This is a genomic window from Pontibacter beigongshangensis, assembly GCF_014332515.1.
In the GTDB taxonomy this organism is placed as follows: domain Bacteria; phylum Bacteroidota; class Bacteroidia; order Cytophagales; family Hymenobacteraceae; genus Pontibacter; species Pontibacter beigongshangensis.
On sequence record NZ_VFSD01000026.1, the window covers coordinates 57,672 to 107,069 of the forward strand.

Annotated in this window: 57 protein-coding genes and 4 tRNA genes (1 of these 61 cut by a window edge); 8 read left to right on the forward strand and 53 right to left on the reverse strand. The window is 45.8% G+C overall.

Going from position 1 to position 49,398, the window contains the following annotated elements; translation table 11 throughout:
* Window positions 1–852: the 3' portion of a Ppx/GppA phosphatase family protein gene (locus tag FJM74_RS18860; protein WP_187264197.1), read on the forward strand. The gene continues 90 nt to the left of window position 1, outside the view; 852 of the gene's 942 nt are visible here — the last part of the coding sequence; the start codon falls outside the window, past its left edge; the stop codon is at window positions 850–852.
* Between the two features lie 306 nt (window positions 853–1,158).
* Here the strand turns inward: FJM74_RS18860 and FJM74_RS18865 are convergent, their stop codons facing one another.
* Complete coding sequence (locus FJM74_RS18865; RefSeq protein WP_187264198.1) at window positions 1,159–3,534, reverse strand: tetratricopeptide repeat protein; 2,376 nt, start codon at window positions 3,532–3,534, stop codon at window positions 1,159–1,161.
* Window positions 3,535–3,857: 323 nt separating this feature from the next.
* Here FJM74_RS18865 and FJM74_RS18870 point away from each other — a divergent pair, with 323 nt between their 5' ends.
* From FJM74_RS18870 to dnaK, 3 genes are all read left to right on the forward strand, one after another.
* Complete coding sequence (locus FJM74_RS18870; RefSeq protein WP_187264199.1) at window positions 3,858–4,925, forward strand: Ldh family oxidoreductase; 1,068 nt, start codon at window positions 3,858–3,860, stop codon at window positions 4,923–4,925.
* A gap of 9 nt (window positions 4,926–4,934) precedes the next feature.
* A complete protein-coding gene (locus tag FJM74_RS18875) occupies window positions 4,935–5,270 on the forward strand; it encodes a hypothetical protein (RefSeq protein WP_187264200.1) in 336 nt (111 codons plus the stop codon).
* A gap of 370 nt (window positions 5,271–5,640) precedes the next feature.
* The gene (gene dnaK, locus FJM74_RS18880) at window positions 5,641–7,503 is read left to right on the forward strand and encodes a molecular chaperone DnaK (RefSeq protein WP_187264201.1); all 1,863 of its coding nucleotides are present in this window, start codon (window positions 5,641–5,643) and stop codon (window positions 7,501–7,503) included.
* A gap of 172 nt (window positions 7,504–7,675) precedes the next feature.
* Here dnaK and FJM74_RS18885 read toward each other — a convergent pair whose 3' ends face one another.
* From FJM74_RS18885 to FJM74_RS19135, 51 genes are all read right to left on the reverse strand, one after another.
* Window positions 7,676–7,975 (reverse strand): FtsB family cell division protein, encoded by a 300-nt coding sequence (locus FJM74_RS18885; RefSeq protein WP_187264202.1) that lies wholly within the window; start codon window positions 7,973–7,975, stop codon window positions 7,676–7,678.
* A gap of 91 nt (window positions 7,976–8,066) precedes the next feature.
* Complete coding sequence (gene eno / locus FJM74_RS18890) at window positions 8,067–9,344, reverse strand: phosphopyruvate hydratase (protein ID WP_187264203.1); 1,278 nt, start codon at window positions 9,342–9,344, stop codon at window positions 8,067–8,069.
* 18 nt (window positions 9,345–9,362) lie between these two features.
* Entirely contained in the window at window positions 9,363–10,469 is a 1,107-nt protein-coding gene (carA, locus tag FJM74_RS18895; RefSeq protein WP_187264204.1) for a glutamine-hydrolyzing carbamoyl-phosphate synthase small subunit, read from the reverse strand.
* A 77-nt stretch (window positions 10,470–10,546) separates the two neighbouring features.
* Window positions 10,547–11,071, reverse strand: coding sequence for a 50S ribosomal protein L17 (gene rplQ / locus FJM74_RS18900; RefSeq protein WP_187264205.1), 525 nt, complete (start codon window positions 11,069–11,071; stop codon window positions 10,547–10,549).
* 70 nt (window positions 11,072–11,141) lie between these two features.
* Window positions 11,142–12,131 carry a DNA-directed RNA polymerase subunit alpha gene (locus tag FJM74_RS18905; protein ID WP_187264206.1) on the reverse strand — a complete coding sequence of 330 codons (990 nt, stop codon included), beginning with the start codon at window positions 12,129–12,131 and terminating at the stop codon, window positions 11,142–11,144.
* Between the two features lie 37 nt (window positions 12,132–12,168).
* Window positions 12,169–12,774 (reverse strand): 30S ribosomal protein S4, encoded by a 606-nt coding sequence (gene rpsD, locus FJM74_RS18910; protein WP_187264207.1) that lies wholly within the window; start codon window positions 12,772–12,774, stop codon window positions 12,169–12,171.
* A gap of 25 nt (window positions 12,775–12,799) precedes the next feature.
* Window positions 12,800–13,192, reverse strand: coding sequence for a 30S ribosomal protein S11 (rpsK, locus tag FJM74_RS18915; RefSeq protein WP_114778264.1), 393 nt, complete (start codon window positions 13,190–13,192; stop codon window positions 12,800–12,802).
* Window positions 13,193–13,201: 9 nt separating this feature from the next.
* Entirely contained in the window at window positions 13,202–13,579 is a 378-nt protein-coding gene (gene rpsM / locus FJM74_RS18920; protein WP_187264208.1) for a 30S ribosomal protein S13, read from the reverse strand.
* Between the two features lie 11 nt (window positions 13,580–13,590).
* Window positions 13,591–13,707: a 50S ribosomal protein L36 gene (rpmJ, locus tag FJM74_RS18925; protein WP_071890035.1), complete on the reverse strand. Its 117-nt coding sequence runs from the start codon at window positions 13,705–13,707 to the stop codon at window positions 13,591–13,593.
* Window positions 13,708–13,712: 5 nt separating this feature from the next.
* Complete coding sequence (gene infA / locus FJM74_RS18930; RefSeq protein WP_025609076.1) at window positions 13,713–13,931, reverse strand: translation initiation factor IF-1; 219 nt, start codon at window positions 13,929–13,931, stop codon at window positions 13,713–13,715.
* A 3-nt stretch (window positions 13,932–13,934) separates the two neighbouring features.
* Window positions 13,935–14,705 (reverse strand): type I methionyl aminopeptidase, encoded by a 771-nt coding sequence (map, locus tag FJM74_RS18935; RefSeq protein WP_187264209.1) that lies wholly within the window; start codon window positions 14,703–14,705, stop codon window positions 13,935–13,937.
* A gap of 3 nt (window positions 14,706–14,708) precedes the next feature.
* Window positions 14,709–16,016, reverse strand: a complete 1,308-nt coding sequence (secY, locus tag FJM74_RS18940) for a preprotein translocase subunit SecY (protein ID WP_187264210.1) — start codon at window positions 16,014–16,016, stop codon at window positions 14,709–14,711.
* Between the two features lie 7 nt (window positions 16,017–16,023).
* Window positions 16,024–16,470, reverse strand: a complete 447-nt coding sequence (gene rplO, locus FJM74_RS18945; protein WP_187264211.1) for a 50S ribosomal protein L15 — start codon at window positions 16,468–16,470, stop codon at window positions 16,024–16,026.
* A gap of 1 nt (window position 16,471) precedes the next feature.
* Window positions 16,472–16,651, reverse strand: a complete 180-nt coding sequence (gene rpmD, locus FJM74_RS18950; protein WP_187264212.1) for a 50S ribosomal protein L30 — start codon at window positions 16,649–16,651, stop codon at window positions 16,472–16,474.
* Between the two features lie 5 nt (window positions 16,652–16,656).
* Window positions 16,657–17,175, reverse strand: coding sequence for a 30S ribosomal protein S5 (gene rpsE / locus FJM74_RS18955; RefSeq protein WP_187264213.1), 519 nt, complete (start codon window positions 17,173–17,175; stop codon window positions 16,657–16,659).
* A gap of 6 nt (window positions 17,176–17,181) precedes the next feature.
* Window positions 17,182–17,532: a 50S ribosomal protein L18 gene (gene rplR / locus FJM74_RS18960; protein WP_187264214.1), complete on the reverse strand. Its 351-nt coding sequence runs from the start codon at window positions 17,530–17,532 to the stop codon at window positions 17,182–17,184.
* Window positions 17,533–17,540: 8 nt separating this feature from the next.
* Complete coding sequence (gene rplF, locus FJM74_RS18965; protein ID WP_187264215.1) at window positions 17,541–18,095, reverse strand: 50S ribosomal protein L6; 555 nt, start codon at window positions 18,093–18,095, stop codon at window positions 17,541–17,543.
* A gap of 16 nt (window positions 18,096–18,111) precedes the next feature.
* The gene (gene rpsH / locus FJM74_RS18970; protein WP_187264216.1) at window positions 18,112–18,510 is read right to left on the reverse strand and encodes a 30S ribosomal protein S8; all 399 of its coding nucleotides are present in this window, start codon (window positions 18,508–18,510) and stop codon (window positions 18,112–18,114) included.
* 80 nt (window positions 18,511–18,590) lie between these two features.
* On the reverse strand, window positions 18,591–18,860 hold the full coding sequence (rpsN, locus tag FJM74_RS18975) for a 30S ribosomal protein S14 (RefSeq protein WP_187264217.1): 270 nt from the start codon (window positions 18,858–18,860) through the stop codon (window positions 18,591–18,593).
* A gap of 5 nt (window positions 18,861–18,865) precedes the next feature.
* Window positions 18,866–19,420 carry a 50S ribosomal protein L5 gene (gene rplE, locus FJM74_RS18980; protein ID WP_187264218.1) on the reverse strand — a complete coding sequence of 185 codons (555 nt, stop codon included), beginning with the start codon at window positions 19,418–19,420 and terminating at the stop codon, window positions 18,866–18,868.
* 1 nt (window position 19,421) lies between these two features.
* Entirely contained in the window at window positions 19,422–19,745 is a 324-nt protein-coding gene (gene rplX, locus FJM74_RS18985; RefSeq protein WP_187264219.1) for a 50S ribosomal protein L24, read from the reverse strand.
* Window positions 19,746–19,765: 20 nt separating this feature from the next.
* On the reverse strand, window positions 19,766–20,134 hold the full coding sequence (gene rplN / locus FJM74_RS18990; protein ID WP_147920494.1) for a 50S ribosomal protein L14: 369 nt from the start codon (window positions 20,132–20,134) through the stop codon (window positions 19,766–19,768).
* A gap of 1 nt (window position 20,135) precedes the next feature.
* Window positions 20,136–20,393, reverse strand: a complete 258-nt coding sequence (gene rpsQ, locus FJM74_RS18995; protein WP_018476848.1) for a 30S ribosomal protein S17 — start codon at window positions 20,391–20,393, stop codon at window positions 20,136–20,138.
* Window positions 20,394–20,407: 14 nt separating this feature from the next.
* On the reverse strand, window positions 20,408–20,608 hold the full coding sequence (gene rpmC, locus FJM74_RS19000; protein ID WP_187264220.1) for a 50S ribosomal protein L29: 201 nt from the start codon (window positions 20,606–20,608) through the stop codon (window positions 20,408–20,410).
* 2 nt (window positions 20,609–20,610) lie between these two features.
* Entirely contained in the window at window positions 20,611–21,033 is a 423-nt protein-coding gene (rplP, locus tag FJM74_RS19005; RefSeq protein WP_187264221.1) for a 50S ribosomal protein L16, read from the reverse strand.
* A gap of 29 nt (window positions 21,034–21,062) precedes the next feature.
* A complete protein-coding gene (gene rpsC / locus FJM74_RS19010) occupies window positions 21,063–21,833 on the reverse strand; it encodes a 30S ribosomal protein S3 (protein ID WP_187264222.1) in 771 nt (256 codons plus the stop codon).
* A gap of 5 nt (window positions 21,834–21,838) precedes the next feature.
* Window positions 21,839–22,231, reverse strand: coding sequence for a 50S ribosomal protein L22 (rplV, locus tag FJM74_RS19015; RefSeq protein WP_187264223.1), 393 nt, complete (start codon window positions 22,229–22,231; stop codon window positions 21,839–21,841).
* A gap of 2 nt (window positions 22,232–22,233) precedes the next feature.
* A complete protein-coding gene (rpsS, locus tag FJM74_RS19020; protein ID WP_187264224.1) occupies window positions 22,234–22,512 on the reverse strand; it encodes a 30S ribosomal protein S19 in 279 nt (92 codons plus the stop codon).
* Window positions 22,513–23,340, reverse strand: coding sequence for a 50S ribosomal protein L2 (gene rplB, locus FJM74_RS19025; protein WP_187264225.1), 828 nt, complete (start codon window positions 23,338–23,340; stop codon window positions 22,513–22,515).
* Between the two features lie 13 nt (window positions 23,341–23,353).
* Window positions 23,354–23,641, reverse strand: coding sequence for a 50S ribosomal protein L23 (gene rplW / locus FJM74_RS19030; RefSeq protein WP_187264226.1), 288 nt, complete (start codon window positions 23,639–23,641; stop codon window positions 23,354–23,356).
* Window positions 23,641–24,270: a 50S ribosomal protein L4 gene (gene rplD / locus FJM74_RS19035; RefSeq protein ID WP_187264227.1), complete on the reverse strand. Its 630-nt coding sequence runs from the start codon at window positions 24,268–24,270 to the stop codon at window positions 23,641–23,643. Before rplD ends, rplW begins: the two co-directional genes overlap by 1 nt.
* A 1-nt stretch (window position 24,271) precedes the next feature.
* Window positions 24,272–24,889, reverse strand: a complete 618-nt coding sequence (gene rplC / locus FJM74_RS19040; protein WP_187264228.1) for a 50S ribosomal protein L3 — start codon at window positions 24,887–24,889, stop codon at window positions 24,272–24,274.
* A 751-nt stretch (window positions 24,890–25,640) separates the two neighbouring features.
* Window positions 25,641–25,946, reverse strand: coding sequence for a 30S ribosomal protein S10 (gene rpsJ, locus FJM74_RS19045; RefSeq protein ID WP_007654312.1), 306 nt, complete (start codon window positions 25,944–25,946; stop codon window positions 25,641–25,643).
* Between the two features lie 11 nt (window positions 25,947–25,957).
* Window positions 25,958–28,060 carry an elongation factor G gene (gene fusA / locus FJM74_RS19050; protein ID WP_187264229.1) on the reverse strand — a complete coding sequence of 701 codons (2,103 nt, stop codon included), beginning with the start codon at window positions 28,058–28,060 and terminating at the stop codon, window positions 25,958–25,960.
* A gap of 3 nt (window positions 28,061–28,063) precedes the next feature.
* Entirely contained in the window at window positions 28,064–28,531 is a 468-nt protein-coding gene (gene rpsG, locus FJM74_RS19055; RefSeq protein ID WP_187264230.1) for a 30S ribosomal protein S7, read from the reverse strand.
* A gap of 18 nt (window positions 28,532–28,549) precedes the next feature.
* Complete coding sequence (gene rpsL / locus FJM74_RS19060) at window positions 28,550–28,966, reverse strand: 30S ribosomal protein S12 (protein WP_026236167.1); 417 nt, start codon at window positions 28,964–28,966, stop codon at window positions 28,550–28,552.
* Window positions 28,967–29,069: 103 nt separating this feature from the next.
* Window positions 29,070–29,387, reverse strand: coding sequence for a DUF3467 domain-containing protein (locus FJM74_RS19065; RefSeq protein ID WP_187264231.1), 318 nt, complete (start codon window positions 29,385–29,387; stop codon window positions 29,070–29,072).
* Window positions 29,388–29,395: 8 nt separating this feature from the next.
* The gene (gene rpoC / locus FJM74_RS19070) at window positions 29,396–33,712 is read right to left on the reverse strand and encodes a DNA-directed RNA polymerase subunit beta' (RefSeq protein WP_187264232.1); all 4,317 of its coding nucleotides are present in this window, start codon (window positions 33,710–33,712) and stop codon (window positions 29,396–29,398) included.
* Between the two features lie 99 nt (window positions 33,713–33,811).
* A complete protein-coding gene (gene rpoB, locus FJM74_RS19075; protein ID WP_187264233.1) occupies window positions 33,812–37,684 on the reverse strand; it encodes a DNA-directed RNA polymerase subunit beta in 3,873 nt (1,290 codons plus the stop codon).
* 158 nt (window positions 37,685–37,842) lie between these two features.
* Window positions 37,843–38,223, reverse strand: coding sequence for a 50S ribosomal protein L7/L12 (rplL, locus tag FJM74_RS19080; protein ID WP_187264234.1), 381 nt, complete (start codon window positions 38,221–38,223; stop codon window positions 37,843–37,845).
* A 42-nt stretch (window positions 38,224–38,265) separates the two neighbouring features.
* Window positions 38,266–38,790, reverse strand: coding sequence for a 50S ribosomal protein L10 (gene rplJ, locus FJM74_RS19085; RefSeq protein WP_187264235.1), 525 nt, complete (start codon window positions 38,788–38,790; stop codon window positions 38,266–38,268).
* A 4-nt stretch (window positions 38,791–38,794) separates the two neighbouring features.
* The gene (rplA, locus tag FJM74_RS19090; protein WP_187264236.1) at window positions 38,795–39,487 is read right to left on the reverse strand and encodes a 50S ribosomal protein L1; all 693 of its coding nucleotides are present in this window, start codon (window positions 39,485–39,487) and stop codon (window positions 38,795–38,797) included.
* Window positions 39,488–39,503: 16 nt separating this feature from the next.
* Entirely contained in the window at window positions 39,504–39,947 is a 444-nt protein-coding gene (gene rplK, locus FJM74_RS19095) for a 50S ribosomal protein L11 (protein ID WP_187264237.1), read from the reverse strand.
* Between the two features lie 13 nt (window positions 39,948–39,960).
* A complete protein-coding gene (gene nusG / locus FJM74_RS19100) occupies window positions 39,961–40,518 on the reverse strand; it encodes a transcription termination/antitermination protein NusG (protein ID WP_187264238.1) in 558 nt (185 codons plus the stop codon).
* A gap of 9 nt (window positions 40,519–40,527) precedes the next feature.
* Entirely contained in the window at window positions 40,528–40,719 is a 192-nt protein-coding gene (gene secE / locus FJM74_RS19105; protein WP_187264239.1) for a preprotein translocase subunit SecE, read from the reverse strand.
* A 28-nt stretch (window positions 40,720–40,747) separates the two neighbouring features.
* Window positions 40,748–40,820 (reverse strand) — tRNA-Trp (locus FJM74_RS19110).
* A 105-nt stretch (window positions 40,821–40,925) separates the two neighbouring features.
* Window positions 40,926–42,113, reverse strand: coding sequence for an elongation factor Tu (gene tuf, locus FJM74_RS19115; RefSeq protein WP_187264240.1), 1,188 nt, complete (start codon window positions 42,111–42,113; stop codon window positions 40,926–40,928).
* Between the two features lie 69 nt (window positions 42,114–42,182).
* Window positions 42,183–42,254: transfer RNA gene (locus tag FJM74_RS19120), tRNA-Thr, on the reverse strand.
* 113 nt (window positions 42,255–42,367) lie between these two features.
* Window positions 42,368–42,440 (reverse strand) — tRNA-Gly (locus FJM74_RS19125).
* A gap of 37 nt (window positions 42,441–42,477) precedes the next feature.
* A tRNA-Tyr gene (locus FJM74_RS19130) sits at window positions 42,478–42,560 on the reverse strand.
* 154 nt (window positions 42,561–42,714) lie between these two features.
* The gene (locus FJM74_RS19135) at window positions 42,715–45,270 is read right to left on the reverse strand and encodes a M1 family aminopeptidase (RefSeq protein ID WP_187264241.1); all 2,556 of its coding nucleotides are present in this window, start codon (window positions 45,268–45,270) and stop codon (window positions 42,715–42,717) included.
* An 85-nt stretch (window positions 45,271–45,355) separates the two neighbouring features.
* On the opposite strand from FJM74_RS19135, the gene FJM74_RS19140 reads away from it, so the two are divergent.
* From FJM74_RS19140 to FJM74_RS19155, 4 genes are all read left to right on the forward strand, one after another.
* On the forward strand, window positions 45,356–45,853 hold the full coding sequence (locus FJM74_RS19140) for a biotin/lipoyl-containing protein (protein WP_187264242.1): 498 nt from the start codon (window positions 45,356–45,358) through the stop codon (window positions 45,851–45,853).
* Between the two features lie 78 nt (window positions 45,854–45,931).
* Complete coding sequence (gene pyrH, locus FJM74_RS19145; protein ID WP_187264243.1) at window positions 45,932–46,651, forward strand: UMP kinase; 720 nt, start codon at window positions 45,932–45,934, stop codon at window positions 46,649–46,651.
* Between the two features lie 116 nt (window positions 46,652–46,767).
* Window positions 46,768–47,331 carry a ribosome recycling factor gene (gene frr / locus FJM74_RS19150; RefSeq protein ID WP_187264244.1) on the forward strand — a complete coding sequence of 188 codons (564 nt, stop codon included), beginning with the start codon at window positions 46,768–46,770 and terminating at the stop codon, window positions 47,329–47,331.
* Window positions 47,332–47,672: 341 nt separating this feature from the next.
* The gene (locus FJM74_RS19155; RefSeq protein WP_187264245.1) at window positions 47,673–48,590 is read left to right on the forward strand and encodes a glycosyltransferase family 2 protein; all 918 of its coding nucleotides are present in this window, start codon (window positions 47,673–47,675) and stop codon (window positions 48,588–48,590) included.
* A 229-nt stretch (window positions 48,591–48,819) separates the two neighbouring features.
* Here FJM74_RS19155 and FJM74_RS19160 read toward each other — a convergent pair whose 3' ends face one another.
* Entirely contained in the window at window positions 48,820–49,062 is a 243-nt protein-coding gene (locus FJM74_RS19160) for a hypothetical protein (RefSeq protein ID WP_187264246.1), read from the reverse strand.
* Between the last annotated feature and the right edge of the window lie 336 nt (window positions 49,063–49,398).

The following is a 49,398-nucleotide window of genomic DNA, read 5'->3' on the forward strand; positions in this document are numbered from 1 at the left end:
CTCGTGAAAACGAAACTGCCCGTGCGCCTGGGTCAGGGTGGCATCAGCAGCGGAGCCATTGCCCCTGCTGCGTATGCACGCGCCTTAGATACCTTAAAAGATTTCAGGAGGCAGATTGATGCGCACCAGGTGCGTGTGGTACGGGCCATGGCCACCAGCATGGTGCGTAACGCTGCCAACGGCGAAGCTTTTGTGCAGGACATCCTGCAGCAGACCGGCATTCAGGTAGAGGTGATAGATGGCGACAGGGAGGCAGAACTGATTTACTATGGTGTAAGATCGGCTGGCGTATTAGATGAAGCGACCTCACTCATTATAGACATTGGCGGTGGCAGTGTGGAGTTTATTCTATGCAATGAGCAGGAGATTTTCTGGAAAAAGAGCTTTGAAATCGGGGCGCAGCGCCTCATGGACCAGTTCTTCCGGCAAGACCCAATTTCGGCAAATAGTATAGCAGCAGAGAAGGCTTTTCTGCAGGAAAAACTGCGGCCACTCTCTGAGGCCATCGCTATACACCAGCCCGCGGTGTTAGTCGGCTCTTCCGGCACCTTCGACACCCTTTGCGATATCGATGCCTTCCGGCAGAGCAACTTTTCCCGCCAGGAGGCCTCTCCCCCACCCGCCACTTTGTTGACGCGGCAGGCATTTTACGAAATCTACCACGAACTCCTGACCAAAAACCACGACGAACGACTCGCGATTCCGGGCATGCTGGAGATGCGGGTGGACATGATTGTGCTGGCAAGCATTGTCGTTGATTTTGTGCTGCAGCAGTATCAGCTACAGGAAATCCGTGTTTCGGCCTACGCACTAAAGGAAGGAGTGCTGCAGCAACTGCTAAAAGAGCTTTAGGAGGGCGTTTTTGATTGGAATAATTGGCTGAATCTTTATAGGGCCCCTGCCCCAAGAATTGGCCAGAATGCTGGAAGTTTCAGAACCACAAAAAATTTAAAATACTCCTGCTTATCCTGCTGTCAGCAAATTATTTAAATAAAAACAGCCTCTAAAAGCTCCCTATACTCCTGGTGATGCCGCTGCACAACCAGCATATTATGCTGCACATTCTAAAATTCTGTAAATTTTGATTCAGACAATTTTGAATGAATGGATGAGTGAAGAAAGAATATTCACTCATCCATTCATTCTCTCATTCAAAAATTAACTCTTCCCCAGCCGCTTCCGCTCCTTTTCGTAGGACTTGGCCAGTTGCTTCAGCTTTTTGTGGTTCAGGGTATGCTGTGCGGCTGTCAGTTTGGGATTTTCCTGCACGCCCAGCTGCACATCCTTCTGCGCCAGCTGCAGGCCAAGCTGCTGCTGCAGTTTTTTGGTCTTGCCTGTACCGTAGCCTTTGTCCAGAAGGGTTGTCAGCAACTGAATGGCAATGGCTTCATCTCCCCTTGAAGCGAAGTAATTGGCAACGGTAGCTGTAAAAGGCTGTTTTGTATTGTTTCTGGCGAAGTTATAAAGCGAGATGTGGTTCAGGCCAAATCGGTTGATCTCATGGCCCAGGTAGTACTTCTCTGCCTCGTTATAACGCTGAATGGCTTCGGTGTACCTGCTGCTGCCTACAAAGCGGTTGATATCGTCGAGCATGTGCTGGTAAGTGACCGCAGCAGCAATCTCCTCACGGCCATAGGTGGCTGTAAAGGTGGGAATGCTGCAGGTAGCGTTTCTTTCTGCCACGCTGATGGCAGCCGCATAAGCCTGATCAGCGGCCAGGTACTTTTTCTCCCGAACCAGTTCTTTGGCCTGCTGTAAGTGCCCATCGTAAGCTGCCTGGTTGTTTAAGCATTCTTGTGTAGAAATGCGGTCGCGTAGCTGGTTGTACTTGCTCTGCACCTCTGTATCGTGCTCCAACGCATAGCGCGATTGCATGGCAACGGCTGCTGAAGCCATGGCGCGGGCATCGCTGAGCCGGTTGTTCATGGCTTGCTCATAACCTTGGCTCAGGTTGGCCAGCAACACGGGCTTTGCCGCCCGCTGCGCCAGTTGCCCCAGTTCCGGCACCCGCTGAAAGCCATAGCTTCGTTCCATTTCCAAGGCCGCCTCAAACTGGCTGAGGGCGGTGCCGTAATTACGCTCGCTGAGGTACATCTTACCTTTGTCGATGTACTGCACATAGTACTGGTATTTCACCTGACTCATCAGTTGTGGTGCCTCCTGGGCCTCGTGCAGCACAAAATCGTGTTGCTTCTGGAAGGCCAGCGCTTCTCCGGCCACACGCTCTGCACCGGTTAAGTTATTAGTGGCCAGCAGTCGTTTGCCTTCGTCTATTATGCTTCTGTAGGCACCGTACACGGCCCGCCCTTCGCCATCGTTTAGTGCAGGCAGGTTGCAGCGCAGGCCCCCGATGGTACTGCACATGGCGCGGGCCTCGCCAAAGGCAGCCATGGCATGGTGGTAGTCGCCGCGGCTGGTGAGTTGGTTGCCTTCGTTTATGTAAGTGCTGTAGATATCGTGGGCAAGGCCGAGCGCGAGTTGCTGTGTCTGCGGGTCTATGCGCATCTGCGTCAGCAGGTCTCTGGTTCTGGAAGTGGCTTCGCTGATGTAGCCGTTCATAAAATCGATGCGGGCCAGTTCCAGGTGTGAAGGCGCAAAGTTGCGGTTCACCTCCACCGACTTCAGAAAATATTCCTGCGCTGCTCGCCTGTTGCCGCCCGCCAGCAGGCTCGCTCCCCGGTTATAGAATTGCTGATCGAGGGTAGAAATGGCGAAGGTGATGGCTTTTCGTCGCTCCTGTAGTTGCTGCTCCAGTTGGTTCAGGCGGGTGCTCAGGCCTTGCGGGTCGGTCTTTTTCAGGTTAAGTCTTTTGTGGAACGGAGCCGCTCTCAGGTTGGCAAACTGGTCTTCCATTTCCCGCAGGTTGCGGTCGTGCTGCATAATCCGGTCCACATCGTTTGGCTGAATGCGACTTACATTTTGCAGTGCTGTATTTATGGTGAGGTCCGCGGCATAGTAATCCCGGATCAGGTTCAGGTGCTCCTGCACACGGTTCAGGCTGGTGCCGGTGTATTGCAGCTCCTTTTCTTCCACCACCAGCCTGTATCTGGCACCTGCTGTCGTGTCGGGCACGGTAACGTCCAGCAGCACAAGCTCTGCTTTGCCCCAAGTCACTGTCTCGGTATAGGTTTTCAGCACCTGCTGCCCCTGCAGAAGCTTTATTTTGTAAGTAAGCCGCTCGGGGTACAGCACCTCGCCAATATCAAAGCCTTTGTAAAGCACATCTCCTGTTACCGAGAACTTATGGAGCATCACCTTTAGCTGTAGCTTGTCGCCCAGGTCGGCAATGCGGGCCTGCTGACTGAAACGCACCACAAACTCAGGCACACGGTTTGGCCTGCCGCCACGCTGGGTAGCCATGTTGCCCTGAAGCAGATTAATAATGCTGTTGATATTGTTCTGGCTGGGAGTGCCGCTGGTTCCTTTTTTTATGAGATAGGCTTCTGGCAGTGTTTCCTCAAATGCCAGCTTGGTCTGTGCCTGCAGCAGCGCCGCAGTCAGCAGTAGCCAGGTCAGGAGTAGCGTTTGTTTCATGGTGGTAGACGTTAATCAACTATATACAATTTACTTAAATATTATGGTAAAAAGGAGAAATTATTCGAATGAAAAAGCCCCTCCAGAGACTCCTCATGCCACCTCTTCGCGTGTTGCTTTTAACAGGATTTATTGGCACTTACACAACTAGGATAGACAAAATCTGTTCCACAGTATTATCAGAAGCCGAAAGTATAGAAAAAAGCAGATTCTTTTAGAGGAACAGGCAATTTCTGTCGACCAAACCGAAGATATGGCTGCTCCTGCAGGATAGGTGTAAATAATTCTTAATTTGCGATCTGAAATGCACCGAACCATACGCTATGTTCTCATACCGACAATTATTCGATTTTACCCAGGAAATATTTACACGGATGGGTTGCCCCCCGGAAGATGCCAAGCTGGCCACGGAAGTACTTTTAGAAGCCGATCTGCGAGGTGTGGACTCGCATGGCGTGGCCCGGCTTAGCGGTTACGTACGGCTGTGGGAGGCGGGCCGCATCAACGTAAAGCCAGACATCCGGATTGTGCACGAAACCCCCAGCACCGCCACCGTAGACGGTGACGCAGGACTAGGGCTGGTGGTGGCGCCGCGCGCCATGGACATCGCCATTGCCAAAGCAGATAAGGTGGGTACGGGCTGGGTGTCGGTACGGAACTCGAACCACTACGGCATCGCCGGTTACCATGCCATGCAGGCCCTTGCCCACGACATGATCGGCATCTCCATGACGAATGCCTCGCCGCTGGTGGCCCCTACTTTCTCTACGGAGCGCATGCTGGGCACCAACCCCATTGCCGTGGCCATACCAACTCAGCAACAACCGCCCTTTGTAGCCGACCTGGCCACAGCGGCCGCTGCCAATGGCAAGCTGGAAATTCTTCAACGCAAAGAAAAGAAAGCCCCTACCGGCTGGATTCAGACAAGCACCGGCGAAGGCACCCGGGATGCACATGCCCTGAAAGAAGGGGGCGCTCTGCTGCCTCTTGGCAGCGACAGGGTACATGGCAGTCACAAAGGCTATGCCCTCTCGTCGGTGGTCGATATTTTCTCGGCCGTGCTGTCAGGGGCTAACTACGGGCCGTGGGTGCCGCCTTTCGTAAGCTTCCTGCCGGTGGCCGATAACCTGGTGGGGTTGGGAATCGGGCATTTCATGGGTGCCATGCGGATAGACGCATTCCGCCCTGCAACTGAGTTCAAGGAGCACATGGACAACTGGATCACCACTTTCCGAAACGCGAAAGTAAAGAAGGGCCAGAAAGCCGTGCTGATCCCCGGAGACCCGGAACGCGAAATAACCGCTATCCGGCTTAAGAAAGGTATTCCGCTGTTGGGGCCTGTGAAGCAGGACCTGGAAGAGCTTGGTAAACGATTTGGTGTGCAGCTTTAGGCTGAGCTGATGGCAACTGGCTCCATAGGCAGGATGCTGACCCGGCTCGGGCTCAGCTCGAACAACCGCAGTATTTTTGTGCTCCTGCTGGTCTGGCTACTGCATGTGGTCTGGCTGGGCATTAACTACTTCTGGCGCATCGCCTCATTGCAAGTGCTGGTGGGGGTACAAATCCTGCTGCTGGCTTATGCGACCTTGGCCGTAGGAGCCTATATTTACTGGGGCGTGAAACAAGTGCGCGAGCAGGACGCCCCCTATGCGAGTGTGTTGGTAGGCGTGATTGTAGCCCTCACACTGCTCTACCTGAACATTAACCTGCTGCAGTATGTGCTGAAGCTGTTTTAAGTTAGAGAGATAGGTTAGAAAGTCAGGAAGCTGGAACCCGTAAGGAGGTGCAGCAGCAGAAAGCTCCGGAGGGGCTTTTTGATTGGAATATTTGGCTGATGTGCTAATGCTCAAATTTGAACATGAATCTACTGCTGTATGGAGTTTCCGGCTGCGCATATTTTATGAAAGGTGCTCTCCGAGGATCGTTGCTTAAGTATGGCAGAGCAAAGGGAATCAAAGCAGCAGCGCCTCTGGAGGGCCGATTTCATTAGAATAATTGGAGTTATCCTCCTAAACCCTCCTTCAACCTCACTTCCCAAATTATTCGTAACTTTACACCATAGCGCTGCTGCTTCAGGAGCGGCGGCTTCATCTATATTCAGACACTATGGCAAAAGTAGCGATAAACCTCTCTACAGGGGCTCTTCAGCAGGAAGAGGTAATTGTAGGCATAGACTTGGGGACCACCAACAGCCTGGTTGCCTACATTCATCCCGAAGACAAAAACGCAATAGCGATAAACGACCAGGGCCGCGGCACCATCGTGCCCTCGGTGGTGCATTTCCCGAAAAACGGGGAGGCAATAGTCGGAACCGACGCAAAAGAGTACCTGATCACAGACCCGGCCAACACCATCTATTCCGTCAAGCGCCTGCTCGGCAAATCGTACGGAGACCTGGGCGAGCATAAAGATTACTTCGGCTACAAAATCATCGACGACGACAGTGAAGGCCTGGTAAAGATCCGGGTAGGCGACACGTTTTACTCACCCATTGAGCTGTCAGCAGAGATACTCAAAGAACTGCGTGAGCGGGCGGAGCACTCCCTTAAAACACCCGTGAACCGGGCCGTGATTACGGTGCCCGCCTATTTTAACGACTCGCAGCGGCAGGCCACCCGCGATGCCGGCAAGCTGGCCGGGCTGGAGGTGCTGCGCATCGTGAACGAGCCCACTGCAGCCGCCTTAGCCTACGGCATTGGCATAGACCCAACCGAGGAGAAGACAATAGCCGTATACGACCTGGGCGGCGGCACCTTCGATATCTCGATCCTGAGCATACACCAGGGCATCTTTGAAGTACTCTCCACCCACGGCAACACCTACCTTGGCGGCGACGACATGGACCGCGCCATTATTAACCACTGGATTCAGGAGAACCAGCTGCTGGCCGATACCGTGAACGAAGACAAGCACCTCTCGCAGGAGCTGCGCCTGAAAGCCGAGGAAGCCAAGAAGGCGCTGAGCTCGCAGCAAGTGTACATCGGCAACATTTCAGATAAAATTAATTGCCACCTGGAGCGCCACACCTTCGAAACCATGATTGCCCCGATCGTTGCCCAAACCATCGAGAGCTGCCGCCAGGCCATGACCGATGCCAACCTGCAGCCGGAGCAGATCGATGCCGTGATCATGGTAGGGGGCTCCACGCGGGTGCCGCTGGTATACGATACAGTGTCAGATTTCTTCGGGAAGCCTGCCAATAATGCCCTCAACCCCGACGAGGTAGTGGCGCTGGGAGCAGCCATACAGGCCGACATACTGGCTGGTAACCGCAAAGACATCCTGCTGCTGGACGTAACGCCACTTACCCTGGGCATAGAGACCATGGGCGGCCTGATGGACTCCATTATTCCGCGCAACTCCAAAATACCGACCAAAGCCGGGCGCCAGTACACCACCTCCGTAGACGGGCAGGTAAACATGAAGATATCGGTTTACCAGGGCGAGCGCGATTTGGTAAAAGAAAACCGCAAACTGGCTGAGTTCGACCTGAAAGGAATACCCGCCATGCCAGCTGGTTTTCCGAAGGTGGACGTAAACTTTATCCTGAATGCTGACGGTATTCTGAAGGTAGAGGCGGTGGAACTACGATCGGGAACACGGCAGGAAGTGGAGGTAAAACCACAGTATGGCCTTACCGATGAGCAGGTAGAGCAGATGCTGATGGACTCCATTACCCACGCCCGCGAAGACGTTTCGGCCCGCATGGTGATAGAGGCCCGCACCACCGCTGAGCAGTTGCTCTACCAGGTAGAGCGCTTTCTGGAGAAGAACGGCGAGCACCTGACGGAAGAGGAGATAACCCTGACCAGAACCAACCTGCAAAACCTGCGCGACGCCCTCCCCACCAACGACAAAGACACTATCTTACGAGCCGTGGATACGCTGGAGGAGCAGACAAGCCCTTTTGCGGAGCGCGTAATGCAGATCTCCATTAAGCAAGCCATGGCTGGGAAAAAAATAGAGTAACCGATTCTACTTTCATTCTACCAGCAGGCTAACCATAATAAAAAGGCAGCCCTTCCCGATAAATTTTCAGGAAGGGCTGCCTCATATTGTATCATTCAGCAAATTATTCTAATGAAATCAGCCCTCCAGAGGTGCTGCTGCTCGTTAAGGGGACTCGTCGAGAGGGCTTTGGTTACGGCTTCTTCTTGGGCACGATAATGAAGACATCTTCTGTGGGGCGCTTCATCAGGTAATTTTCGCGGGCAAATTTCTCCAGCAGTTCCGGGTTACTCAACAGTTCACGCCTATCTTTCTGCACTTCCTCTATCTTGTCGAGGTAATACTGCTTCTCCTCCTCCTTTTCGCTCAGCTGCTTGCTCATGCGGTACTGGGTAATAAAGTCGTTCGAATCGAAGAAGAACATCCAAACCAAGAACAGTGCTGCGGTTACAAAATAAAAATTGCGGAAAAATTTTGGAATATGCCTCATCATAGCTCTCTCTGCATTTGGTGCTTATACAAAAATAAGGCTGTGAGTTATATAACCCACAGCCTTAGCCATATTTATTTTTCAGGAACGGTACTTAGAACTTCTTTCCGGGGAAATAAGCTGTTTCGCCCAGTTCTTCTTCAATGCGAAGCAGTTGGTTGTATTTCGCCATCCTGTCGGAGCGCGAAGCCGAACCGGTTTTGATCTGGCCCGTGTTCAACGCTACTGCCAGGTCGGCAATGGTATTGTCTTCTGTTTCGCCGGAACGGTGGCTCATCACGCTTTTATAGCCGTGGCGCAGGCCAAGGTTAATGGCGTTGATGGTTTCGGTAAGCGAACCGATCTGGTTTACTTTGATCAGGATAGAGTTGGCTATTTTCTGGTCAATACCTTGCTGCAGACGCTTCACGTTCGTTACAAAAAGGTCGTCGCCTACCAGCTGGCACTTGTCGCCGATGGCTTCTGTCTGTTGTTTCCAGCCAGCCCAGTCATCTTCGGCCATACCGTCTTCGATCGAGATGATAGGGTATTTTTTCACCCAGTCGGCCCAGAAGCTAACCATTTCAGAAGAAGTCAGCTTATCGCCGGTAGATTTCTTGAAGTGGTAGTGGCCTGTTTCAGCGTTGTAGAACTCAGAACTGGCAGCATCCATCGCGATCATGAAATCATCTCCTGGCTTGTAACCGGCCGTTTCGATCGCCTGCAGCACCACTTTAATCGCTTCTTCGTTAGAGGCGATGTTTGGCGCAAAACCACCTTCGTCGCCTACGTTAGTAGAAAGACCCTGCTTCTTCAGCACGTTTTTCAGGTGATGGAAAACCTCCGTACCCATACGCAGTGCTTCAGAGAAAGAAGAAGCACCAACCGGCATGATCATGAATTCCTGAAAGTCTATGGAGTTGTCTGCATGGCTACCACCATTCAGGATGTTCATCATCGGCACAGGCAGCGTATTGGCATTAACGCCACCCACATAGCGGTACAAAGGCATGTTCAGCTCTTGCGCAGCAGCACGTGCAGCCGCCAGCGATACACCAAGGATAGCGTTTGCACCTAAGTTGCCTTTGTTGGCAGTACCATCCAACTCGATCATGATCTTGTCGAGCAGGTTTTGCTCAAACACGGAGAAACCTACCAGTTCCTCGGCAATTTTGTCGTTAACGTTTTTAACGGCCTGCAACACGCCTTTGCCCATGTACATGGTCTTGTCGTTGTCGCGAAGCTCAACTGCCTCGTGCACACCCGTAGAGGCACCGGAAGGAACAGCAGCGCGCCCCAGCGCACCTGTTTCTGTGGTTACGTCTACCTCTACCGTAGGATTACCTCTTGAATCAAATATCTGTCTCGCCTTGATGTCAGTGATTAAGCTCATGGTTCTTGTTGTTTAGTTTTACTTATTTTGTTCTAGTAATGCCACAAAGTCATCGAAGAGATACTCTGAATCGTGCGGACCAGGAGAAGACTCAGGGTGATATTGTACAGAAAAGGCCGGTTTTCCTTTCATGCGGATACCTTCGATGGTATTATCATTTAAGTTAATATGCGTTACTTCCACCAGCGGGTGATTTTTCAGGGCCTCTCCGTCCACTACAAAGCCATGGTTCTGAGAGGTAACTTCGCAGCGGCCCGTCAGCAGATTCTTTACCGGGTGGTTCAGCCCTCTGTGGCCGTTATGCATTTTATAGGTTGGAATACCATTAGCCTGCGCCAGAACCTGATGGCCCAGACAAATGCCGAACAATGGCTTATCATCTTCCAACATACGCTTCACGCTGTTCACCGCTTCTGTAGTGGCTGCAGGGTCGCCGGGGCCATTAGAAATAAAGTAGCCATCCGGGTTCCACTTCTCCATCTCATCAAAAGGCGTGTTGTAAGGGAACACCTTTATTTCGCAGCCCCGTGACACTAAGTTATTAATAATATTCTTCTTAATACCAAGATCCAGAACAGCAACTCTATATTTTGCATATTCCGGTTTCATCTCATAAATGGAGGCAGTACTAACATGCGACGAGAGTTCCAATCCTGCCATATCCGGCACCTCCTTCAGCCTCTCACGCAGTTCCTCCACATCTGTGATCTCAGACGAGATGACAGCATTCATGGCTCCCTTGTCTCTGATATAACGCACAAGCGCGCGGGTATCAATTTCACAAATGCCTACTATGCCAGCTTTCTCAAAATACTCCTGCAGGGAACCCTCGGCTGTGTTGCGCGAAAAGAAGTGTGAAAAGTCCTTGCACACCAAACCTTTGATTTGGATATTTCCAGACTCTACTTCCTCCTGCTGCACGCCATAGTTACCTACATGCGATACCGTAGTTACTACAATCTGGCCATAATAGGAAGGATCTGTAAAAATCTCCTGATAACCGGTCATGCCGGTGTTAAAGCACAACTCGCCTCCAGTTGTCCCAATAAGTCCCAGGCTTTTGCCTTTAAAAATGGTTCCGTCTTCCAGAAGAAGAATTGCGTCGGTGGTTGTTTGTTTCTTCATTTTATTTATTTAATGCAAAAATAAAAAAGGGACACGACTTCCGTCATGTCCCTTTTAAAAATATTTAAGAAAAATGCTTATTCTGCACTTTTAGTTTCATCTTTATCAGATTCAACATCAGGAGCACCAGCATTCTCAGGAGCAGAAGTAGCTTCTGTGGTATCAGTAGCTTTTTTCTTACCGCCACGACGACGTGTTTTCTTAGCTCCAGCAGCAGTTGCCGCAGACGAAGCCAGCATATCCTCGTTAAAGTCAACTAACTCGATTACACACATTTCTGCATTATCACCAATTCTGTATCCCGTTTTCAGAATACGAGTGTAGCCACCTGGTCTTGTGGCAATTTTCTCGGCTACAGTATCAAACAGTTCCTTTACAGACTCTTTGTCTTGCAGGTAAGCAAAAACTGTTCTTCGCGCATGCGTTGTATCGCTTTTAGATTTTGTCAGAAGCGGCTCTACGTATTTACGTAAGGCTTTTGCTTTAGCTACTGTAGTAGATATGCGCTTGTGCAGGATAAGAGAGGCTGCCATATTAGACAACATCGCTTTTCTGTGTGAAGCCGTTCTTCCTAAGTGATTTACTTTTTTACCGTGTCTCATTATTATAAATTGTGCACGTGCATACCGTCGATCTACCTGTTCAGGGATCGGGAATTATGCCGTATGATTATTAATCTTCTTCTAATTTGTACTTAGAAAGGTCCATCCCGAAAGTCAAGCCCTTTTCCTGAACCAGATTTTCCAGCTCAGTCAATGATTTCTTACCAAAGTTACGGAACTTCATCATATCAGAGATATCAAGCGTTACCAGATCGCCCAGAGTTTTAATGTCTGCAGCTTTAAGGCAGTTGTATGCTCTCACAGAAAGATCCATATCCTGTAAAGATGTTTTGAGAACCTTGCGCATGTGCAGCAGCTCTTCATCCACTACTTCTTCTTCTTCAGGCTTGGCTGTTTCAAAAGTCATAGTATTATCAGAGAACAGCATAAAGTGCTGGATAAGGATATTCGCAGCACCTTTCAGCGCATCCTCCGGATGAATAGAACCATCGGTCTGAATGTCAAGCACCAGTTTTTCGTAGTCGGTCTTTTGCTCCACACGCGTATTTTCAACACTGAACTTTACGTTCTTTATAGGAGTAAAAATAGCATCAATGGCGATAAGTCCGAATACCTGGTCTGCAGGCTTATTCTCATCAGCAGGTACGTAGCCACGGCCTTTCTGAATAGTAAGCTCTACCTCTAAAGTCATGTTCTTATCGAGGTTGCAGATAACAAGCTCAGGATTAAGGACCTCGAAACTAGAGGTGAATTTATCTATATCGCCGGCTGTGAAGGTATCTTTTCCACTAATGGTTACGGTAACTTTATCATCCACCATATCGCTTACTTTCTTGAAGCGCACCATTTTCATGTTAAGAATTATGTCAGACACATCCTCAACCACGCCTTCAACAGACGAAAACTCATGCAGTACACCAGGTATGCGTATGCTAGTTACTGCATATCCTTCCAAAGAAGAAAGCAGGATTCTTCGCAGAGCATTACCGATGGTTACTCCGTAACCTTTTTCAAGCGGCTTGAATTCAAATAACCCATGAAAGTCGTCGGCTTTTTCCATTACAACTTTCTCCGGCATCTGAAATGCTAATATTGACATACTTGCAGTGTTAAAGGTTAAAAATTGATTACGCAGATTACTTAGAGTAAAGCTCCACGATAAGCTGCTCCTGAATTTTCTCAGGAATTTGGTCACGCTCAGGCGTGGCCACAAATCGACCAGCCATTTGGGCAGCATCCCACTCTAACCAGGTAAAAGCACGAGCATTACGTACTGTAAGGCTGGTAGTGATGGCCTCCAATGATTTTGATTTTTCTCTAACAGCTACAACATCTCCTACCTTTAGACTATAAGATGGGATATTAACAACTTCACCATTCACTGTAATATGCTTGTGCAGCACAAGCTGACGGGCTGCTCTACGAGTTGGAGCAATACCTAATCTGTAAACAGTGTTATCGAGTCTGGATTCCAGTAAAATCAGTAATTCCACACCAGTAACACCGCTTTTACGGGCTGCTTTATCAAACAGGTTCGCAAACTGTTTTTCAAGCATGCCATAAATATATTTAGCTTTTTGCTTTTCAGTTAACTGAATAGAGTATTCAGATTGCTTTTTACGTCTGCCACGGCCGTGCTGGCCTGGAGGGTAGCTCTTTTTCTTTAATGCTTTGCTTGGGCCAAAAATCTCTTCGTTGAACTTGCGGGAGATTTTGCTTTTAGGACCAGTATATCTTGCCATAATTAATAAATCGAATTGAGATAAATTAAACTCTTCTGCGTTTTGGAGGACGACATCCGTTGTGTGGTAAAGGAGTAACATCCTTGATGGTAGTTACTTCAATCCCAGAATTTTGCACAGTACGGATGGCGGACTCTCTACCTGCACCAGGGCCTTTAACAAAAACCTCAGCTTTACGCATACCCAAATCATGGGCTACTTTAGCGCAATCTGAAGCTGCCATTTGCGCAGCATAAGGAGTGTTCTTTTTAGAACCTTTAAAACCCATTTTACCAGCAGAAGCCCAAGATATAACTTGTCCTGCATTATTGGTTATTGAGATAATGATATTGTTAAAAGAAGCTTTGATGTGTACCTGGCCAGTTGATTCTACAACCACTACACGTTTCTTAGCTTTGTCTTTTCTTTTCTGAGCCATGATCAAATATTATTTAGTAGCCTTCTTCTTGTTTGCAACTGTCTTACGCTTACCTTTTCTGGTTCTGGTATTGTTTTTCGTACGCTGACCACGAACAGGCAAACCTTTACGGTGTCTCAAACCTCTGTAACATCCAATGTCCATCAAACGCTTGATATGCAATTGCACCTCAGAACGAAGAACACCTTCCGTTTTATGCTCACCGGCAATAATATTTCTGATCTCGCTGGCTTCTTCCTCAGTCCAGTCTTTTACTTTTTTGTCAAGATCCACCCCGGCCTTAGTAAGAATTGCCTGTGACAGCTTACGACCTATACCAAAAATATACGTCAATGAGATCTCACCTCTCTTGTTATCCGGAATATCTACTCCTGCTATTCTAGCCATACTTAATTTAATTATCCTTGTCTTTGTTTATATCTTGGATTCTTTTTGTTGATAACATAAAGTTTACCCTTGCGGCGGATCACCTTACAGTCAACACTTCTCTTTTTAACTGATGCTTTAACTTTCATTGTATTTATTTATATCGATAAACAATTCTGCCTTTAGTAAGATCATATGGAGACATCTCCAGTTTAACTCTATCGCCTGGTAAAATTTTGATGTAGTTCATTCTCATCTTACCGGAAATATGTGCAACAACCTGATGACCATTTTCGAGCTCTACCCGGAACATTGCATTTGATAATGCTTCTACAATTGTCCCGTCTTGTTCGATAGAGGATTGTTTCGCCATTTATTAATTATTAACTTGTTGTATATAATCAAAAGTTGTTAATATTTCTGCCGCATCTTTTCTTACCACTACGGTATGTTCAAAATGCGCAGAAGGTTTATTGTCTTTGGTGCGTATAGTCCATCCATCTTCTTCCTGAACAATTTGTCTTGCTCCAAGATTAATCATTGGCTCGATGGCGATAACTAAACCATTTTGCAATTTCAGGCCTTGCCCCCTCTTGCCATAATTAGGTACTTCAGGGCCTTCATGTAAATTCCTGCCCAGTCCATGACCAACAAGTTCTCTGACGACCGAATACCCATGGCTCTCTGCATGTTGCTGAACAGCATAACTTACATCGCCGATCCTTGATCCAACTACTGCTCTTTCTATGCCTTTATAGAGGCTTTCTTTGGTAACAGTAAGAAGTTCCTGTACTTCAGAAGAAATATTGCCTACGCCATGTGTGTAAGCACAATCACTATGAAACCCTTTATAATAAACACCACAGTCAACTGAAATAATATCCCCATCCTTCAAGGTGTAATTACTTGGCATCCCATGCACTACTGTGGAGTTTACTGAAATACATAAACTAAAAGGAAACCCATTATAGTTCAAAAATGAAGGTTGCCCACCGTTATCCTTAATAAACTCTTCTGCCCGTTTATCTAAAGCAGATGTTGTTACACCCTCCTTTACAAGACGAGCTATTTCGCCATGTGCTTTGCTTAAAATCAAAGCACTCTGGCGAAGTAGCTCAATTTCTTCTTCGTTTTTATAATAAACCATTTATTAGGATACCATGGCAATATTCTCTGTTCTACCTCTCAGTTTACCAGATTTCATCATGCCATCATAATGTTTCATTAATAAGTAACTCTCAATTTGCTGAAGCGTATCAAGTACAACACCAACCATGATAATTAAGGAGGTCCCACCAAAAAACTGAGAAAACTCTCTAGTTACACCAAATAGCATGGCAATAGCCGGAAAGATAGCTACTAAAGCCAGATAAATAGCACCTGGAAGGGTGATTCTGGTCAGTATTGAATCAATATACTCTGATGTTGCTTTACCAGGCTTGATGCCGGGCACAAAGCCGCCACTTCTCTTTAAGTCATCAGCAATTTGGTTAGGATTAACACTAATGGCTGTATAAAAATAAGTAAAAATAAGAATCATTAAACCAAACACCAGGTTGTACTGCCAAGAAGTAAAGTCAGAAAACGTAGCACCAATATAATTGGCTGTCTCATTTGTATCAGCCCAGATGGATGCAAGCATTGAGGGAAGAAACATGAGAGATTGAGCAAATATGATAGGCATTACACCCGCTGCGTTAACTTTCATAGGGATAAACTGGCGCTGCCCGGAATATAAGGAGCTGCCGCCAACCTGCTTAGCATATTGTAAAGGTATTCTTCTTACTGCCTGTGTTAACATTACCACAGACATAACTACAAAGAAAAGAATAGCCAACTCAATTAAGAATACGAAGGCCTGATTTGAGATAAACTCCGCCACCAAGGCTCCCGGGAATCTGGAGATGATACCTATCATTATGAGCATAGAAATACCATTTCCTATGCCTTTATCTGTAATTCTTTCCCCTAGCCACATACAGAAAATTGTTCCTGAAGTGAGCACTATCATCGATAGAATCGTGAAAAGAGTAGTATTAATGGCTATAGCTTCGCTGTTGATTGTTGCTACAAAACCTACAGCCTGAGCTAGGGTAATAACAATGGTAAGGACGCGGGTAATCTGGTTGATTTTTTTTCTACCTGATTCCCCTTCCTTTTGCATTTTCTGAAAATAAGGAACGGCTATTGTTAATAGCTGCAGTACGATAGAGGCTGAAATATATGGCATGATACCTAACGCAAAGATGGATGCATTGCTAAATGCACCACCCAGAAAAGTATCTAACAAGCCGAATAATCCGCCTGTATTTGCTTTGAGTTGGTTAGGATCAATGCCAGGTAAAACAACAAAAGAACCTAATCTAAAAATAACTATAAAACCTAAGGTGTTAAGAATCCTGATTCTTAGGTCTTCTATAGCAAAAATGTTCTTTAATGTTGTTATAAACTTCTTCATACAAATATTATAGAGCTACTGTTTTACCGCCTGCTTTTTCTATAGATTCTGTAGCTGATTGCGAGAATGCATGGGCATGAACTTCAATACCTTTGGTAATCTCGCCTCTACCTAAAATCTTAACTTTGTCATTCTTGGAAACCAAGCCGTGCTCTTTGAAAAAAGCAAAGTCAAGAACAGTAACATCAGATGACTCAACCAAAGACTGAAGAACATCCAGGTTAATGGCTTTGTACTCTACTCTGTTTATGTTTTTAAAACCAAATTTAGGAACACGTCTTTGAAGTGGCATCTGACCACCTTCAAATCCAGACTTCTGTGAGTAGCCAGAACGCGACTTAGCACCCTTATGTCCTCTAGTAGAAGTTCCACCTCTACCTGAACCCGTACCTCTACCGATTCTCTTTCTGGCCTTAACAGATCCTTCTGCAGGTTGTAATGAACTTAAATACATGTTATATGTCTTTTACTTCTACTAAATGTTGAACCTTGTTAACCATGCCAGCAATCTGTGGTGTAAGCTCAACAGTTACTGACTTGCTTATTTTACCAAGACCTAAAGCTTTAATGGTCAGCTTCTGGTTTTTTGGTCTATCTATAATACTTTTTACTTGCGTAATTGTAACCTTTGCCATCTCTCTTAACCGTTAAATACTTTTTGTAAGTTAACACCACGCTGTTGAGCCACCGCCAATGGGTCACGCATTTTCGCCAGTGCATCGAAAGTAGCTTTCACCACGTTGTGAGGATTCGAAGAACCTTTAGATTTGCAAAGTACATCCTTGATGCCAGCGCTCTCAAGTACAGCACGCATAGCGCCACCGGCAATAACACCAGTACCCGCAGCAGCTGGTTTAACTAACACATATCCGCCAGAATATTTTCCTTCCATGGCATGGGGAACAGTATGATGATACAATGGAACCTTAACAAGATTCTTTTTTGCATCATCTATTCCTTTCGCAATGGCATCAGTTACTTCATTGGCTTTGCCCAGTCCGTAACCAACAACACCGTTTCCATCTCCTACCACCACAATGGCAGCAAAGCTAAATCGTCTACCACCTTTTACAACCTTAGCTACGCGATTGATGGCTACAACTCTTTCTTTAAGCTCGATTTCGCTAGCCTTTACACTACGAATATTATTCTTTAACATAACTTTCTAGAATTTAAGACCTGCTTCGCGAGCACCTTCTGCCAATGATTTAACTTTACCATGGTATAAATAGCCAGAGCGGTCAAATACTACCTGCGTAATACCTTTTTCAAGCGCTTTTTCGGCAATTGCTTTACCAACTTTACCAGAAGTCTCCACATTTGCCTTGGCTGCATCATCAAGTTTAGCTGATGAGGCCGCTGCTAGTGTCACACCAGTAGTGTCATCAATTAACTGTGCGTAAATAAACTTGTTACTTCTAAACACAGATAACCGTGGCCTTTCAGGTGTACCAGAGATTTTGTTTCTGATACCTTGTTTAATTCTGAGTCTTCTTTGTACTTTATTAGCCGACATGATGATGATTATTTAGATGCTGTCTTACCAGCTTTTCTTCTTACAACTTCACCCACGAAACGAATACCTTTACCTTTGTAAGGTTCTACTTTGCGAAGGGATCTGATTTTGGCTGCAACCTGCCCTAAAAGTTGCTTATCATTGCTTTCAAGTGTAATTACAGGAGCTTTACCTTTTTCAGTTACAGCAGTAACTGAAACTTCTTCCGGCATAGTCATGAAAATGTTATGTGAATAACCCAATGACAATTCCAGAATCTTGCCCTGCATAGAAGCTTTATAACCCACACCAACTAATTCAAGCTTTTCCTGGTAACCATTAGTCACCCCTATAACCATGTTATTAATTAATGAACGGTACAAGCCATGCATGGCTTTATGACGTTTTTGCTCTGTAGGACGGTCTACAATTATCTGACCGTCTTCTTGCTTTACAATGATATCTTTATCAACCTGAGTCGACAGGGATCCTTTAGGTCCCTTAACAGTAACTAAGTTCTTTTCAGAAACTGTCAGTTCAATACCATTACTCAGGGTGATTGGCAATTTTCCTATACGTGACATTGTCTATCCTCCTAAATTAGTAAACGTAACACAATACTTCACCGCCAATATTCTGATTACGAGCTTCTTTCTCTGTCATCACACCTTTGGAGGTAGAAAGGATAGAGATTCCAAGCCCATTAAGAACTCTTGGAAGGTTATCATGACCAGCATATTTACGTAGCCCTGGTTTACTAATCCTTTCTAATTTCACAATAGCAGATTGCTTAGTGCTAGGATTATATTTCAGAGCGACTTTGATAGTGCCTTGTACACCAGAATCATCAAACTTGTAACTTTGAATATATCCTTTCTCGTACAATACTTTAGTAATCTCTTTTTTGATATTGCTAGATGGTATTTCCACAACTCTGTGACTCGCCTTAATGGCGTTTCTGAGTCTGGTTAAATAATCTGCTATTGGATCTGTGTTCATACTTTAAATTGTTGCTTTTTTATAAGCGAGCCGCAAAGATATAAAAATATTTTTCAATATCTGTTATATGACCGCAAATTTTACCAGCTAGCTTTAGTTACACCAGGAATTTTACCAGCAGAAGCAAGCTCTCTGAAAGTTACACGCGAAATACCAAATTTTCTCATGTAGCCTCTTGGTCTGCCCGTAAGCTTGCAACGATTGTGTAGTCTAACAGGAGATGCATTTTTTGGAAGTTTATCCAAGGCCTCATAATCCCCTTTGGCTTTAAGTTCAGCTCTCTTAGCAGCATATTTAGCTACTAACTTCTGTCTTTTAAGCTCTCTTGCTTTTATTGCTTCTTTCGCCATTGTAATTATTTATTGATATTAGTGAAAGGCATACCAAACGCTTTCAGCAGTTCATAACTTTCTTCATCAGTCTTGGCTGTCGTTACAAAAGTTATGTCCATACCACTGATAGCTTTGATTTTATCAATGCTGATTTCCGGAAAAATGATCTGCTCTTTTACGCCGAGGGTATAGTTTCCTCTTCCGTCAAAACCCTTATCATTCACCCCTCTGAAGTCACGCACCCTGGGTAGAGCAACAGTCAGCAGCCTATCCAGGAACTCGTACATCTTCTCTCCACGAAGCGTTACGCGGGCTCCAATCGGCATTCCTTCACGCAGCTTAAAGTTCGAAACCGACTTTTTAGCAATTGTGGGTACAGCCTTCTGACCAGTAATAATGGTTAATTCCTCTACACCAATGTCAACAAGTTTCTTGTCGGCAACAGCAGCACCTATACCCTTGTTGATGGAGATCTTGGTAAGCTTCGGCACCTGCATAATGTTCTTGTACTGGAACTTCTCTTTCAGGGCAGGTACAACCTCCTTCTGATAAATTTCTTTAAATCTTGCAGTAGCCATATTAAATTACTTCTCCTGTCTTTTTTGAATAACGCTCTGTTTTACCTTCGCTATTTTTTCTTCTGGCTGTTTTAGTTGCTTCTCCTGATTTAGGGTCCACTATTGCCACATTGCTCACATGAATAGGAGCCTCTACCTTTGAAATCCCTCCCTGAGGGTTCTTGGCACTTGGCTTATTGTGTTTTGTAACCAGGTTCAACCCTTCAATTACAACCTTCTGTTTCTCAATATTTACAGAAACGATGCGGCCTGTTTTGCCACGCTCATCACCAGCAATTACTTTTACTGTATCGCCAGTCTTTACATGAAGTTTATTCTTATTCATTATTAATTCTGAATTAGGGATTAAAGAACTTCAGGTGCTAACGAAACAATCTTCATAAATTGTTTTTCACGAAGTTCACGTGCTACTGGTCCGAAGATACGTGTACCACGTGGTTCGTTGTTTGCATTAAGCAACACAGCAGCATTATCATCAAAACGGATATAAGAACCGTCTTTCCTTCTAACTTCCTTCTTAGTTCTTACTATAACTGCCTTAGAAACGGTTCCTTTTTTAACGTTACCAGAAGAAAGGGCTGATTTTACAGTTACAACTATTCTATCACCGATAGAAGCGTACTTTTTACCGGTACCGCCTAACACACGAATGCAAAGAACTTCTTTGGCACCGCTGTTGTCAGCTACAGTTAATCTCGATTCCTGTTGTATCATTTTATTTCGCCCTTTCTATAATTTCAACTAAACGCCAGTTCTTGTTCTTGCTAAGCGGACGGGTTTCCTGAATGCGCACAGTGTCTCCAATGTTGCACTCATTCTTCTCGTCATGTGCCATGAATTTCGTGGATTTGCTAACGAACTTCCCATACATAGGGTGCTTCATTCTGCTTTCCACAAGTACAGTGATAGATTTGTCCATCTTGTTGCTAACAACCTTACCACTTCTTTCTTTTCTAAGATTTCTCTCTTCCATGATTATTTAAGTAATTAAGATTTAGCTTCTAATTCACGACGACGAATCTCTGTATTCAATCTGGCGATTACACGCTTAGTCTCACGTATTCTCATTGGGTTCTCCAGTGGAGATATGGCATGTGCAAAACGCAGGGTTTGCATATTGGAGCTCTCAGCGCTTAGCTTCTCTTTCAGCTCTTCTAAAGATAAAGCCTTTATCTCTGAATTTTTCATAACTATTTCTCAACGTAATCTCTACGTACTACAAACTTTGTTTTTACTGGAAGCTTCTGGGCGGCAAGTCTTAAAGACTCTTTTGCAACTTCTAGTGTTACACCATCAGATTCAAACATGATGGTACCTGGTTTTACAACAGCTACCCAATATTCTGGGGAACCTTTCCCCTTACCCATACGAACCTCTGCAGGCTTTTTGGTAATGGGCTTGTCAGGGAAAATTCTGATCCAAACCTGGCCTTCACGTTTCATGGCTCTGGTCATGGCAATACGTGCAGACTCAATCTGACGGCTCGTGATCCAGGAGGCTTCGAGTGATTTTATTGCGAAGGATCCGAATGAAATAGTACTGCCTCTATGAGCCAGACCAGTCACGCGGCCTTTGTGCATTTTTCTATATTTAGTCCTTTTCGGCTGTAACATCTCTGTACTTAATTAATGTTATCAATCAATTATTGACGACGCTTGTTGTTGCGCTTTGGAGCGCCGGCACCCTCTTTTTTATTGCGGTTGCCTCCACGTCTGTCACCACGATCACCACCTGGTGCACTAGGGCCACCCTTGCTTTCTATACCAGCATTAGGTGTAAGGTCTTTCTTACCATATACTTCCCCTCTAAAGATCCATACCTTAATCCCCAGCTTACCGTAAACGGTTTGTGCTTCAGAAAGAGCATAATCTATGTCGGCACGGAGCGTGTGCAAAGGAGTTCTACCTTCTTTGTAATGCTCTGTTCTTGCCATTTCAGCACCGCCTAAACGACCTGACACCTGAACTTTGATACCTTCGGCACCAACACGCAGGGCAGAAGCGATTGCTTGCTTCATAGCACGACGGAAAGAGATACGCGCCTGTAATTGTTGAGCAATAGACTCCCCAACTAATTTGGCATCTAACTCAGGACGCTTAATTTCAAAAATGTTGATTTGAACATCTTTGTTGGTAAGCTTCTTAAGTTCCTCTTTGATTTTGTCTACTTCCTGACCGCCTTTACCGATCACTACACCCGGACGAGCCGTATTGATGGTAATGGTAATACGCTTCAGTGTTCGTTCAATAATGATTTTAGAGATACCGCCTTTAGGGATACGTGCTAAAATATATTTTCTGATTTTCTCGTCTTCAACCAGTTTTTCAGCAAAATCTTTGCCGCCATACCAGTTAGAATCCCAACCTTTTATAACTCCGAGTCGAAAACCGATAGGATTTACTTTCTGTCCCATAATTCTTACTTAGTGGCTTTTTTAGATTTCTTTGACTGCTGCTCCAGTTGCTCATCCGTCAAGCTATCGATGATTACTGTTACATGGTTTGACCTTTTTCTGATTCTGTGTCCGCGGCCTTGTGGGGCCGGACGAAGACGCTTCAGCATTTTGCCTTCGTTAACGAAAATTTCCTTCACGTAAAGATTTGCGTCTTCTACACGAGCATCTTCGTTTTTCAACTGCCAGTTTGCTAAAGCTGATAAAAGAAGCTTTTCAACTCTTTCTGCACCAGCATTAGGCTCAAACTTAAGTAATCCAAGCGCTTTGGACACGCTTTTACCGCGTATCAGGCCTGCCACTAATCTCATTTTGCGAGGAGAAGTAGGCACATTGTTTAATTTAGCTACTGCTTCCATTGTTATCTCCTGCCTTTATCTTTTTTACCAACGTGACCTCTAAAGTTTCTGGTAGGGGCAAACTCGCCCAACTTATGTCCTACCATGTTCTCTGTTACATAAACCGGAATAAACTTGTTACCGTTATGTACAGCAAATGTGTGACCTACAAAATCCGGAGAGATCATAGATCTTCTTGACCAGGTTTTGATAACTGACTTTTTGCCAGAGTCGTTCAACACATCAACTTTTTTCTCAAGCCTATAGTCAATATAAGGCCCTTTTTTTAATGATCTAGCCATTTATTTCTTCTTTCCTCTACTAACTATAAACTGTTCTGAATGCTTCTTAGGTTTCCTTGTTTTTAGGCCTTTGGCGTATAAACCTTTGCGAGACCGTGGGTGACCTCCAGAGGATTTACCTTCACCACCACCCATTGGGTGATCTACAGGGTTCATGGCTACACCACGAACGCGCGGACGTCTGCCTAACCATCTGTTACGACCTGCCTTACCCAGGTTCACGTTCATGTGATCTGAGTTAGAAACAGTTCCTACAGTAGCCTGGCAGGTAACCAGTACCATGCGCAATTCACCAGAGGGAAGTTTGATAGTAACATAACGGCCTTCTCTGGCCACCAGTTGGGCATATGACCCAGCACTTCTGGCTAGAACGGCACCATTTCCTGGCTGCAGTTCTATGTTATGTATAATTGTACCGAGAGGAATGTCAGAAAGAGGTAAGCAGTTGCCAACTTCAGGAGCAATACCTGCACCAGAAACAACTACAGTACCTACCTGAATACCGGCAGGAGCAATGATATAACTTTTCTCACCATCCGCATAATGCAACAAAGCAATTCGTGCGGTTCTGTTCGGATCGTACTCTACTGTTTTTACAGTAGCAGGAATGCCATGTTTGGTTCTCTTGAAATCAATGATTCTGTACTTCTGCTTATGACCACCGCCCATGTAGCGCATAGTCATTCTTCCAGAATTGTTACGTCCACCAGATTTTTTTATAGGTGCCAACAAAGATTTCTCGGGAGTAGCGGATGTGATTTCATCAAACGCTGGGGCTACTCTAAACCTTTGACCTGGTGTTGTCGGTCTTAATTTTTTTAAAGCCATTGTGTTTTAAAAATTAGATGCCGCTATAGAAGTCGATGATGTCGCCCTCTTTCACGGTCACGATTGCTTTTTTGATGGATGCTGTACGGCCGGTTACTGCACCAGACTTTGTGTGCTTTGTTTTTAACTTGCCAAGCGTTTTCATGGTGGCTACTTTTTCAACGGTAACACCATAAAGTTTTTCTACTGCCTTTTTGATTTCAACTTTATTGGCAGTTTTGGCCACCTCAAAAGCATATTTACCAACCTCATTCATGGCAGCGTATTTTTCTGTTACAAGCGGTCTTTTAAGAACGATCATTATTTTGCGCTAAAGAGGTTTTCCAAATTATTTACGGAGTCTTCCAGGATCAGAAGCTTCTCTGTGTTCAGCAGGTCGTATGTGTTTACGCCGCTAACAGAGGTCACCTTAACCTTTGGAAGGTTTCTGCTGGACAGCAATACATTCTTATCTACAGAAGATCCTAACAGCAAGGTCTTTCCGGTTGCCTGCAGGTTGTTCAGTATATCTCTGAACTCCTTTGTCTTGGGCGCCTCCAGAGAGAACGACTCCACTAGTGCCACCTTATTATCGCGTGCCAATAAAGACAAGGCAGAAAGGCGTGCTACAGATTTCAATTTCTTATTCAGTTTGAAGCTGTAGTTTCTTGGTCGCGGACCGAACACTCTACCACCACCTACAAAATGAGGGGCTTTCAGGCTGCCTGCACGAGCGCCACCCGTTCCTTTTTGCTTCTTAATCTTCTTGGTAGATCCGGCTACTTCGTTTCGCTCCTTGGCTTTATGTGTCCCTTGTCTCTGGTTGGCCAGATACTGCTTCACGTCAAGATACATCGCATGCTGATTTGGCTCTACACCAAACACAGCATCAGAAAGCGTTACCTTTCTACCTGTATCTTCACCTTTGATATTCAATACAGAAAGCTCCATTTTATTTCTCAATTAACACGTAAGAATTTTTGGCACCTGGTATAGAGCCACTAACAACTAACAGATTTTTATCTGCAATAACACGTAACACAGTTAGGTTTTGAATAGTAACTCTGTTACCACCCATTCTGCCTGCCATGCGCATTCCTTTAAACACTCGTGACGGCCAAGAACAGGCGCCAATAGATCCTGGGTGTCTTGCCCTGTTGTGCTGACCGTGTGTCTGACCACCAACACCAGCAAAGTTGTGACGCTTCACAACGCCCTGGAAACCTTTACCTTTTGATGTGCCTACTACATCCACATATTCTCCTTCAATGAAGAGATTCACGTCAACCTGATCGCCAAGGCTTAAGGATACGCCTTCCACATCAAATTCTGCTACTTTCTTCTTGGGAGTTGTGTTAGCTTTCTTGTAATGACCTGCTTCCGCTTTCGTTACTCTCCTCAGCTTCTTCTCGCCATAGCCTAACTGTACAGCTTCATAGCCGTCAGTCTCTACTGTCTTCACTTGAGTAACTACACACGGGCCTGCTTGAATAAGCGTTACTGGCGTGTATTTACCATCTGCAGTGAAGAGGCTTGTCATCCCGATTTTTTTACCGATAATTCCAGGCATTCGACTTTTTTGTTTAGATGGAAATTTTATTTTTGTTTCCCTTTCGGTTTCGCTAAGGGAGTGCAAAGATAGTGAATATTTATTTTGCTCTGCAACCTTTACTTAAAATATTTATTATCAATCAGGTACTTACCTTCTGAAGTCTTGCCTCCCGCCGCAAAAACTGCCTGATTTTTTGCGAGATTAAGTGTGTAAATTTTAAATGAGATTATTCTAACGAAACTGGCCTTCCAGAAGCTCTCGACGTGTTGCTTTAACAGCTGTCTTTTCTTGTGCAGCCATTGCCCAATATAAGGCTAGCTATTCAAACAAAAATTTTTTGATTACTTCCATTGGTTCTGCTATTCCCTTCAATTGCCAATGGATGGCGACGCCATTCACTTTATTTTCCCTCTCATTCCTCACGGAGCAATAGAGCCTGTTTGTGTTGGGAGGGCCATTTTCATTAGAATAATTCGCTTTGCCTCCGTGTCACAAAAGACTGTTCATTCGTTGGCAGGGATTTCTCTCATTAAGTTGACCTGGTTCCTTTAGCCTGTAGATTCTACTTTGCTTTTCTCTTACTGCCTATTTCTCCACAGAATCACGCTATTAATCGTATGGGTACTTTTACAAATTATTCAAATGAAATTGCCCCTTCGGAGGTTCAAGGCAGTTCTTTGTTTGTGCCACTTGCTTTCACCTGTTCCCGTAAGCGCTAAAAAAAAGAGAACCGATATCTCGGTTCTCTTTCTCTTCAGTTGATTTCTTATCAAACTTTGATCTCAACATCAACCCCACTTGGAAGTTCAAGCTTCATCAAGGCATCTACTGTTTTCGAACTGGTAGAATAAATATCTACTAAACGCTTGTAGGTGCAAAGCTGAAACTGCTCACGCGACTTCTTATTTACGTGTGGTGAACGAAGAACCGTGAATTTATCTTTCTCCGTTGGAAGAGGAATTGGTCCGCTTACAATAGCACCGGTAGCTTTTACAGCCTTAACAATCTTCTCAGAAGATTTGTCTACCAGGTTATGGTCGTAAGACTTGAGTTTAATTCTGATTTTCTGATTCATTATTTTTACTACTATTTAGCTGCAGTTCCTTTTAATTTTGCAATAATGCCATCTGCCAGGTTTTGTGGTACTTGCTCGTAATGCGAGAAAGTAAGTGATGCCGTGGCTCTACCTGACGTAATGGTTCTGAGGTCGGTTACATAACCAAATAGTTCAGAAAGCGGAACATCAGCTTTAACTACAGTTGCAGTTCCTTTGGTATCCATGCCTTTCATCAAACCTCTTCTTCTGTTCAAGTCGCCGGTTACAGGGCCTGTGTACTCATCTGGCGTCACCACGTCTACTGACATGATCGGCTCCAGAAGTTTAGGCGCACACTGCTTGCCTGCTTCCTTAAACCCTTGGCGGCCTGCTAATTCAAAAGAAAGTGAGTCGGAGTCTACATCATGGTATGAACCGTGGAACAGACGCACTTTCATCGAATCAATCGGGAAGCCCGCAAGAATACCATTTTTCATGGCTTCTTCGAATCCTTTTTGAACGGCAGGAATAAATTCTTTAGGAATTACACCACCCACGATAGCGTTAACAAACTCAAGTCCTTGCTTGCCATCTTCGCGCGGTCCCATCTCGAACACGATATCCGCAAATTTACCACGACCACCAGACTGCTTCTTGAACACCTCTCTGTGCTCAACAGATTTGGTAATAGTTTCTTTGTAAGCAACCTGAGGAGCACCCTGGTTCAGTTCTACCTTGAACTCGCGCTTCATCCTGTCGATAATGATCTCCAGGTGAAGTTCTCCCATTCCTCTTAAGATTGTCTGACCGGTTTCCTCGTCTGTATTTACCTGCAGCGTTGGGTCTTCTTCGATCAATTTAGCGATCGCCATACCCATCTTATCTGCGTCGGCCTGTGTTTTAGGCTCGATGGCATAACCAATAACTGGCTCAGGGAAGTCCATGGATTCCAGAACGATTTTAGCACTCTGGTCGCAGAGTGTATCGCCTGTTTTGATATCCTTGAAGCCTACTACCGCGCCAATGTCTCCAGCTTCCAGCTTATCGATCTGATTTTGCTTGTTAGCATGCATCTGGAAGATACGAGAGATACGCTCCTTGTTATTTGAACGTGTATTGAACACGTAAGAACCGGACTCCAACACCCCAGAATAGGCTCGCACAAAGCAAAGTCTACCTACATAAGGGTCTGTGGCAATTTTAAAGGCAAGACCAGCAAAAGGCTCGCTTACACTTGGCTTACGCGCTATCTCTGCTCCTGTATCAGGGTTGGTACCAATAATGTTTTCCCTGTCCAATGGAGAAGGGATAAGGGCCATCACATAATCGAGCATGGTCTGCACGCCTTTGTTCTTGAAAGATGATCCACAAAGCATAGGCACAATGGCCATGTCAATTGTAGCAGCACGTAAAGCAGCCAGGATTTCATCTTCTGTGATGGAGTTCGGATCTTCGAAATATTTCTCCATCAGCGTCTCGTCATACTCAGCGACAGCCTCTAACAGTTTTTCTCTGTATTCCGTAGCTTCCTCAACCATGTCCTCAGGAATCGGAACTTCTGTAAAGGTCATCCCCTTATCGTCCTCATTCCAGATAATGCCACGGTTGTTAACTAAGTCAACCACGCCTTTGAAGTTATCCTCAGAACCGATAGGCAGTTGAAGCGCTACGGCGTTGCTTCCAAGCATTTCCTTCACTTGCTTACACACTGCTAAGAAGTCAGCACCCGAGCGGTCCATTTTGTTAACAAAACCGATACGAGCCACTTTGTAGTTGTCAGCCAAACGCCAGTTAGTCTCTGACTGAGGCTCAACACCGTCTACCGCACTGAAAAGGAATACCAGACCATCCAATACACGCAGGGAACGGTTTACTTCTACCGTAAAATCCACGTGACCTGGTGTATCGATAATGTTTATATGGTATTCGTTGTTTCTGTAAGGCCATTTTACTGTTACGGCAGCAGAAGTAATTGTAATCCCACGTTCCTGCTCCTGCTCCATCCAGTCAGTTGTAGCGGAACCTTCGTGGGTTTCGCCCAGCTTATGGGATTTGCCGGTATAATAAAGAATACGCTCAGTAGTCGTGGTTTTACCAGCATCAATGTGAGCGGCAATACCAATATTTCTTGTATATTTTAAGTCTCTTGCCATCTATTAAAATCTAAAGTGTGAGAATGCTTTGTTTGCCTCGGCCATTCTGTGCGTATCGTCTTTCTTTTTAACAGCAGCACCTTCACCTTTAGCAGCAGCAATGATTTCACCTGCTAACTTATCTTTCATGGTTTTCTCACCGCGTCTGCGCGAGTAAGAAATCATCCACTTAATACCCAGAGATACTCTGCGGTCCGGGCGAACCTCAGTCGGCACTTGGAATGTAGCTCCTCCAACTCGGCGGCTTTTCACCTCTACGCTCGGCATGATGTTATTCAATGCTTTCTTCCAGGTTTCCACTCCGCTTTCTTTTGTTCTTTGCTCTACTAGATCCACAGCATCATAGAAGATACCATACGCCACACTCTTTTTACCGTCTTCCATTAAATAGTTAACGAAGCGTGTGATTAATGTCTCTTTATATTTCGGATCAGGAAGGAGAACTCTACTTTTAGGCTTTGCTTTTCTCATTGTATTAAAAACTATTAATTATTTCTTTTTACCACCTTTACCTGCTGCAGCGGCTGGCTGACCTGGTTTTGGTCTTTTCGCACCATACTTAGAACGGCTTTGCAGACGTCCGCTCACACCGGCCGTATCAAGCGCACCACGTACTATGTGATAACGTACACCCGGAAGGTCTTTAACTCTACCTCCCCTGATCAACACAATAGAGTGTTCCTGAAGGTTGTGGCCTTCTCCTGGGATGTAGGCGTTTACTTCTTTTCCGTTTGTTAACCTTACTCTGGCCACTTTGCGCATAGCTGAGTTTGGTTTCTTAGGAGTTGTTGTATATACTCTAGTACATACGCCACGCCGTTGCGGGCATGCGTCTAAGGCAGGAGACTTAGAATTATAAGTCAGTTTCTCTCTACCTTTTCTTACTAATTGCTGTATAGTAGGCATTTATAAGTTGTTAATGATCTATTTTTCTACTCAAAAATTGGGTTTGCAAAGGTATTAATTTCCCATTGCAAATTCAAATTTTAATTCACTAATTCTTAGCACCTTAGGCTTCGCCTATGGTTCCTCCAAAATTCATTGGAAACGATGGGGCCTCATTAGCCTGCTTTATCTCACCATAAGTTGCCTCAAACTTTTGTACATTATCAGCCAGAGCTGCCAATAATCTTTTGGCATGCTCTGGCGTAATAATAACTCTAGATTTCACCTTCGCCTTTGGCAACCCTGGCATCAGCCTAATAAAATCAATCACAAATTCGCCACTGGAATGAGCTATCATGGCCAGATTCGCATACTGTCCTTCGGCTATTTCTTCCGTTAGCTCAATATTTATTTGATGCTGATTTTGCTGATCTTCCGCCATAGCTAAGGTTATCTGTTCTGCAGTTCCTGTTGTTTCGGCTTAGCCGCAGATTTTTTGGATTCAACTAAAGATTCATACTCATCGTTGTTCCCGACTATTAGCCTTTGATATTCTCTCAGGCCCGTACCCGCCGGTATCAGATGCCCTACAATCACGTTCTCTTTCAGACCAAGTAATTCATCGGCCTTGCCTTTGATCGCAGCCTCACTGAGCACCTTAGTAGTTTCCTGGAAGGATGCTGCAGAGATAAAGCTTTGCGTGCCTAAGGATGCCTGTGTGATCCCCTGAAGGGTTGGCCGCGATACAGATGGTTGCGCATCTCTAACTGTCACCAGTTTCAGGTCTCTTCTTTTTAAACTTGAATTTTCATCACGCAGCCTTCTGGCACTTACAATCTGTCCTGGTTTCAAGCTGGCAGAGTCTCCGGAATCTTCCACAACTTTCATGTCTATGATTCTGTCGTTCTCTTCCATGAAAGTGATTTTATCAACCACCTGATGTTCCAGGAAGCTGGTATCTCCCGCCTCCAGCACAACTACTTTCTGCATCATCTGGCGCACGACCACCTCAATGTGCTTATCGTTGATCTTCACACCCTGCAATCGGTATACTTCCTGGATCTCATTCACCAGATATTCTTGCACCGCGCCAGGACCCTGGATGCTCAAGATATCGTTTGGTGTAATGGCTCCATCAGATAGCGGCATACCGGCACGAATAAAGTCATTGTCCTGTACCAGAATGTGTTTCGACAATGGCACCATGTATTTTTTCTTCACACCGTCTTTCGACTCAATGTAAATTTCTCGGTTACCACGTTTCACACTACCATAGGTTACCACACCATCTATCTCAGACACAACAGCCGGGTTAGAGGGGTTACGCGCTTCAAACAACTCCGTCACACGTGGCAGACCACCTGTAATATCGCGGGTTTTTCCGATAGCGCGAGGAATCTTCACCAGAATTTGTCCAGCCTTTATTTTCTCTCCGTCTTCTACCGTTAAGTGCGCTCCTACAGGTATGTTATAGCCTTTAGGATCTCCGTTGGCAGGGTTTACTACAATAGCAGGGTTCTGCGTCTTGTCTTTCGTATCAACGATAACTTTTTCACGGTAGCCGGTCTGTTCGTCGGACTCCTCACGGTAAGTAACGCCTTCTATGATAGACTCATAAGTAATAACCCCATCAAATTCTGACAGAATCACAGCGTTATAAGGATCCCAACTACACAGCTGATCTCCCTTCTCAACCATTTGTCCCTCGTTCACCACGATAAAGGAACCATAAGGTACGTGGTTGCTGATAAACAGCTTTCCTGTGGCAGGATCTACTATCTTAATCTCCCCGGAGCGGCCCATCACTACTTTTACTGAATCGCCTTCGTTGTTGATCGTATCAATGGTACGAACATCCTCAAATTCGATTTTACCAGCAAATTTTGCCTTGATGGTTGCATCAACCGCAATGTTAGAAGCGGTACCACCCACGTGGAATGTACGGAGCGTCAACTGCGTTCCAGGCTCTCCGATTGACTGTGCTGCAATTACACCAACAGCCTCGCCTTTCTGCACCATAAATCCTGTAGCCAGGTTACGGCCATAGCACTTGGCACAGATCCCGCGTTTCGACTCGCACGTAAGTACCGACCTGATCTCCACTGTCTCAATGGCAGTGTTTTCAATTTCACGAGCCACTTCCTCTGTTACTTCCGCGCCAGATTCTACAATCAACTCGTTTGTAATTGGATCATATACATCGTGTACCGTTACGCGGCCCAGGATACGCTCAGACAATGATTCCACAATGTCCTCATTATCTTTCAGCGCACTAACTTCCAGACCTCGCAGCGTGCCGCAGTCTTCCTCGTTCACAATCACGTCCTGAGAAACATCTACCAGGCGGCGTGTCAGGTAACCAGCATCCGCCGTTTTAAGGGCAGTATCGGCCAGGCCTTTACGGGCACCGTGTGTGGAGATAAAATATTCGATTACATCCAAACCTTCCTTAAAGTTGGAAAGGATCGGGTTTTCGATAATCTCTCCTACTGAGCCCTGAAGTGATTTCTGAGGCTTCGCCATCAGCCCCCTCATACCACCTAACTGACGAATCTGTTCTCTTGAACCACGGGCTCCAGAGTGCATCATCATGAAGATGGAGTTAAAGCCCTGGTCATCGTTCTCCAGGCGTCGCATCAACGTTTCCGTAATCTGGTTGTTGATACGGGTCCAGATGTCAATTACCTGGTTGTAACGCTCATTGTCTGTAATCAGACCCATAGAGTAGTTAGCCCAAACAGCATCCACTTCTTTCTTGGCCTGGTTTACCAATTTATCTTTTTCAGCAGGAATCTGAATATCTCCAAGACCCATTGACAATCCACCCTTATAGGCAGATTGGAAACCTAATGTCTTGATATCATCCAGGAAGTGAGCCGTACGGGCCATACCCGTTTCTTTGAACACTCTGGAGATAATCTGCTGCAATTTTTTCTTTGTCAGAAGCTCGTCAATAAACCCTACTTCTTCAGGCACGAACTGGTTAAAGATCACGCGGCCGGCCACTGTCTCGATAGATTTCGTTACCAGTTCGCCTTTCTCAGCTTTAACTTTTGTTCTTACTTTAATGTAGGCTTGCTTAGAAAGCCTGCCTTCGTTGATAGCAATAATAACTTCTTCTGCTGAGTAGAAGCTCATGCCTTCACCGGCAATTTTCTCGTGCTCAGTACTGCGCTTTCCTTTGGATACATAATATAAACCTAGCACCATGTCCTGAGAAGGCACCGCAATAGGAGCACCATTGGCCGGGTTCAGTATGTTATGCGATGCCAGCATCAGCATAGAGGCTTCCAGTACAGCAGCAGGTCCGAGTGGAACGTGCACCGCCATCTGGTCACCGTCAAAGTCGGCGTTAAAGGCCGTACATACCAATGGGTGAAGCTGAATAGCTTTACCTTCGATCAGTTTTGGCTGGAATGCCTGAATACCTAATCTGTGAAGTGTAGGGGCACGGTTCAGGAGAACCGGATGGCCTTTCAGCACATTCTCCAGGATATCCCAAACTACAGGGTCCTTACGATCCACTATTTTCTTAGCAGACTTTACAGTCTTAACGATGCCTCTTTCAATCAGCTTACGGATAATGAAGGGCTTAAAGAGTTCCGCTGCCATGTTCTTCGGCAAACCGCACTCATGCAGCTTCAATTCTGGACCAACTACAATCACTGAACGACCGGAGTAGTCCACACGCTTACCAAGCAGGTTCTGACGGAAACGTCCCTGCTTGCCTTTCAGCATGTCAGAAAGTGATTTCAATGCACGGTTTCCTTCTGCCCGCACGGCGTTCACTTTTCGAGAGTTGTCGAACAGGGAGTCTACTGCTTCCTGTAGCATACGCTTCTCGTTACGAAGGATTACTTCAGGAGCCTTGATCTCAATCAAACGCTTCAGGCGGTTATTGCGAATAATAACACGTCGGTACAGGTCGTTCAAGTCGGAAGTAGCGAAACGGCCGCCATCTAATGGAACAAGTGGCCGAAGCTCTGGCGGAATTACAGGCACCATCCGGATGATCATCCACTCTGGTCTGTTCTCGATTCTGGTGGCAGCATCACGGAAAGCTTCTACTACCCGAAGACGCTTTAACGCCTCAGCTTTACGCTGCTGCGAAGTCTCGTGGGCAGCGGCGTGGCGCAGTTCGTAAGACAGATCATCTAGGTTAGTACGCTCCAACAGCATCTGTAAGGACTCTGCCCCCATTTTTGCGATGAACTTGTTTGGATCATTGTTATCCAGCACCTGGTTCTCGCGCGGGAGTTTGTCGATCATGTCCAGGTATTCATCTTCTGTCAGAAAATCTAGCGTATTAACACCATCTTCTGCCAGAATACCTGGTTGTATCACAACATATCTTTCGTAATAGATGATCTGATCGAGCTTTTTGGTAGGTAATCCTAAAAGGTACCCTATTTTGTTAGGAAGAGATTTAAAGTACCAGATATGAGCAACAGGCACTACCAGTTCAATATGCCCCATACGCTCCCGACGCACTTTCTTCTCAGTCACCTCTACACCGCAGCGGTCGCAGATAATGCCTTTGTATCTGATCCTTTTATACTTTCCGCAGTGGCATTCCCAGTCCTTTACAGGGCCGAATATTCTTTCGCAGAATAGCCCGCCCATCTCAGGCTTATAGGTTCTATAGTTGATGGTCTCAGGCTTTGTAACTTCTCCGTTGGAACGCTCCAGAATCGACTCTGGCGAAGCTAGGCTTATCGTTACTTTAGAAAAGTCCTGAGTTAATTTTTTATTTTTTGCAAATGCCATATTATTATAATAATGTCGATACAATGATATGCTACACAGCTATACAGTATAAATTGCATTAAGCGCTTTGGCCTATGCCGCAGCGCTTAATGCAGTTTATTATTCCAATGTGATTTCTAACGCCAGACCCCTTAATTCGTGAATCAATACATTAAATGATTCCGGTATGTTTGGTTTTGGCAGTACATCACCCTTCACAATTGCTTCATATGCTTTCGCACGACCAATCACATCATCTGATTTTACTGTCAGGATCTCCTGGAGAACGTTTGATGCACCAAATGCCTCAAGTGCCCACACTTCCATTTCACCGAAACGCTGCCCACCAAACTGCGCTTTACCACCAAGTGGCTGCTGCGTAATAAGGGAGTATGGTCCAATAGAACGGGCGTGCATTTTATCATCTACCAGGTGACCCAGTTTCAGCATATAAATTACTCCTACAGTTACTGGCTGATCAAAGCGATCTCCGGACAAACCATCGAATAAATAAGACCGTCCAAAGTGCGGCAGTCCGGCCTCAGCCAGTTCAGCAGAAACCTGCTCTTCCGTTGCACCATCAAAAATAGGTGTCGCGTATGTTCTTCCTAATTTCTTTCCTGCCCAACCAAGCACAGTTTCATAGATCTGGCCAATGTTCATCCTTGATGGTACACCAAGTGGATTCAAAACAATATCCATCGGTGTTCCGTCTTCCAGGAATGGCATATCTTCTTCTCGCACAATCCTAGCTACTACCCCTTTGTTACCGTGGCGGCCTGCCATCTTATCGCCTACCTTCAACTTACGCTTTTTGGCGATGTATACCTTGGCAAGTTGTACGATACCGGCAGGCAGTTCATCCCCTACCTCTAACGTGAATCGCTCACGTTTAAAATGGGCGGAAGTGATGTTTCGGCGCTTGTTGTAATTTTTAACAAGCTCAACCAACATATTATTGATCTTTTCGTCCTCTGTCCAGTTTTCCAGAATAAGATCTTTGAACATATTCACCTCTTCTGGAACCGCATAGTTACTTTCGTCCTTGTATGGGTTCTTTTCAGGGAACAGTGCCTCGATTATATTCTTTCTGGAGAACTTAGAGCCTTTGGTCAGGATTTCATCGCCAAACTTATGGCGAATGCCGTTCGTCGTCTTGCCTTCCAAGAGAGCCACTAATTTATCAACCATAATATTTTTTATGGCTGTTAAATCCCTTGAGTACTTAACCTTCAGTTCTTCAACCTCTTTTTTAGACTTAGCCCGAAGGTTTTTATCTTTCTTAGGCCGGGAGAAAAGTTTCGTCTCAATTACAACTCCATTCAGAGAAGGCGGTGCCTTAAGCGAAGCATCCTTCACATCACCAGCTTTGTCACCGAATATCGCACGAAGCAGTTTTTCTTCCGGAGTCGGGTCAGTTTCTCCCTTAGGAGTGATTTTACCGATGAGGATATCTCCTTCGGTTACTTCAGCACCAATTCGGATAATTCCGTTCTCATCCAGGTTCCTTACGGCTTCTTCACTAACGTTCGGAATCTCAGAGGTAAGTTCTTCTTCACCACGCTTTGTCTCGCGAACCTCCAGTTCAAATTCTTCGATGTGAATAGAGGTAAACACATCATCTCTCACTACCTTTTCAGAGATTACGATAGCATCCTCAAAGTTATATCCCTGCCATGGCATGAACGCCACCTGCAGGTTCCTTCCAAGGGCCAGTTCACCATTGTTTGTCGCATAACCTTCGCACAAAGGCTGTCCTTTTGTTACACGTTGGCCTGTGTACACAATTGGAGTCAGGTTAATACACGTATCCTGGTTCGTCCTCCTGAACTTGATAAGTTTATAGGTAATATATTCCGCATCAAAAGCCACCAATTTCTCGTCTTCCGTCAGATCGTATTTAACCACAATCTTAGTAGAGTCAACAAAATCGATGATGCCTTCACCTTCTGCTATCACCAGTGCCCTTGAGTCTATGGCAGACCTTCTCTCCAGGCCAGTACCCACTATTGGAGCCTGTGGCTTGAGCAATGGAACCGCCTGGCGCTGCATGTTTGACCCCATGAGTGCACGGTTAGCATCATCGTGCTCCAGAAAAGGAATAAGGGAGGCAGCTACCGACACGATCTGATTTGGTGCTACGTCCATATAAGAATACGTACCTGGCTCCTCCACCGGAAAGTCCCCTTCAAAACGGCCTTTCACCCTATCGTTTACGAAGTTGCCATTATCATCGATAATAGCGTTTGCCTGAGCAATATGGTGTGTGTCTTCTTCTTCAGCAGTCAGGTATTCTACCGTTCCGTCTATATTTACTTTACCGTCCGCCACCTTACGGTATGGCGTTTCAATAAAGCCCATGTGGTTAACGCGTGCATGCACACATAGCGAGGAAATCAAACCAATGTTAGGTCCCTCTGGTGTTTCGATGGTACACAGACGGCCATAGTGCGTATAGTGCACGTCACGCACCTCGAAACCAGCTCGCTCTCTTGACAGACCACCTGGCCCCAGTGCAGATACCCGACGCTTATGCGTCACTTCTGCCAGCGGGTTTGTCTGGTCCATGAACTGCGACAGCTGGTTTGTGCCAAAGAAAGAGTTGATAACAGAAGACAGCGTACGCGCATTGATCAGATCAACCGGTTTGAAGTCTTCATTATCACGCACGTTCATACGCTCCTTGATGGTACGGGCCATACGTGCCAAACCTACACCAAACTGTGCATAGAGCTGCTCACCTACCGTTCTTACACGGCGGTTGCTCAAGTGGTCAATATCGTCTACTACCGCTTTGGAGTTAATTAGGCCGATCAGGTACTTCACGATGAGAACGATGTCTTCGTTTGTGAGTACTTTGGCATCCCAGTTAGAGTCCAGCCCCAGCTTCTTGTTGATTCTGTAACGACCAACTTCGCCCAGATCATAACGCTTATCAGAAAAGAATAGCTTCTGGATGATATCGCGTGCTGTTTCCTCATCAGGAGCCTCCGTATTACGAAGCTGTCGGTAGATTTGCTCAACAGCCTCTTTCTCGGAGTTTGAGTTATCCTTCTGAAGCGTATTATATATAATCGCGTAGTCCGCTATGTTTACATTCTCACGATGAAGAATTACCGATTGCACACCAGAATCAAGAATGATACTGATATCTTCAGCCGTAATTTCAGAGTCACGCTCTAAAAGCACTTCATTTCTATCGATGGATACTACTTCACCTGTATCTTCATCCACAAAATCTTCAGTCCAGGTTCTTAACACGCGGGCAGCAAGTCTTCTACCAGCAGCATTCTTCAGGTTTTCCTTTGTAGCCGGCATTTCTTCAGAAAGGCCAAACAGATCCAGGATATCCTTGTCGGTTCCATAACCTATAGCGCGCAGCAGCGTGGTAACGGGGAATTTTTTCTTACGGTCTATGTAAGCGTACATCACGTTGTTCACGTCTGTTGCGAACTCAACCCAGGAACCTTTGAACGGAATTATTCTGGCAGAATATAGTTTTGTTCCGTTTGTATGTTTACTTTGCGCAAAGAATACTCCTGGTGACCTATGCAACTGAGAAACAATAACACGCTCCGCACCATTTATAACAAAAGAGCCCCTCTCAGTCATGTAAGGAATATTCCCTAAGAAAACTTCCTGCTCAATTGTCTCAAAATCCTCGTTATCTTCGTCATTACAGATAAGGCGAAGTTTAGCCTTGAGTGGCACAGAATACGTTAATCCTCTGTCAATACACTCATCAACAGAGTATTTCGGAGGATCTATATGGTAATCGATAAACTCCAGAACGAAGTTTTCTCTTGAATCAGAAATTGGAAAGTTCTCAGCAAACACTTTGAACAAACCTTCCTGAGCTCTATTTTCAGCCGGGGTTTCCAGCTGAAAAAAATCCTGAAACGACTGTAGCTGAACATCCAGGAAGTCAGGATAGTCGATTACATGCTTTATAGAAGCAAAATTGATTCGCTCTTTCGTTTTATTCTTAGCCAAAGACATTGAATTTTAACGTTTACATTTTGACTCAGACACATGCTTTCAAAACAGTCATGTGCAAAAAAAGGATTCAAAATTTGAACCCATATACAAACAGGAAAAGACCTGACGAACTTGCCAGGTCTACCTGTTGTCGGTATGTTGGTAAAGTGAGATTATTTAACCTCAACTTCAGCACCAGCTTCTTCCAAAGATTTTTTCAGAGATTCTGCTTCGTCTTTAGCAACACCTTCTTTTAAAGGCTTAGGTGCACCGTCTACCAGTTCTTTCGCTTCTTTCAGACCAAGACCAGTAAGTTCTTTCACCAGTTTAACAACTGCTAGTTTAGATGCACCTGCTGACTTTAGAATAACATCAAAAGAAGTTTTCTCTTCTGCAGCAGCTCCACCTTCAGCAGCACCACCACCAGCAACCATCACTGGAGCAGCAGCAGCTGGCTCGATACCGTATTCGTCCTTAAGGATTGTAGCTAGTTCATTAACTTCTTTCACAGTTAAATTTACTAACTGCTCAGCGAATGCTTTCAAATCTGCCATTTTTATTGAAATTAAAAGTTACTTATTGATTACGTTTTTAAATTATTCTTTTTCTGATAAGGTTTTCAGGATACCTGCCAATTTGCTTCCACCGCTTTGCAGTGCTGAAACAACATTTTTAGCCGGAGACTGAAGTAAACCGATAACATCGCCAATGAGTTCATATTTGGACTTAACATTGGTTAAAGCATCCAGTTGGTCATCGCCAACGTAAATACCAGCATCGATATAGGCTCCCTTTAGTAGTGGGAGCGGATTGCCTTTCTTCCTGAAGTCTTTTATCAGCTTAGCCGGGGCATTACCTACTTCAGGAGAGAATACAACGCCGGAAAATCCTTTTAAAACACCTTCTAAGGCTGTAGTATCGGCTTCTAAGGTATCCAATGCCTTTTTAATGAGAGAGTTCTTATAAACTTTATACTCGAGGCCTCTTTCAAAAGCAAGTCTCCTGAACTGGTTGGTGCTGGCTACCGACATGGTAGAAGCATCTGTGATATAGAAATAGTTAGTGTTCGCTAACTTCTCGCTCAGATCCTTTACAATTATTTCTTTTTCTTCCCTGGTCATTTTCTTAGATTGTTGCGTTCTTATCAACGATTACGGCCGGGCTCATTGTGCTGGACAATGTTATACTTCTAATGTAAGTACCCTTAGCTGAAGATGGTTTCAAACGGTTAAGTGTAGCGATTACTTCAGCAGCATTTGCAGCGAGTTGCTCAGGCGTGAATGACACTTTACCTACGCTGGTATGGATGATGCCAGTCTTATCAACTTTGAAGTCGATCTTACCAGCCTTAACTTCTTTCACTGCTTTAGCAACATCCTGCGTTACAGTTCCGGACTTAGGATTAGGCATCAGGTTACGTGGCCCAAGGATTCTTCCAAGACGACCAACCTTAGCCATTACAGCTGGCATGGTAATAATCACATCAACATCTGTCCATCCTTTTTCGATCTTCTGAATGTAGTCATCTAGTCCTACGAAGTCAGCGCCAGCGTCTTTTGCTTCCTGCTCTTTATCGGGAGTTACAAGGGCCAGTACTTTTACTTCTTTACCAGTGCCGTGAGGGAGGGTTACAATTCCACGAACCATCTGGTCTGCTTTGCGGGGGTCTACGCCTAAGCGTACATCTATATCAACAGAGGCATCAAACTTTGTAAAAGTGATATCCTTTACAACTGAAGCCGCATCTGTTAAAGAATACTCTTTTGTTAAGTCAGCTTTAGCTAAAGCTGCTTTCCTGTTTTTTGAAATCTTCGCCATTATCCTTTAACTCTTATTATTCGTTCCAAGGAGCATCTCCAGATACCGTGATGCCCATGCTGCGTGCTGTTCCTGCTACCATTTTCATGGCGGCATCCAGTTTAAACGCATTCAGGTCGGCCATCTTGATCTCTGCAATCTCTCTTACCTGATCCCATGTAACTGAACCTACTTTGTTACGATTCGGCTCTTTCGAACCAACCTTAATTTTAGCAGCATCCATTAACAAAATAGGGGCAGGCGGCGTCTTAATAACGAAGTCGAAGGACTTGTCTGCATAAATTGTAATCAATACTGGTAACACTTGTCCTGGCTTATCCTGGGTTCTGGCATTAAACTGCTTACAGAACTCCATGATGTTAAGTCCTTTAGAACCAAGTGCAGGTCCAATCGGTGGCGATGGGTTCGCGGCACCTCCCTTTACCTGAAGTTTCAGGTAACCTTTTATTTCCTTTGCCATTATTTAAATTAAACTATGATTCTTTTTCTACTTGCATGTAGTTAAGCTCCACCGGTGTGTTACGACCGAAGATCTTCACCATCACGTTCAGCTTCTTACGCTCTTCAAACACCTCCTCAACTGTGCCCGAGAATCCGCTGAAAGGACCATCCATCACTTTCACCAACTCACCAACAATAAATGGGGTATCCAGTACTTCCGACTGCTCTTCTGCCTCGTCTACCGTTCCCAGGATCCTGTTTACCTCAGACTGGCGTAAGGGAACAGGCTTCTTATGAAGAGTTCCTTCATTAGAGCCAAGAAAACCAATCACTCCCGGTGTGCTGATGATAATATGCTCAGCCTCTCCATGAGAAAGGTCTGCGTTCACCAACACATAGCCAGGAAAAAAATTACGCTCTCTGATACGCTTCTTACCGCCTCGCATTTCATACACCTTCTCGGCAGGAATAAGAACCTGGGGCACATACTCTTCCAAATGCTGACGCACTATCTCATTCTCCAGGTAAGCTTTCGCTTTCTTTTCCTGACCACTTACTGCGCGCACTACATACCATTTTAAATCAGCCATAGCTTCTTATTAAAACTGGTTGTAAAACCATTCGAGTGAGCCGTCAAAAACAAAATCTATAGCGCCTACTACCAGAGCAAAAATCAGGGAGCCAATCAAGACTAGTACAGAACTACGCTGCAACTCAGCATAAGAGGGCCATGAGACTTTATTTCTCATTTCCTCCACTGTTTCGTTTATATAGCTTTTAATATTGCTCATCGCCTTCGCTTTACCAGATTTAAAATTGCACGGGTGGAGAGACTCGAACTCCCAGCCAATGGTTTTGGAGACCACTACTCTACCAATTGAGCTACACCCGTAAAAAAATGCACGCCACTTTTGAAATGGAGTGCAAAGTTATTTATAATATTTGCAAAAACAAACCCGTTCCTAAAAAAGATTATCAGGAACGGGTTTTATTTTTTTTAAACAAGTACTTCTGTTACCTGACCAGCACCTACAGTTCTACCACCCTCACGGATAGCGAAACGAAGGCCTTTCTCCATGGCTACCTTGTTGATCAATTTCACTGTGATAGTGATGTTGTCACCAGGCATAACCATTTCTACACCTTCTGGCAAGACAATTTCTCCAGTAACGTCTGTCGTTCTGAAGTAGAACTGAGGACGGTACTTGTTGAAGAATGGAGTGTGACGTCCACCTTCTTCTTTTGAAAGAACGTAAACTTCAGCTTTGAATTCTTCGTGAGGCTTCACTGAACCTGGCTTACAGATAACCATACCACGACGGATGTCGGTTTTCTCAATACCACGGAGCAGCAGACCAACGTTGTCACCAGCTTCACCTCTGTCAAGGATCTTACGGAACATCTCAACACCAGTAACAGTAGACTTCAGGTTCTCAGCACCCATACCTAATATTTCTACTGGCTCACCAGAGTTGATCACACCACGCTCGATACGGCCTGTTGCAACAGTACCACGACCAGTGATAGAGAACACGTCCTCTACTGGCATCAGGAATGGAAGATCAGTTAAACGAGCAGGGATTGGAATAAAGCTATCTACTGCAGCCATCAGCTCTTCGATAGTTTTCACCCATTTCTCTTCGCCGTTCAGGCCACCAAGCGCAGAACCTTGAATCACCGGAATGTTATCGCCATCAAAGTCATAGAAAGAAAGCAGTTCTCTGATTTCCATCTCAACAAGCTCAAGAAGCTCAGGGTCATCCACCATGTCCACTTTGTTCATGAACACTACCAGCTGAGGAACACCTACCTGACGGGCAAGAAGGATGTGCTCACGAGTTTGTGGCATAGGACCATCTGTAGCCGCAACCACAAGAATAGCGCCGTCCATCTGAGCAGCACCTGTAACCATGTTCTTCACGTAGTCAGCGTGACCTGGGCAGTCAACGTGAGCATAGTGACGGTTTTCAGTTGCGTATTCTACGTGCGATGTATTGATAGTAATACCTCTTTCTTTTTCTTCAGGAGCGTTATCGATTGAAGAGAAGTCACGTAGAGTAGCCAGACCTTTCTTAGCCAATACTGTAGTAATGGCAGCAGTCAAAGTTGTTTTGCCGTGGTCAACGTGACCAATAGTACCGATATTTACGTGCGGTTTGGAACGGTCAAATGTTTCTTTAGCCATTGTATGATTTAAATTAAGGTTAAAACGTTTAAGTGTTTTGTGTTTTAAATGTACACGTAACGGACTTTGAGCCAACGATGGGAATTGAACCCACGACCCCTTCCTTACCAAGGAAGTACTCTACCCCTGAGCTACGTCGGCCTTCAACTCTTTCGGAACTACAATCTGAACCTACAGTAAAAAGGAAATCCATTTACATGAAATTCCCTTCCTTTGATTTCCATAAATCCAACCGGTCGTTACTTTCTGAGTTGAGCGGGAGACGAGGTTCGAACTCGCGACCTATAGCTTGGAAGGCTATCGCTCTACCAACTGAGCTACTCCCGCTTCAAAACCGATCAAGCCATTACCTGACTTTAAAAAGTGGGGAGAGAAGGATTCGAACCTTCGAAAGCTCGCGCTAACGGAGTTACAGTCCGTCCCATTTGGCCACTCTGGAATCTCCCCAATTGCTTATTCAGCACAAAATTTAACAGAACATCTCCTTATAATTCACAGCTCCTTTCCAGCTGTTCGTTCTAAGGAGATGCAAAATTAACTACTTTTAGATCAGAGTCAACTATTCCTCTAAAAAAAACTTATTTTTTTTTCTGTTCCTTGTTTAGCGGTTGTACAGATTCAGCAGCCGTTCATCTTTTTCGTTCTGTTTTATTTTTGCCTGTAGCTCCTTTACCTCCTGACGGTCAGACATTACCGACAATGACTGATATGCTCCTAACCGTATATAGTACAAATTATGATGCAGTGCCAGATCGCCCAGTAAATTTATCGCCTCCGGTGTATTTGCCTGTTCATTGGCGGCCAGAAACGCGCCAAAACTCTGCAGCAAGTAATAAAGCCCACTTCCTCTCCCCTGTTTTACCTGCTTTATAAACCAATCATATTTTTCCATCCCACCCTGCACGGCATAGTAAACCGCCAGCGACAGCACTACATCTTCATTCTTTTCTTTATCGAACACAGCCAGCCTGGCTTTGGTGTCCGGAGCGCCGGTACCGGCATATGCCAGGATTCCGGCGGCGGCAACCTGGTAAGAACTGTCTTGCATGGCTTTCTCATACAAGGGCTGCATGTCTTCGCCTCCCCAGGCGGCCAGGGCCAGAATGGCATCGGCGCGTACGGAGCTTTTTTTGTCGCTGAGAGCAATTTGCCTTACCTCATTCACAAAAGCTCCGGCTTCTTCTGCCTCTAAACCGACCAGGGCATTCACGGCCATGCTCCTGATGTGCCAGAACTCATCTTTCAGGGCTACCTGCATCAGGTTGCGCACCTCTGTACTCTGCAGTTTTTCCTCCAGCTTCACCAGGGCCTCATATCTTGTTCTCATTTCTTGTGCGTTACTAAACTGATATATGAGCTCTCTTTCTGTTTTAGAATGCTCCACTGTACCCAGCAGCTGCTGCTCACTATCAAAAACCACGGCCTGCGGTTGAGCAGCTACAGGGAACTGGAAAGTCTGTACTGCTTTGTTTACTTCTATGGGGTAGTCGCTGCGCTTGCCATTTACCCATACGGCTACCTTCAGCGGCAGGCGGTATACGGGCACGTACAAGGTATCCTGCTTCTGCGCCACCTGCAAGGTTAACTGACCATCTGCAAAGGTATGCCTTACCTCTAGCTCCGGGTGGCCGGGTTTCATGAACCACTGATCAAAAAACCACATCATGTCTTCACCGGTCACGTCCTCAAAGGCCATGCGCAGCTCTGCTATCTCCACATCAGAGAACTTGTGCTTGGTCAGGTAGTGGTTTAGGGAGGCGTAAAAAGCATCGTCGCCTACGTACTTGCGCAGCATGTGCAGCACACGGCCCCCTTTCGCGTAAGAGTGGCTGTCGAACATTTCTTCACGGTTGCCATAGCGGTAGCGGATTAACGGCTCCCGCTTCGTTTCAGCTTCAGCCAGATACTGGCCCAGCTCCTCCAACTGCAGGTAAGCGGCTTCATCAGCGCCATACTTATATTCCGACCACAGATACTCTGAGTAATTGGCAAACGACTCGTTCAGGGGCAGGTTTGCCCAGGACTCGGTGGTGACATAATTACCGAACCAGTGGTGAACAAGCTCATGGGCGATAATGCCGTCCCAGCTTTTATCAATCAGCTCCCGCTCCGTCAGTTGCAGGTCTTCCATAAACACAGAGGCAGTGGTATTCTCCATGGCACCGGACACGAAATCACGCACCACTATCTGGGCATATTTCGACCACGGATAATCCACTCCCAGCTTTTTGGAGAAGAATTCCATCATTTCAGGTGTATGCCCGAATATCTTTTTGGCAGTAGCTGCATAAGCAGGCTCTACATAATAGTTCACCTCTTTATCGCGCCATTTGTCTTTTACCACCGAAAATTCGCCTACCGCTACCATGGCCAGGTAAGGCGCGTGCGGCTGCTCCATTTTCCAGTAGTCGGTTTTGGTACCATCGGGGTTTTGGCGGGAGTACACAAAGGTGCCGTTAGAGAGTGTCGTGAACTTTTTGTCTACGGTCAGGTAGACATCCTGCGTCATGCGCTCGTTTGGCGAATCGATGGTCGGGAACCAGGCAGAGCTGGCCTCCGTTTCGCCCTGTGTCCAGATCTGGCGGGGCTTGTCAGCCTCAGTACCCAGAGGGTTTATAAAATACAGGCCTTTGTCGTCGGTTATGGCATCGCTGCCACCAGATGCCAGCTCGTTGGGCTTGGCTGTATAGTTGATCTCGATTATGAATTCTTCATCGCGGGTGAAGGTGCGACCCAACTCAACGGTAAGCTTTAGGCCATCGTATGCGTATTTCAGCGGTGTTCCGTCAAAACCTTTCATCAGGTGGATGCTGTGGATATCAAAGCCTTTGGCATCGAGCACCAGCTGTTGCTGTGGGTAAAAATAGGGCTTCAGGGTTAGTTCGGCCAGCCCCAGCACATGCTGCTTCTCCCAGTCGAAGCGAAGCCGCAGTTTGGTGTGCAGCAGGTCGTGGTGCCGGGTACGCGATGGGTTAAAGCCATGGATCTTGGGTGCCCACACAGGAACAGAAGAAGTATCGGCAGCGGCGCCAGGAGTTATATCAGAAATTATGACGTTGTTCTCATTTGTGCCAACCGCACCTTTAGGAGTGCTGCAACCAGCCGAGAGGGCCATCATTGCGGCGATACCCACAGCACTCAGAAATCTTTGATTCATAGTGGAATGTTTTAATTTTGGGTCCAATTTCTAAAATTACTCTGATAATTCAATTATCTTTAAGCCCCGAAACCAGATTTACACGATGCTCCAGGTAAAAACCGCTGACGACAAGACATGGCAGGTTACAATACAGAAAGATGCGGTACTTCTTAACGGATTGCCTTTCAACTGGGACATCTCCCCTATCGGCCCCAACTACTTTCATATCATTAAAGACAGCAAATCTTATTCGGTTGAGCTTGTGGAGGCAGATTACAAGGCCAAGACATTTACGCTAAAAATCAACGGCGTGGTGAAAACTGTCAGCGTGAAGGACCAGTTCGACCTCCTGCTCGATAAACTGGGCATGACCGATGCCAATACCCAGAAAGTAAACGATGTGAAAGCCCCGATGCCTGGCCTGATTCTTGAAATAAAAGTGCAGCCAGGGCAGGAGGTGAAAAAGGGAGACCCGATTATGATACTGGAGGCAATGAAGATGGAGAACATCCTGAAGTCGCCGGGCGATGGCGTGGTAAAGGAGATAAAGGTGGCGGTACGCCAGAACGTGGAAAAGAACCAGGTGCTGATTTTGTTTTAGTTTGCAGATGTTGCCAGCCGGGCAGCATAACGCCCGATTGCAGCACGATCTTTTGAAATCATAAATACAACTATAATCGTGAAGTATAAACGGATATTGCTAAAGCTTAGCGGTGAGGCGCTGATGGGTGAACAACAGTACGGCATTGATTCTAACAGATTGATGCAGTATGCCCAGGAAATAAAAGAAGTATCGGCGCTTGGCGTGCAGGTGGCGGTAGTTATAGGAGGTGGCAACATTTTCAGGGGGGTGCAGGCAGAGCAGGTGGGTCTGGACCGGGTGCAGGGCGACTATATGGGCATGCTGGCCACGGTTATCAACAGCATGGCCTTGCAGAGCGCCCTGGAGAAGCTAGGCGTGTATACCCGACTGCTTTCGGGCCTGAACATACAGCAGGTTTGCGAGCCGTATATTCGCCGAAGAGCAGTGCGGCACCTTGAGAAAGGGCGTGTGGTTATCTTTGGCGCCGGCACCGGCAACCCTTACTTCACCACCGACTCAGCAGCCAGCTTAAGAGCTATTGAGGTAGAAGCCGACGTGGTGCTGAAGGGAACCCGGGTAAACGGCATCTACTCTGCTGACCCCGAAAAAGACCCGGACGCAATATTTTACCCCAATATCTCTTTTAAAGAGGTGTTCGAAAAAGGACTGAATGTGATGGATATGACGGCCTTTACCTTGTGCAAAGAGAATGACCTCCCCATTATTGTATTCGACATGAACACGGGCGGCAACCTGAAGCGCCTGGTACAGGGAGAGCAGGTAGGTACGCTGGTGAGTATGGACGAAATGCTTTAACAGCGGCCCCAGCGCTCCCTCGGCATTTGTGGCATAAAACAGATTTCACAAAAATCAGTATCATTACAAACAAAAGACAATTAGTTTCAGCAGAAGAACTTTAAGATAAAATTGATATGACGGAAGAAATTCAGTTTTACCTCAGCGAAGCAGAGGAATCTATGCAAAAGGCAGTGCAGCACACCGGTGCCGAACTGACAAAGATACGCGCCGGCAAGGCTTCTCCGGCCATGGTAGAGGATCTGCGGGTAGATTACTACGGCACTCCTACTCCTGTATCGCAGGTTGCCAATATCTCTACACCCGATGCCCGTACGCTCATCATTAAGCCATGGGAGAAAAACATGGTGAATGAAATAGGCAAAGCCATCAAAAACAGCGACCTGAACCTGAACCCCATGCACGATGCCGACAGCATCCGCCTGAGCATTCCGCCCCTGACGGAGGAACGGCGCCGTGACCTGGTGAAGCAGGTGAAGAACGAGACAGAGGCAGGCAAGATCAGCATCCGCAACATCCGCAAAGATGTGAACGACTCGCTCCGCAAACTTCAGAAAGAAGGTACTGCCGAAGACGACGTGCGTGATGCAGAAGCCAGAGTACAGAAGCTCACTGACAGCTATATTGTGAAAATAGATGAGTTGCTGGTGAAGAAGGAAGCCGAGATCATGACCGTGTAATCTTTCTGTTGTTTATTTGCGACTGATGTTACGCACTCAGGCTGAGTTGCTATAAATTGTTTAAAAGCAGGTACTACTTTATTTGCAGAAAGCAATCTCGTTTTGAAGGAAACGAATTATTGCAGCATTTTAAATCCGGCTCTTAACAGTAGCAACTTGCTGCCAGGTTCGTAACATCAGTTGTTTTTTTGTTGCCCTTGCTCCCGCTCGTAACTTCTGGTGGCCCCGCCGCGCTCCGAATGGTTCTACCCTTCACGCAATTTCCGGTTTGTAGCTCTCCGCTAAATCTGCCAAAAAACTAAATATTACATATTAAAAGCGAACATGGCTTTACTCCCTTTATGAAAAAAGTAGCTGTCGTTATAATCAATTTCAACTCGTCTGACTTCACCATAAACTGTGTGCGCTCTATATTGGAGAAAACACCTGCTGATTTTGATTATGGCATTGTGGTGATAGACAACAACTCTCAGATAGCTGATTATACCCGGATGCAGCAAAGCTTACAGGCAATTAGCCAGGTTACCATCTTCAGGAGCAGGATTAATGTAGGGTTTTCTGCCGGCAATATGCTTGGGGTGCAACTCGTACAAGCCGAGTATTATTTCTTCCTGAATAACGATTGCGAATTTCTAAACGACAATATCAGCCTCTTGTACAACTTCATGCAGCAAAACACCGATGTTGGCGTAGCATGTGGCCAGATGTACAATACGAACCATTCGCCTCATCACTCTTTCGGCTACCTGCCCACGCTCGGTTTAATGCTTTTCGGCACCAGTTTTATGCGCATCTTTGGCAGCGGTGTTCTCCCTTCCAAGACAACAGCTTACTCCAGGCCTCTTAAAGTGCCTTTTGTAACGGGTGCTTCCATGTTTGTGGATTTCCAGAAATTATCGGAAGTTGGCGGCCTCGACACCAATTATTTTCTCTACTGCGAAGAAGAGGACATTGCAAAAAAAATGAAGGACAAAGGATACTTTTGTTATCTCTTGCCTGCAGCCCAGTTCATCCATCATATGGGCAAAAGCACATCCCGCAACTTCGATATCGAAAAAGAATTCTATATATCAAGGCTTTACTATCATCGCAAGCACAACAACATGCTAGCGTATCAGGCCTTTAAGCTCCTGCACTTTTTCAGGAACTTCCGGAAGTTCTATAAAGACGCTATTTATGCCAGGCTCGCCTTTTTTATTTTGATAGGGGCTCCCCTCAGGTACTCGCTCCGGCACCGGCAACAGATCAGCCCCCTTTAGACTCGCTCTCGCTCAGGCTGCCTGCGGCACCGGACCTCTCGAATAGAGGGTCCCTTCCCCCGGCGCCTCAAGCCAGGGACTGGGATTGATTCATTAGCCAGCTCTATTGCAGGGCAATGGTAAGCGAAACCGGTAATCCCTATATAGATACCTCCTAACATGATATGCACTCAAATTATTCTAATCAAAAAGCCCCTCCGGAGGCTCTGCTGCTGTTCAGGCATGTTGTTTAGTTAGCAGAGGGGCTCAGGTCAATGTTATCCAGCTCATCAGAGTTCTCCTCCATCATCTGCTTTAGTTCGTCTTCTATGGATTTGTTTTCCAGCAGGGCAAAGTAAGTGGGAGTTTCGTCAGTGCCGCCCGCAAAGGCCAGGTTCGCGTTTACGACCTTCCATCCGGCCTGCGCCAGATCATTTAAGTTCGATTCAAATGATTCAGCATCATTCACTTTTACTACTTTATAGGTTTTCATTGTTTTCCGTTTTTGGGTTTCTTTGTTGTTTCAGCCTCCAGTGCCTAAACCAATATCCTTAAACGGACTTTCTTTAAATGTGGCTCATAGCTGCATTAATATCGGTGGCCTACGCAACCCAGTGCTGCTGCTGCCCATGCTCTGCGGTAAATTATTGGAATGAAAAAGGCCCTCCGGAGGCGCTGTTGCTGTTGCTGAAGCGTACTTATGGTGCCTGCCCCCCTTTTGCCTGAAACTGATATCCGTGCCAGTACCGGGCGCGTGAGCAGCTGGAGGGTCGCCCTCCAACTACCTGGCATTTCCGAAATTATTTTGCAGGGGAGTAACTTAAACCAG

Excerpts from the sequence above, each read along its gene's own strand:
- rpsC (WP_187264222.1), bottom strand. The coding sequence starts at position 21,833 with ATGGGACAGAAAGTAAATCCTATCGGTTTTCGACTCGGAGTTATAAAA.
- FJM74_RS19140 (WP_187264242.1), top strand. The coding sequence starts at position 45,356 with ATGCTCCAGGTAAAAACCGCTGACGACAAGACATGGCAGGTTACAATA.
- rplQ (WP_187264205.1), bottom strand. The coding sequence starts at position 11,071 with ATGAGACACGGTAAAAAAGTAAATCACTTAGGAAGAACGGCTTCACAC.
- rplR (WP_187264214.1), bottom strand. The coding sequence starts at position 17,532 with ATGTCGGCTAATAAAGTACAAAGAAGACTCAGAATTAAACAAGGTATC.
- FJM74_RS19155 (WP_187264245.1), top strand. The coding sequence starts at position 47,673 with ATGAAAAAAGTAGCTGTCGTTATAATCAATTTCAACTCGTCTGACTTC.
- rplP (WP_187264221.1), bottom strand. The coding sequence starts at position 21,033 with ATGTTACAGCCGAAAAGGACTAAATATAGAAAAATGCACAAAGGCCGC.
- rplF (WP_187264215.1), bottom strand. The coding sequence starts at position 18,095 with ATGTCACGTATAGGAAAATTGCCAATCACCCTGAGTAATGGTATTGAA.
- eno (WP_187264203.1), bottom strand. The coding sequence starts at position 9,344 with ATGAGCTTAATCACTGACATCAAGGCGAGACAGATATTTGATTCAAGA.
- rpoC (WP_187264232.1), bottom strand. The coding sequence starts at position 33,712 with ATGGCATTTGCAAAAAATAAAAAATTAACTCAGGACTTTTCTAAAGTA.
- rplL (WP_187264234.1), bottom strand. The coding sequence starts at position 38,223 with ATGGCAGATTTGAAAGCATTCGCTGAGCAGTTAGTAAATTTAACTGTG.
- FJM74_RS18875 (WP_187264200.1), top strand. The coding sequence starts at position 4,935 with ATGGCAACTGGCTCCATAGGCAGGATGCTGACCCGGCTCGGGCTCAGC.
- rpmD (WP_187264212.1), bottom strand. The coding sequence starts at position 16,651 with ATGGCAAAGGTTACAATTACGCAAGTAAAAAGTATTATAGATAGACCA.
- frr (WP_187264244.1), top strand. The coding sequence starts at position 46,768 with ATGACGGAAGAAATTCAGTTTTACCTCAGCGAAGCAGAGGAATCTATG.
- rplC (WP_187264228.1), bottom strand. The coding sequence starts at position 24,889 with ATGCCTGGAATTATCGGTAAAAAAATCGGGATGACAAGCCTCTTCACT.
- rplX (WP_187264219.1), bottom strand. The coding sequence starts at position 19,745 with ATGAATAAGAATAAACTTCATGTAAAGACTGGCGATACAGTAAAAGTA.
- nusG (WP_187264238.1), bottom strand. The coding sequence starts at position 40,518 with ATGGCTGATTTAAAATGGTATGTAGTGCGCGCAGTAAGTGGTCAGGAA.
- dnaK (WP_187264201.1), top strand. The coding sequence starts at position 5,641 with ATGGCAAAAGTAGCGATAAACCTCTCTACAGGGGCTCTTCAGCAGGAA.
- rpsK (WP_114778264.1), bottom strand. The coding sequence starts at position 13,192 with ATGGCTCAGAAAAGAAAAGACAAAGCTAAGAAACGTGTAGTGGTTGTA.
- carA (WP_187264204.1), bottom strand. The coding sequence starts at position 10,469 with ATGAAGAAACAAACAACCACCGACGCAATTCTTCTTCTGGAAGACGGA.
- rpsL (WP_026236167.1), bottom strand. The coding sequence starts at position 28,966 with ATGCCTACTATACAGCAATTAGTAAGAAAAGGTAGAGAGAAACTGACT.
- map (WP_187264209.1), bottom strand. The coding sequence starts at position 14,705 with ATGGTTTATTATAAAAACGAAGAAGAAATTGAGCTACTTCGCCAGAGT.
- secY (WP_187264210.1), bottom strand. The coding sequence starts at position 16,016 with ATGAAGAAGTTTATAACAACATTAAAGAACATTTTTGCTATAGAAGAC.
- rpsG (WP_187264230.1), bottom strand. The coding sequence starts at position 28,531 with ATGAGAAAAGCAAAGCCTAAAAGTAGAGTTCTCCTTCCTGATCCGAAA.
- rplO (WP_187264211.1), bottom strand. The coding sequence starts at position 16,470 with ATGTATTTAAGTTCATTACAACCTGCAGAAGGATCTGTTAAGGCCAGA.
- rplK (WP_187264237.1), bottom strand. The coding sequence starts at position 39,947 with ATGGCAAAGGAAATAAAAGGTTACCTGAAACTTCAGGTAAAGGGAGGT.
- secE (WP_187264239.1), bottom strand. The coding sequence starts at position 40,719 with ATGAGCAATATTAAAAGCTATATAAACGAAACAGTGGAGGAAATGAGA.
- infA (WP_025609076.1), bottom strand. The coding sequence starts at position 13,931 with ATGGCGAAACAATCCTCTATCGAACAAGACGGGACAATTGTAGAAGCA.
- FJM74_RS18870 (WP_187264199.1), top strand. The coding sequence starts at position 3,858 with ATGTTCTCATACCGACAATTATTCGATTTTACCCAGGAAATATTTACA.
- FJM74_RS19160 (WP_187264246.1), bottom strand. The coding sequence starts at position 49,062 with ATGAAAACCTATAAAGTAGTAAAAGTGAATGATGCTGAATCATTTGAA.
- rplV (WP_187264223.1), bottom strand. The coding sequence starts at position 22,231 with ATGGAAGCAGTAGCTAAATTAAACAATGTGCCTACTTCTCCTCGCAAA.
- FJM74_RS18865 (WP_187264198.1), bottom strand. The coding sequence starts at position 3,534 with ATGAAACAAACGCTACTCCTGACCTGGCTACTGCTGACTGCGGCGCTG.
- rpsD (WP_187264207.1), bottom strand. The coding sequence starts at position 12,774 with ATGGCAAGATATACTGGTCCTAAAAGCAAAATCTCCCGCAAGTTCAAC.
- FJM74_RS19065 (WP_187264231.1), bottom strand. The coding sequence starts at position 29,387 with ATGGCGGAAGATCAGCAAAATCAGCATCAAATAAATATTGAGCTAACG.
- rpsH (WP_187264216.1), bottom strand. The coding sequence starts at position 18,510 with ATGAACACAGATCCAATAGCAGATTATTTAACCAGACTCAGAAACGCC.
- rplW (WP_187264226.1), bottom strand. The coding sequence starts at position 23,641 with ATGATCGTTCTTAAAAGACCGCTTGTAACAGAAAAATACGCTGCCATG.
- rplJ (WP_187264235.1), bottom strand. The coding sequence starts at position 38,790 with ATGACCAGGGAAGAAAAAGAAATAATTGTAAAGGATCTGAGCGAGAAG.
- FJM74_RS18905 (WP_187264206.1), bottom strand. The coding sequence starts at position 12,131 with ATGTCAATATTAGCATTTCAGATGCCGGAGAAAGTTGTAATGGAAAAA.
- tuf (WP_187264240.1), bottom strand. The coding sequence starts at position 42,113 with ATGGCTAAAGAAACATTTGACCGTTCCAAACCGCACGTAAATATCGGT.
- rplE (WP_187264218.1), bottom strand. The coding sequence starts at position 19,420 with ATGGCTACTGCAAGATTTAAAGAAATTTATCAGAAGGAGGTTGTACCT.
- FJM74_RS19135 (WP_187264241.1), bottom strand. The coding sequence starts at position 45,270 with ATGAATCAAAGATTTCTGAGTGCTGTGGGTATCGCCGCAATGATGGCC.
- rplB (WP_187264225.1), bottom strand. The coding sequence starts at position 23,340 with ATGGCTTTAAAAAAATTAAGACCGACAACACCAGGTCAAAGGTTTAGA.
- rpsE (WP_187264213.1), bottom strand. The coding sequence starts at position 17,175 with ATGTTAAAGAATAATATTCGTAGTGTAAAGGCTAGCGAAATCGAGCTT.
- rpsS (WP_187264224.1), bottom strand. The coding sequence starts at position 22,512 with ATGGCTAGATCATTAAAAAAAGGGCCTTATATTGACTATAGGCTTGAG.
- rplN (WP_147920494.1), bottom strand. The coding sequence starts at position 20,134 with ATGATACAACAGGAATCGAGATTAACTGTAGCTGACAACAGCGGTGCC.
- rpsJ (WP_007654312.1), bottom strand. The coding sequence starts at position 25,946 with ATGAATCAGAAAATCAGAATTAAACTCAAGTCTTACGACCATAACCTG.
- rpsQ (WP_018476848.1), bottom strand. The coding sequence starts at position 20,393 with ATGGAAGAGAGAAATCTTAGAAAAGAAAGAAGTGGTAAGGTTGTTAGC.
- rpmC (WP_187264220.1), bottom strand. The coding sequence starts at position 20,608 with ATGAAAAATTCAGAGATAAAGGCTTTATCTTTAGAAGAGCTGAAAGAG.
- rpmJ (WP_071890035.1), bottom strand. The coding sequence starts at position 13,707 with ATGAAAGTTAAAGCATCAGTTAAAAAGAGAAGTGTTGACTGTAAGGTG.
- rplA (WP_187264236.1), bottom strand. The coding sequence starts at position 39,487 with ATGGCGAAGATTTCAAAAAACAGGAAAGCAGCTTTAGCTAAAGCTGAC.
- fusA (WP_187264229.1), bottom strand. The coding sequence starts at position 28,060 with ATGGCAAGAGACTTAAAATATACAAGAAATATTGGTATTGCCGCTCAC.
- rpsM (WP_187264208.1), bottom strand. The coding sequence starts at position 13,579 with ATGGCTAGAATAGCAGGAGTAGATATTCCGGATAACAAGAGAGGTGAG.
- FJM74_RS18885 (WP_187264202.1), bottom strand. The coding sequence starts at position 7,975 with ATGATGAGGCATATTCCAAAATTTTTCCGCAATTTTTATTTTGTAACC.
- rpsN (WP_187264217.1), bottom strand. The coding sequence starts at position 18,860 with ATGGCGAAAGAAGCAATAAAAGCAAGAGAGCTTAAAAGACAGAAGTTA.
- rplD (WP_187264227.1), bottom strand. The coding sequence starts at position 24,270 with ATGGAGCTTTCTGTATTGAATATCAAAGGTGAAGATACAGGTAGAAAG.